Source organism: Mesorhizobium sp. CNPSo 4688, from assembly GCF_057784295.1.
The window spans coordinates 1-53,113 of the sequence record NZ_JBWLUY010000024.1; the positions used below are offsets into that span (position 1 = coordinate 1).

The 53,113-nt window shown below is 60.7% G+C and carries 45 protein-coding genes and 13 pseudogenes; 27 read left to right on the plus strand and 31 right to left on the minus strand.

The genetic code is table 11. The features are described 5' to 3' along the window. Nucleotides 1–166: 166 nt before the first annotated feature. A complete protein-coding gene (locus AC04SH_RS30205) occupies nt 167–331 on the minus strand; it encodes a hypothetical protein (RefSeq protein ID WP_488481828.1) in 165 nt (54 codons plus the stop codon). A 583-nt stretch (nt 332–914) separates the two neighbouring features. Between AC04SH_RS30205 and AC04SH_RS30210 the strand changes: the two genes are divergently transcribed. Further along, nucleotides 915–2,564: an MFS transporter gene (locus tag AC04SH_RS30210; RefSeq protein ID WP_488481829.1), complete on the plus strand. Its 1,650-nt coding sequence runs from the start codon at nt 915–917 to the stop codon at nt 2,562–2,564. Between the two features lie 481 nt (nt 2,565–3,045). Here the strand turns inward: AC04SH_RS30210 and nopM are convergent, their stop codons facing one another. The 3 genes and pseudogenes from nopM to AC04SH_RS30225 form a co-directional block, all read right to left on the minus strand. Further along, on the minus strand, nt 3,046–4,788 hold the full coding sequence (gene nopM / locus AC04SH_RS30215) for a T3SS effector NEL-type E3 ubiquitin ligase NopM (RefSeq protein ID WP_488481830.1): 1,743 nt from the start codon (nt 4,786–4,788) through the stop codon (nt 3,046–3,048). A 342-nt stretch (nt 4,789–5,130) separates the two neighbouring features. Continuing rightward, complete coding sequence (locus tag AC04SH_RS30220; RefSeq protein ID WP_488481831.1) at nt 5,131–5,568, minus strand: VirK family protein; 438 nt, start codon at nt 5,566–5,568, stop codon at nt 5,131–5,133. A gap of 380 nt (nt 5,569–5,948) precedes the next feature. Beyond that, nucleotides 5,949–6,088: pseudogene (locus AC04SH_RS30225) on the minus strand (aldehyde dehydrogenase family protein); the annotation flags it as partial. Between the two features lie 492 nt (nt 6,089–6,580). On the opposite strand from AC04SH_RS30225, the pseudogene AC04SH_RS30230 reads away from it, so the two are divergent. From AC04SH_RS30230 to AC04SH_RS30255, 6 genes and pseudogenes are all read left to right on the plus strand, one after another. Beyond that, a pseudogene (locus AC04SH_RS30230) lies at nt 6,581–6,702 on the plus strand (IS6 family transposase); the annotation flags it as partial. Nucleotides 6,703–7,098: 396 nt separating this feature from the next. Next, nucleotides 7,099–7,272: a hypothetical protein gene (locus AC04SH_RS30235; RefSeq protein WP_488481832.1), complete on the plus strand. Its 174-nt coding sequence runs from the start codon at nt 7,099–7,101 to the stop codon at nt 7,270–7,272. A gap of 628 nt (nt 7,273–7,900) precedes the next feature. Continuing rightward, nucleotides 7,901–8,194, plus strand: a pseudogene (locus AC04SH_RS30240) (IS6 family transposase); the annotation flags it as partial. Between the two features lie 2 nt (nt 8,195–8,196). Continuing rightward, nucleotides 8,197–9,120: an ABC transporter permease subunit gene (locus AC04SH_RS30245; protein ID WP_488500050.1), complete on the plus strand. Its 924-nt coding sequence runs from the start codon at nt 8,197–8,199 to the stop codon at nt 9,118–9,120. Continuing rightward, nucleotides 9,113–10,234, plus strand: a complete 1,122-nt coding sequence (locus AC04SH_RS30250; RefSeq protein WP_488577718.1) for an ABC transporter permease — start codon at nt 9,113–9,115, stop codon at nt 10,232–10,234. Before AC04SH_RS30245 ends, AC04SH_RS30250 begins: the two co-directional genes overlap by 8 nt. Before the next feature lie 16 nt (nt 10,235–10,250). After that, nucleotides 10,251–11,870, plus strand: a complete 1,620-nt coding sequence (locus AC04SH_RS30255) for an ABC transporter ATP-binding protein (protein WP_488481560.1) — start codon at nt 10,251–10,253, stop codon at nt 11,868–11,870. 195 nt (nt 11,871–12,065) lie between these two features. Here AC04SH_RS30255 and AC04SH_RS30260 read toward each other — a convergent pair. Together AC04SH_RS30260 and AC04SH_RS30265 are read right to left on the minus strand one after the other, a co-directional pair. After that, nucleotides 12,066–12,289: pseudogene (locus AC04SH_RS30260) on the minus strand (ISNCY family transposase); the annotation flags it as partial. Nucleotides 12,290–12,496: 207 nt separating this feature from the next. Continuing rightward, a pseudogene (locus AC04SH_RS30265) lies at nt 12,497–12,770 on the minus strand (transposase); the annotation flags it as partial. 16 nt (nt 12,771–12,786) lie between these two features. Here AC04SH_RS30265 and AC04SH_RS30270 point away from each other — a divergent pair. Further along, nucleotides 12,787–13,164 (plus strand): annotated as a pseudogene (locus AC04SH_RS30270) (transposase); the annotation flags it as partial. A gap of 204 nt (nt 13,165–13,368) precedes the next feature. Here the strand turns inward: AC04SH_RS30270 and AC04SH_RS30275 are convergent. Together AC04SH_RS30275 and AC04SH_RS30280 are read right to left on the minus strand one after the other, a co-directional pair. Next, nucleotides 13,369–13,504 (minus strand): annotated as a pseudogene (locus AC04SH_RS30275) (ISNCY family transposase); the annotation flags it as partial. 172 nt (nt 13,505–13,676) lie between these two features. Next, nucleotides 13,677–14,270 (minus strand): hypothetical protein, encoded by a 594-nt coding sequence (locus AC04SH_RS30280; RefSeq protein ID WP_488481527.1) that lies wholly within the window; start codon nt 14,268–14,270, stop codon nt 13,677–13,679. Nucleotides 14,271–14,306: 36 nt separating this feature from the next. Between AC04SH_RS30280 and AC04SH_RS30285 the strand changes: the two genes are divergently transcribed. Then, entirely contained in the window at nt 14,307–14,576 is a 270-nt protein-coding gene (locus AC04SH_RS30285) for a hypothetical protein (protein ID WP_488481528.1), read from the plus strand. Between the two features lie 379 nt (nt 14,577–14,955). Here the strand turns inward: AC04SH_RS30285 and AC04SH_RS30290 are convergent, their stop codons facing one another. Beyond that, complete coding sequence (locus AC04SH_RS30290; RefSeq protein ID WP_488481529.1) at nt 14,956–15,810, minus strand: host specificity protein; 855 nt, start codon at nt 15,808–15,810, stop codon at nt 14,956–14,958. Nucleotides 15,811–15,973: 163 nt separating this feature from the next. On the opposite strand from AC04SH_RS30290, the gene AC04SH_RS30295 reads away from it, so the two are divergent. Next, the gene (locus AC04SH_RS30295; protein ID WP_488481530.1) at nt 15,974–16,372 is read left to right on the plus strand and encodes a ThiF family adenylyltransferase; all 399 of its coding nucleotides are present in this window, start codon (nt 15,974–15,976) and stop codon (nt 16,370–16,372) included. A gap of 235 nt (nt 16,373–16,607) precedes the next feature. Here the strand turns inward: AC04SH_RS30295 and AC04SH_RS30300 are convergent. Both AC04SH_RS30300 and AC04SH_RS30305 read right to left on the minus strand, forming a co-directional pair. Next, nucleotides 16,608–16,781, minus strand: a pseudogene (locus AC04SH_RS30300) (DUF3363 domain-containing protein); the annotation flags it as partial. A gap of 113 nt (nt 16,782–16,894) precedes the next feature. Further along, nucleotides 16,895–17,352 (minus strand): annotated as a pseudogene (locus AC04SH_RS30305) (ArdC-like ssDNA-binding domain-containing protein); the annotation flags it as partial. Nucleotides 17,353–18,005: 653 nt separating this feature from the next. Between AC04SH_RS30305 and AC04SH_RS30310 the strand changes: the two are divergent. Then, entirely contained in the window at nt 18,006–18,308 is a 303-nt protein-coding gene (locus AC04SH_RS30310) for a hypothetical protein (protein ID WP_488577719.1), read from the plus strand. Nucleotides 18,309–18,952: 644 nt separating this feature from the next. Next, a complete protein-coding gene (locus AC04SH_RS30315) occupies nt 18,953–19,957 on the plus strand; it encodes an ATP-grasp domain-containing protein (protein WP_488481532.1) in 1,005 nt (334 codons plus the stop codon). Nucleotides 19,958–20,460: 503 nt separating this feature from the next. Here the strand turns inward: AC04SH_RS30315 and ubiM are convergent. The 9 genes from ubiM to ccoN all read right to left on the minus strand — a co-directional run bounded on the left by ubiM (nt 20,461) and on the right by ccoN (nt 30,149). Further along, nucleotides 20,461–21,642 (minus strand): 5-demethoxyubiquinol-8 5-hydroxylase UbiM, encoded by a 1,182-nt coding sequence (ubiM, locus tag AC04SH_RS30320; RefSeq protein ID WP_488481533.1) that lies wholly within the window; start codon nt 21,640–21,642, stop codon nt 20,461–20,463. Nucleotides 21,643–22,088: 446 nt separating this feature from the next. After that, entirely contained in the window at nt 22,089–22,238 is a 150-nt protein-coding gene (gene ccoS, locus AC04SH_RS30325; protein WP_488481534.1) for a cbb3-type cytochrome oxidase assembly protein CcoS, read from the minus strand. Beyond that, entirely contained in the window at nt 22,235–24,520 is a 2,286-nt protein-coding gene (locus AC04SH_RS30330; protein WP_488481535.1) for a cation-translocating P-type ATPase, read from the minus strand. The genes ccoS and AC04SH_RS30330 overlap by 4 nt, the downstream gene beginning before the upstream one ends. Next, a complete protein-coding gene (locus AC04SH_RS30335; protein WP_488481536.1) occupies nt 24,517–25,032 on the minus strand; it encodes a FixH family protein in 516 nt (171 codons plus the stop codon). The genes AC04SH_RS30330 and AC04SH_RS30335 overlap by 4 nt, the downstream gene beginning before the upstream one ends. Next, nucleotides 25,029–26,588 (minus strand): cytochrome c oxidase accessory protein CcoG, encoded by a 1,560-nt coding sequence (ccoG, locus tag AC04SH_RS30340; protein WP_488481537.1) that lies wholly within the window; start codon nt 26,586–26,588, stop codon nt 25,029–25,031. The genes AC04SH_RS30335 and ccoG overlap by 4 nt, the downstream gene beginning before the upstream one ends. A gap of 178 nt (nt 26,589–26,766) precedes the next feature. Further along, the gene (gene ccoP, locus AC04SH_RS30345) at nt 26,767–27,630 is read right to left on the minus strand and encodes a cytochrome-c oxidase, cbb3-type subunit III (protein ID WP_488481538.1); all 864 of its coding nucleotides are present in this window, start codon (nt 27,628–27,630) and stop codon (nt 26,767–26,769) included. Between the two features lie 2 nt (nt 27,631–27,632). Next, nucleotides 27,633–27,782 carry a cbb3-type cytochrome c oxidase subunit 3 gene (locus AC04SH_RS30350; RefSeq protein ID WP_488481539.1) on the minus strand — a complete coding sequence of 50 codons (150 nt, stop codon included), beginning with the start codon at nt 27,780–27,782 and terminating at the stop codon, nt 27,633–27,635. A gap of 13 nt (nt 27,783–27,795) precedes the next feature. Continuing rightward, entirely contained in the window at nt 27,796–28,527 is a 732-nt protein-coding gene (ccoO, locus tag AC04SH_RS30355; protein WP_488481540.1) for a cytochrome-c oxidase, cbb3-type subunit II, read from the minus strand. Then, nucleotides 28,518–30,149 (minus strand): cytochrome-c oxidase, cbb3-type subunit I, encoded by a 1,632-nt coding sequence (gene ccoN, locus AC04SH_RS30360; RefSeq protein ID WP_488481541.1) that lies wholly within the window; start codon nt 30,147–30,149, stop codon nt 28,518–28,520. Before ccoN ends, ccoO begins: the two co-directional genes overlap by 10 nt. A gap of 975 nt (nt 30,150–31,124) precedes the next feature. Here ccoN and AC04SH_RS30365 point away from each other — a divergent pair. Then, nucleotides 31,125–31,352 carry a hypothetical protein gene (locus tag AC04SH_RS30365; RefSeq protein WP_488481542.1) on the plus strand — a complete coding sequence of 76 codons (228 nt, stop codon included), beginning with the start codon at nt 31,125–31,127 and terminating at the stop codon, nt 31,350–31,352. A 399-nt stretch (nt 31,353–31,751) separates the two neighbouring features. On the opposite strand, the gene AC04SH_RS30370 is transcribed toward AC04SH_RS30365, so the two are convergent. Continuing rightward, nucleotides 31,752–32,108, minus strand: coding sequence for a hypothetical protein (locus AC04SH_RS30370; protein WP_488481543.1), 357 nt, complete (start codon nt 32,106–32,108; stop codon nt 31,752–31,754). A 950-nt stretch (nt 32,109–33,058) separates the two neighbouring features. Here AC04SH_RS30370 and AC04SH_RS30375 point away from each other — a divergent pair. Further along, the gene (locus AC04SH_RS30375; protein ID WP_488481544.1) at nt 33,059–33,349 is read left to right on the plus strand and encodes a hypothetical protein; all 291 of its coding nucleotides are present in this window, start codon (nt 33,059–33,061) and stop codon (nt 33,347–33,349) included. 140 nt (nt 33,350–33,489) lie between these two features. Continuing rightward, complete coding sequence (locus AC04SH_RS30380; protein WP_488481545.1) at nt 33,490–33,693, plus strand: hypothetical protein; 204 nt, start codon at nt 33,490–33,492, stop codon at nt 33,691–33,693. A 64-nt stretch (nt 33,694–33,757) separates the two neighbouring features. On the opposite strand, the gene AC04SH_RS30385 is transcribed toward AC04SH_RS30380, so the two are convergent. Further along, entirely contained in the window at nt 33,758–34,519 is a 762-nt protein-coding gene (locus tag AC04SH_RS30385; protein ID WP_488481546.1) for a Crp/Fnr family transcriptional regulator, read from the minus strand. 171 nt (nt 34,520–34,690) lie between these two features. Between AC04SH_RS30385 and hemN the strand changes: the two genes are divergently transcribed. Beyond that, nucleotides 34,691–36,043, plus strand: coding sequence for an oxygen-independent coproporphyrinogen III oxidase (gene hemN / locus AC04SH_RS30390; RefSeq protein WP_488481561.1), 1,353 nt, complete (start codon nt 34,691–34,693; stop codon nt 36,041–36,043). A 190-nt stretch (nt 36,044–36,233) separates the two neighbouring features. Here the strand turns inward: hemN and AC04SH_RS30395 are convergent. From AC04SH_RS30395 to panB, 8 genes and pseudogenes are all read right to left on the minus strand, one after another. Next, nucleotides 36,234–36,386 (minus strand): annotated as a pseudogene (locus AC04SH_RS30395) (cation:dicarboxylate symporter family transporter); the annotation flags it as partial. Between the two features lie 120 nt (nt 36,387–36,506). Next, nucleotides 36,507–37,481 carry a hypothetical protein gene (locus tag AC04SH_RS30400; RefSeq protein WP_488481562.1) on the minus strand — a complete coding sequence of 325 codons (975 nt, stop codon included), beginning with the start codon at nt 37,479–37,481 and terminating at the stop codon, nt 36,507–36,509. Nucleotides 37,482–37,698: 217 nt separating this feature from the next. After that, a complete protein-coding gene (locus tag AC04SH_RS30405; protein WP_488481547.1) occupies nt 37,699–38,022 on the minus strand; it encodes a DUF2285 domain-containing protein in 324 nt (107 codons plus the stop codon). A 114-nt stretch (nt 38,023–38,136) separates the two neighbouring features. After that, complete coding sequence (locus AC04SH_RS30410) at nt 38,137–38,460, minus strand: transcriptional regulator domain-containing protein (protein ID WP_488481548.1); 324 nt, start codon at nt 38,458–38,460, stop codon at nt 38,137–38,139. A 58-nt stretch (nt 38,461–38,518) separates the two neighbouring features. Next, nucleotides 38,519–39,091, minus strand: a pseudogene (locus tag AC04SH_RS30415) (acyl-homoserine-lactone synthase). A gap of 91 nt (nt 39,092–39,182) precedes the next feature. Then, nucleotides 39,183–39,909: pseudogene (locus tag AC04SH_RS30420) on the minus strand (LuxR family transcriptional regulator). A gap of 145 nt (nt 39,910–40,054) precedes the next feature. Next, nucleotides 40,055–40,147 (minus strand): annotated as a pseudogene (locus tag AC04SH_RS30425) (pantoate--beta-alanine ligase); the annotation flags it as partial. Nucleotides 40,148–40,297: 150 nt separating this feature from the next. Further along, nucleotides 40,298–41,158, minus strand: a complete 861-nt coding sequence (gene panB, locus AC04SH_RS30430) for a 3-methyl-2-oxobutanoate hydroxymethyltransferase (RefSeq protein ID WP_488481549.1) — start codon at nt 41,156–41,158, stop codon at nt 40,298–40,300. 174 nt (nt 41,159–41,332) lie between these two features. Here panB and AC04SH_RS30435 point away from each other — a divergent pair, with 174 nt between their 5' ends. The 11 genes from AC04SH_RS30435 (at nt 41,333) to AC04SH_RS30485 (ending at nt 52,524) form a co-directional block, all read left to right on the plus strand. Further along, nucleotides 41,333–42,301: an NUDIX hydrolase gene (locus AC04SH_RS30435; protein WP_488481550.1), complete on the plus strand. Its 969-nt coding sequence runs from the start codon at nt 41,333–41,335 to the stop codon at nt 42,299–42,301. 67 nt (nt 42,302–42,368) lie between these two features. Next, nucleotides 42,369–43,343 (plus strand): quinolinate synthase NadA, encoded by a 975-nt coding sequence (gene nadA / locus AC04SH_RS30440; protein ID WP_488481563.1) that lies wholly within the window; start codon nt 42,369–42,371, stop codon nt 43,341–43,343. Next, nucleotides 43,340–44,881 carry an L-aspartate oxidase gene (locus AC04SH_RS30445; RefSeq protein WP_488481551.1) on the plus strand — a complete coding sequence of 514 codons (1,542 nt, stop codon included), beginning with the start codon at nt 43,340–43,342 and terminating at the stop codon, nt 44,879–44,881. Before nadA ends, AC04SH_RS30445 begins: the two co-directional genes overlap by 4 nt. Beyond that, the gene (gene nadC / locus AC04SH_RS30450) at nt 44,881–45,735 is read left to right on the plus strand and encodes a carboxylating nicotinate-nucleotide diphosphorylase (protein WP_488481552.1); all 855 of its coding nucleotides are present in this window, start codon (nt 44,881–44,883) and stop codon (nt 45,733–45,735) included. The genes AC04SH_RS30445 and nadC overlap by 1 nt, the downstream gene beginning before the upstream one ends. A gap of 152 nt (nt 45,736–45,887) precedes the next feature. After that, nucleotides 45,888–46,829: a biotin synthase BioB gene (gene bioB, locus AC04SH_RS30455; RefSeq protein WP_488481564.1), complete on the plus strand. Its 942-nt coding sequence runs from the start codon at nt 45,888–45,890 to the stop codon at nt 46,827–46,829. Next, a complete protein-coding gene (locus AC04SH_RS30460) occupies nt 46,826–47,980 on the plus strand; it encodes an 8-amino-7-oxononanoate synthase (RefSeq protein ID WP_488481553.1) in 1,155 nt (384 codons plus the stop codon). The genes bioB and AC04SH_RS30460 overlap by 4 nt, the downstream gene beginning before the upstream one ends. Next, the gene (gene bioD / locus AC04SH_RS30465) at nt 47,977–48,612 is read left to right on the plus strand and encodes a dethiobiotin synthase (protein WP_488481554.1); all 636 of its coding nucleotides are present in this window, start codon (nt 47,977–47,979) and stop codon (nt 48,610–48,612) included. Before AC04SH_RS30460 ends, bioD begins: the two co-directional genes overlap by 4 nt. Further along, a complete protein-coding gene (locus AC04SH_RS30470) occupies nt 48,613–49,878 on the plus strand; it encodes an adenosylmethionine--8-amino-7-oxononanoate transaminase (RefSeq protein WP_488481555.1) in 1,266 nt (421 codons plus the stop codon). Beyond that, the gene (locus AC04SH_RS30475) at nt 49,875–50,858 is read left to right on the plus strand and encodes a beta-ketoacyl-ACP synthase III (protein ID WP_488481556.1); all 984 of its coding nucleotides are present in this window, start codon (nt 49,875–49,877) and stop codon (nt 50,856–50,858) included. Before AC04SH_RS30470 ends, AC04SH_RS30475 begins: the two co-directional genes overlap by 4 nt. Before the next feature lie 51 nt (nt 50,859–50,909). Next, nucleotides 50,910–51,362: an aspartate 1-decarboxylase gene (gene panD / locus AC04SH_RS30480; protein WP_488481557.1), complete on the plus strand. Its 453-nt coding sequence runs from the start codon at nt 50,910–50,912 to the stop codon at nt 51,360–51,362. Nucleotides 51,363–52,365: 1,003 nt separating this feature from the next. Beyond that, a complete protein-coding gene (locus AC04SH_RS30485; RefSeq protein WP_488481558.1) occupies nt 52,366–52,524 on the plus strand; it encodes a hypothetical protein in 159 nt (52 codons plus the stop codon). A 334-nt stretch (nt 52,525–52,858) separates the two neighbouring features. Here AC04SH_RS30485 and AC04SH_RS30490 read toward each other — a convergent pair. Next, nucleotides 52,859–53,113 (minus strand): TCP-1/cpn60 chaperonin family protein (locus AC04SH_RS30490; protein ID WP_488481559.1); only part of this gene is annotated, 255 nt, incomplete at its 5' end.

Below are 53,113 nucleotides of genomic sequence, written 5' to 3' on the forward strand. Positions count from 1 at the left end.
GTCGTGGAAGGAGGACCAGAGCGTTATCGCCTGGCTCGACACCTTGTAATTCCGCAAAATAATGTCGAGGAACGCGTCACCACCGGCCCAGCAAAAACCACGTGTTCGGCGCGTTCCTTCTCATTATGAACTGCTGCTGATTACTGCAGTAATGGCGAGCTCGCCATTACTTAAGACAGGCATCCATCGCGGCCTTGCGTTTCACGGTCTGACGTTGAAGATCACGCAGCAAGATATCGGCCGCGTCATTGACTTCGAACACGATCCGCTCCGAGCCGTGGTGGCCAAGCTGAACAACGACTGGCCTCTCAAATCTGCTCAAGCCGGTCATCTCCGCTCCTGCGGGGCAACAGACCCTTGGTAGCACTCTTTGCCCAACCGAACGGTTCGGCTGGTCGCCGAGACCGGCCGCTCGCGATCGATGTGCGGTTCTGATGGGTGGGAGGACTGCGCCGCCAATGTCGAGACCTGCTTCTGTGTTTGGCTACCGCTGGAATGTCGACACAGTGCCATCCTCAGCGTCCCCCATGCCAGCCACCACTATACCGTGACTTTTCCACTGCCGGGTTGTAGGCAGCCAGTCATTGCGTGGCGGAAATCGCATCTTCCAATATGGCTGCCCGTTTTGCAAAGCCGAAAAAGTCATGGCGCGCCCGACCGCGTTTCAGTAGCACCGGCGGTCAGCATGGCGCGGATTTTCGAGCACCAGGCGACGATGTGACAGGGACCAGGAACCATGAAAGGGCGTTGGTGGCAATTCCAGATGAAGCAATCGCTTGCGCCAGCGTGCCAGCGGCAAAGAAATATCTTGCGCTGCGCCGACAAAATGCGCTCATGGTGCCATCCCTCCATGGGCAATGTGGGCCGGGAGGGCACCTCTAACGCGACCGATAGACCGAGGAAGGCTCGACCCAATGAGCAGGGTGGCGCGTGAAAATGCGAGTCCAGCTTCGTCGGCGACATTTGCGCCGCTCGAAAATGCAACCTTTCGTTCGATCTGGCTTGCCACGCAGGTCGCCAGCCTTGGCTGGCTAGTTCAAACTGTCGCCATCAGTTGGCTGATGGCGACCATCTCGACTTCGGACGTCATGGTCGCCTTGGTTCAGGCTTCGACCACGCTGCCCGTGTTCGTCCTGTCGATTATCGCCGGGGCCCTGGCAGATAATTACAGCCGCCGCAATCTCATGTTCGCCGGCTGGTGCGCTATAGCGTTATCCTCTGCGATGCTGACTGTTCTTGCGGCGCTGGGGATTTTCAGTCCATGGATGGTTCTCGCATTCAGCTGTTTGGCCGGAGCAGGCGCCGCCTTCACCGATCCTGCCTGGCACGCGTCGGTCGGCGATATTTTGCGAAAACGCGAAGTGCCAGCCGCGGTCACGCTCATTTCGGTTGGCTATAACGCCGTTCGAAGCGTTGGCCCGGCGCTAGGTGGCGTAGTCGTCGCCTCCTTTGGACCACTGACAGCTTTCGCTGTGGCGACACTGACCTATGTAGCGCTGCTGTGGACCATAGGGCGCCGCACATGGGGTGTGCGCGCTTCTCCTCTCCCGCGCGAGCCATTGACCACTGCCATCCATGACGGAGCGCGCTTCACGGCCCTGTCTGCGGAGATCATGGCGGCTATCGCGCGAGGAGCGCTTTTTGGCCTGACCAGCATCTCCATACTCGCGCTCCTGCCTCTCGTCGCCAGGGATCAACTAGGGGGAGGACCAATCGTTTATGGTGTCTTGATGGCTGGCTTCGGGACAGGTGCGTTATGCGTCGGCATTTGCAACAATGTCTTGAGGCGGTCTCTGTCCCAGGAGCGCCTAACAACACTGGCATGCATTGCCTGTGCGGCCTGTTGTCTATCCCTTGCTTTCACTTCCTCAGTGGTGGTGGCGGCTATTGCGCTGGCGCTCGGCGGCGCGGGCTGGGTCGTCACTTGGACGGGGCTCGACGTGAGTATCCAATTGTCAAGCCCAAGGTGGGTCGTTGGTCGCACGCTCTCGATCCATTATGCCCTGTCGTCTGGCGGTATCGCGGCCGGCAGTTGGCTGTGGGGCACAGTGGCTGAGAACTATTCGCTCACTTTGGCCCTGGAGGTTTCCGCTGGTGCGCTCGTAATGGTCGCGGCCACCGGTTTCCTCATGCCGATCCGTCAATGGCAAGATTCTGATCAGGATCCTTTTGGCTTCGAAACGCCGCAGCTCGCCCTCGACGTGAAGCCGAGAAGCGGCCCGATCGTCGTCAAGACCGAGTACGCAATACCGGAGGCGAACGTCGAAGCTTTCCTGGACCGGATGCAGGAACGACGGCGAGTGCAAAGCCGCGTCGGTGCTCGGCACTGGAACCTTCAGCGCGATCTTCAGGATCCATCGCTTTGGACAGAAACCTTTCGCACGCCGACCTGGATGGATTATCTGCGCCTGAATCATCGCCTGACGACGGCGGACAAGGTGTTGGATCAACATCTGCTCGAATTGAACATGGGAATTCCGCCCCATACCAAGCTTTCGATCGAACGACCAACAGGGGCAACCCGCAAGCGGGATCAATCGACGCGATTCTTCTTCCGCCTGTGATCGCAGGGTTGGGCTCGTATGCTTGAGGGCCAGGTGACATGACCGTCTCTGGCTAGCCAAATCTAGTTGAAGCCGGCATTCCGCAACCCCTGTGCGGCCGTGGCGCGGGTCCTCCCTGCTATGAGGCGCTCACGCTATGAACTGCAGTTTCAAGCAACGATCGCGGACGTCGATGAAATGGCTCTCTCCAAGTGCTATCAGCGCAGCTGCCGGCTTAGCGAGTGACGCGCCGAGTTTGCGCCCGGCAAGACTCTTCGAAAGTTCATAGCGGTGTTTTCCAGCACGAGGAGAGAAACGTCTGGAACTAAAAGGGCGCCGTTGGTGCGGACCGGCTCGATCGTTCCGGACGATCGTTGAAGTTCGCGCATTTGCGGCGAGATTGAGCGGGATCTCGCATTCGAAATACCGAGGCGGCAGCGTGTGGCAACCGGTCTTCCATGTAGCAAATGGCCTCAATGCTTCCCCGCGGGCTTGGGAACGCTCATCGTTCGAGACCACGGTCTGCGAGCACCCGGTGCATAACCTCGCGTTTGATCTCGCCAGCGATTTCGTTTCGGACTTGGGCTCCGAGCACCCGCTCGGCATCCGGGTCGCCCAACAGACCATGCTCGGCCATTCGCTGATCTAAGCGGCTTTGAAACTCTTCGCCCATGGCTTCGACCAGCCGATCTTGCATGGCTTCATGTTCGTCGGGAGCGATGCGCCTTAGCACCGTCTCCCAAGGTTGCCAGCGGGTTGCCATGTAGTCGGTGAACTGGTTCGCTTCCCTCTCGCGGACCAAGTCCAGCGCCCGCGCCGCATCCTCCTCACTTACGTGAGAGACCGCCAGGAAACGCATGTCAGGGGCGACGTGACTGAGCTCTAGCGGGTCGCGCAGCCGATGTTGATAGGCCAGGTAGATTTCGATGTCGTCCACGTTTGGGTGTTCGCTGAAGAGTACGTTGATCCTGTCGCGCGCGATCTCGTCCAGCGCGTCCAAGCGGAACGCGACACGGCCGAGCTGGATCAGTTCACCAAGCCGATTATCATATACTCCGTCCTCGACGTCAGAATTGAGCCGAGCGGTCTGCATGCCGTTCCAGTGCAAGGTAACACGATCCTCGCAGGTCGCGTTGGCCTCGGAAGCTTGTGCAAAAAACTGCTCACGCAATCTCGGATTGGCCGCCGCCTGCCGCAAATCGTGAGCCACTGCCTGCCGAAATTCGTCACTACCGTAGTTCACAGTGCCTCGTAGCCGATCCAGGAACTGTGCGTAATCCTGGGCGCCTGGCTCATCCGCAAAGTGCTGCCATTCGGCCAGCGCCGACGTGTCCTCCGCGAGCCAGTGCGCGGCAGACTCATATAAGGATTGCTGCGCAGGCTGCGGCGCTTCAGCCGCCACCAGGTGAGCGAGGACGTCGTCCGGCAGCGGGTTATTCGAGATTTCGAGGTTCTCCAAGTTCGGGTAGCTGAGACTGAGATGCGGCACGAGACCCTCAAGAAGATCCTCAGGCAGGCTTGTCAGCCGGTTGCCGCTAAGATTGAGCGACTGGAGCATGCTCGGAAGACGGTCGGGGAGGTTGGCCAACTGATTGCTGCTGACATCGAGTTCAATGAGCCCCGATGGGAGGGACTCGGGAAGGTTGGTCAGCTGATTGCCACTAACCGAGAGCGAGGTGAGCCTGCTGGGGAGAGCGTCTGGCAGACTGCCTAATCTGTTGCCGTTTGCGTTCAGCATCTGGAGCCCAGCTGGAAGGTTGGCCGGCAGACTGGTCAAGCTGTTATCGGCCACCTCGAGCTGAGAGAGAGTCGCGGGAAAAGCGTCCGGCAAACTGGTCAATCGGTTGTGGCTAATGAAAAGACGCTGAAGACCAAGTGGAAGCCCAGTGGGCAGGTTGTTTAGCTCATTGTGACTGGCGCGCAGTTCCAGCAACCTTGGCGGCAGGACGGCGGGCAAAGCTGTCAGGGAGAGGGAGGACAAATCTAGCGAATGCGAGCCCGTATTGTCCGAAACCCTAATTCGTGCGCGCCCCTGTTGCCGATTTTCGGCATCGCCCTGCCCCTCTTCGACAACCCAGTTGTCCAGGATCTGCGCGCGCGCGGAGGTGGGGGTCCGATACCCCGTAAAGAATTCGACCCAATCCGCCACGGCTCGTCTTAAGCCGCCGCTGTAACCTTCCTGCTCGCCGTCTGCAGAAGGCGCCGAGGAAGAGCCTGCGCTCGACTGTGCCTGTCCTGTATTCATCAATACCTTCTCCGTCGTCAGACCAAAGTAGTACGCGCGCCGCTTCACAAGGCCGCGAAGCTGGTAGTTCCGCAGCGCATGACATTCGAGAGCATGTATTCGGCTGCGGCTCCCGACCCCGGATCGAGCCCTACGGTTTGCACGGATCTCGTTGTGGCAAATGGATCGAATGCGAGGTTTCCTGCCATTTCGTTGACCAGATCCGTCCGCAGGACCGTCAACATGGAAGCGCACTGCTTCTAATAGGCCGACCTGTTTCCGGCGAACTATTGCCGCATCAATCCTGATAACTTTACAGTGCCACCGCCGGTCTCAAGGCGCACCCGACATAGCCCCCTGCGATCACTGTGGAGCGAAGAAACTCAACCCGCGACTGATCGCGCACTTGTAGGCCAAGCTTGTACCTTTTCTCTCATAGCTTGGCATGTTGAATACGACCATGGTGAATTCGGCGTGACCGTCCAACCGGATTCGGTAGCGAAGGAATTGAAGAATGGGCTTACCGTCAGGATCGATCGTAAAATGCTGATCCGCAAAAGCAAGGGTCCCGTCAGAAGTGATCCTGTAGGCATCTATGCGAATTCCTCCTCGCGTCTTGGTCGGCGGCGTATCGCCGGTCGCCGGAGTACACAAACTTAGATCGACAACAACATCCACTTGCTTGCCGCTAGTCAGCGCAAGCTCAATCTCGGGAAGGGTCTGTAATATATGACTGCCATTGGCAGCATTGGCAGTTGTAGCCATAATTATCCCGAACAGGGTTGGTAGCATAGATTTCATAGGCGATCCGATTTACAGTGATGTTGAGAACGAGGGCTCGCCGACGCTATTGCCAATGCCGATTTCGGCAGTGACGATAGAAGCGATCTCGAGGCTCATAGATTGAAATTATTTACGACCAGCCATCCTCACGTTGTAGTCACCGAGGCTCATTACTTGGGCAAGCTTTCGAGAAGCTGACGAGCCCCGCCGCGGCGCCCCGCCGTCGCTGCAGATTGCATGCGGTCTCTAACTTGGCCGTCCAACGGCGGAACAATTCATCACCTGCTGGGGGGCCGATCATGGCGCAGGTGCGGCGCATTGCTGCCGTCGCCGCTGGTAGCGGCAGCGCAGTTCTGCAGAAGGGGCGTCGGCTCCCTCAACCTTGTGTTCGGCGTCACATATGGGCCGGCCTGCACATAGAGCCGGTTGGCACAACAAACGCAGGGTTCGACCTGCGTTGCGATCCTTGGACCAGGATCGCAGCCTGGACAGCCGCGTCTATGTCGGCATCGTCGAACACGATGAACGGTGCATTTCCGCAAGTCCCATGCTGAGCTTCAGGGCCCCAGGGGCGCCCGGGCCATGAGCAGCTGTCCTACTTGCGCTGATCAGGTGAATGTAAGCTCGCGTACCTTTGGTTCTTTTGCGCAACCAGACAAACGGCGCAACGGCTGACGCTAGAGCTGGTTAGGAAACGCAAGTTCCTCGACAGCCTCAACGTTCGTCTTGGTGCTCACGACCGAGTTGACCGACCACGGAAAAGGGGAAATAGGCGCCGCTGGCGCGACTGACCGGGAATTGACCAGCCTAAGGGCGATTTGCCCCTGCCCTTCCCACCCGGTGGCGCACGAATTGTGGCTAACTTCGCCCGCAGGAGGTCGACCGCCTTCTCCAGCGCTTCGCCGAACACCCAGCTCTGGACGTCGGCTATGGCGACAAACTCGGCCATGGTTTCAGGCTTGGCCTTCATGTTGAACTGGGGATTGCGGCCGGTGCGGTGCCGCCGCCGTGCCCGTTTCGCCGGAGGCGATCCTGCGACACCACAAATCGCCTGCAGGATCGTTCCGGGCGCGGGCTGAAGCCGATCGGCATGCGCCGGAGCCAGTATTTGAACAATCGGATCGCGAGCAGGAGCATCGGCGCATCAAGCGCTGGCGCTGCCGACGCTGGTTTTAAATCGACACGCCCCCGCGGTCACCCTGTCCGGTATCGAGGGTCCACACGTTGGCCGCGGCGCGTCCATCTCCCGTTCCTTTGGCAGGGGCGACCACACACCCCGCAGCCGCAACAACGAAAGGCACCCTAGGTCCCATCGTTCGAAAAGCCTGCTGCCGGGAGGAGGTGGCAGCGGGCTCGAGATGCAGCGCAAGACACGCCGCATTCCGCGTCGGCACCTCATTTGAGGGGGGTAGATGCCCGACACCAGAATCTTAACGATCAGCGCGCTTATATTGCGATGCACAAATTATATACCGCAATGCGACAACGTTACTCGGGCTCCGTCGGATTTCCTCTACACCGCCTGATGCCGGAGACGCGCATCTGACAATGCCGATCACTTACCGGCGCGCCACCGGGACCACGAATCTTCTGGAACGTCTGTTTGTCGAGGAGCGGCGGATCGGCAGCCGCCGCAAGAAACTCGATGCAAAGAAACGCCCGGAAAGCGCTGAAACGTCTTGTCGGGCGCAATTCCGGCGCCGAGACAGCAAGGCTTTATAATATCAGCAAGCCGACCGTATCACGCATCGCCGCCGCCCCATTGCCAGACCGGGGAGCCATGAAAGCCGGATGTGGACGCCCCTTAGCCAGCAAGAGGTGGATTTGCAGTTTTGAGACGTGGGTCGCGTGCATCCATGTATCCGGCCTCTTGATGTAGCCACAGCTGCTGGCCTTGATCGGCATCCGCGGATCGGTGCCCAATCGATGATACGGGCTCGAAAGGCCCTCCGAGGCAGTCGGGTTTGCCTCGCTCCGAGGTCGATGACCTTTTTCCCATCACTTCAATCTCACACTCACAAGCTATGAACGCTCAAGTTCGGCCCCGGTCAGGCGGTGGTTTGCCGGAGTGTTCGATCGGCGCAGCAAGCGACGCGGTCTGCATACCATTGCTGCGTCGGGCCTATCGCAGCACGGCATGCGTGCCAACGATCAGCAGCAACCCCCAGCGCATCTGTTTGTCTGGGCATATAAGTCAGATTTTTGTCAGGTTCGACGAGTATGTCCGCAACAATAGCGCGACCACTTCCGTACCCGCCCGCTCGCCTGGCAGACACACACAGGAGAAAGACATGCCAAGGCGTTATCAAAGTAACCCACGCAACACCGCGACCATCAGCTACAAGGGCCATCATTCCTGCCGCAGATCATCGCTCATGCAGTCCGGCTCTACAGGGTTCCCTTGAGCCTGCGTTTGCTCGAGGAAATGCTGCCGGGAATGCGGAAGCGTGGTTTGCGGGTTTCGTCTGAGACAAACGCGGGTGGGCATGAAATTCGGTGCGTGTCACGCTCGCCGCTTGCGCCTCCGAAAAGAAGGCTGGACCTGGACGAGGTCGTCATCACCATGGCCGGCAGGAAATACTCGTTGTGGCGCGCTATCGACCAAGATGGCCATAGGTTCGACGAGATGGATCAAACGGGGCGCTGATGCTGCGATATATTCTCCGGCGGCTTTTGACCGCCATACCGACGCTGTTCGTTATCGTGACGATGGCGTTCTTCCTGATGCGCGTCGCGCCAGGCGGGCCATTCAACCAGGAGCGGGGGCTGAGCCCCGAGATCAAGGCCAACCTTGAAGCCCAGTTCGGCCTCAACGATCCGCTCTGGCTGCAATATGTCCACTATCTCGGCAATCTCTTGCGCGGCAATTTCGGCCCGAGCTACAACATGCCGGACTTCACCGTCACCGAACTGTTCGCCAAGGGCCTGCCCATTTCCGTCCAGCTCGGTGCCTCGGCGCTGATCCTGGCGCTGCTGCTTGGCAGCGTGCTCGGCACCATTGCCGCGCTCAACCAGAACAAGCTTGGCGACTATACGGTGATTGCGCTGGCCACCGCCGGCAGCACCATCCCGACCTTCGTCATCGCGCCGGTGATCCAGCTGCTGTTCGGACTGACCTGGAAGCTCCTGCCGATCGGCGGCTGGGGCGACGGCGCCTTCATCAACAAGGTCGGACCGGTGCTCACGCTCGCCCTGCCGCAGATCGCCATCGTCGCCCGTCTGATGCGCGGCTCGATGATCGAATCGCTGCGCTCCCATCACATCCGCACGGCGCGCGCGCTCGGCCTTTCCGACTGGTCGGTGGTGGTCAAGCATGCGCTGCGTGGCGCCATCCTGCCGATCGTCTCGTTCACCGGCCCGGCGGCGGCGGCGCTTTTGACCGGGTCGGTCATCGTCGAGACGATCTTCTCCATTCCCGGCGTCGGCCGCTATTTCGTCGATGCGGCGCTCAACCGCGACTACACGCTGGTGATGGGAACAGTGGTGGTGATCGCCATCTTCACCATCGTCTTCAACCTGATCGTCGACGTCATGTACGCGGTCGTCGACCCGAGGGTGCGCTATGACTGACATCGCAGCCACGGCTCCCGCTATCGTCGGCCGCTCGCTGTGGGGCGATGCCTGGGCGCGCCTCAAGGCCAACCGCGCCGCCATGTTCAGCCTCTACTACCTCGCCTTGATCGGGCTCGTCAGCGTGTTCGGCCCCTGGTTCGTGCCGCACCAGTACACGACCATCTATGCCGACTATGTGCGCATGCCGCCAAGCCTGTCAGCCTATCCCAAGCCCGACATGATCGAAACGGCGCTCACCGAAGCGATCAAGCGCATGCGGGTCGACATCAAGGAGTGGCATCAGGAGGGCAGTCAGGTCTTCGTCACCGTCAAGTCGACCAAGCCGATCGATGACCGCAACATCCGCTACCTCGACCGGTCCGATGCCTTTGACGACACCAAGATCGAGAACAAATCGCCCGACGGTCTCGAAGTGACGATGAGCGCGTCGGTCAAGCAGCAATATTTCCTGTTCGGCACCGACAACACAGGCCGCGATCTGCTCTCGCGCACGCTGATGGCCGGGCGCATCTCGCTGGCCATCGGCCTGCTCGCCGGCGTCGTGGCGGTGGTGATCGGGGTGATCTACGGCGCCGCCGCCGGTTTCTCCGGCGGCAGGATCGACGAGGTGATGATGCGCATCGTCGATGTGCTCTACTCCTTGCCGTTCATCTTCTTCGTCATCATGCTGGTGGTGTTCTTCGGCCGCAACTTCGTGCTGATGTTCCTGGCCGTGGGGGCAGTGCTGTGGCTCGACATGGCGCGCATCGTGCGCGGCCAGGCGCTGTCGATCCGCCGCCAGGAATACGTCCAGGCGGCGGAGGCCATGGGCGTCGGCCAGCGCGGCATCCTGTTGCGCCATGTCATCCCCAATCTGCTCGGCCCGGTGGTGATCTACATGACCTTGCTGGTGCCGCAGGTCATCATCCTGGAGAGTTTCCTGTCGTTCCTCGGTCTTGGCGTGCAGGAGCCGATGACCAGCTGGGGCGTGCTGATTTCGGTCGGCGCCAAGAACATCGGCTACGCCAACTGGCTGCTCCTGTTCCCCGCCTTCTTCCTCGTCTCGACGCTGTTTGCGCTGAATTTCGTCGGCGACGGCCTGCGCGACGCGCTTGACCCAAGGGATCGATAAGATGGGGACCGCTGACATAGCCACTCCCGAAACGATCCTCAGCGTCAAGGACCTGCGCGTCCGCTTCCGCACGCTAGACGGCGCGGTCGAAGCGGTGAAGGGCATCAACATCCACGTCAATGCGGGCGAAACCGTCGCCGTGGTTGGTGAGTCCGGCTCCGGCAAGAGCCAGACCATGATGGCGGCGATGAGCCTGCTCGCCTCGAATGGTGAGGCCACGGGCAGCGTCGACTATCGCGGCCGCAACCTGCTGACGCTGAGCAAATCCGACCTGAACAAGGTGCGCGGCGCCAAGATCAGCATGATCTTCCAGGAGCCGATGACCTCGCTCGATCCGCTCTATTCGATCGGCAATCAGCTGATCGAACCGATCCGCCGGCATCGCGGCCTGAATGCCGCCGAAGCACGCGAAGAGGCGCTCAAGCTCTTGCGGCTGGTGCACATTCCCGATCCGGAGCGGCGGATGAAATCCTACCCGCACGAAATGTCCGGCGGCCAGCGCCAGCGGGTGATGATCGCCATGGCGCTGGCCAACGATCCCGACATCCTGATCGCCGACGAGCCGACCACGGCGCTCGACGTGACCATCCAGGCGCAGATCCTGATGCTGCTCGCCGAACTGCAGCGCAAGCTTGCCATGGCCATCGTCTTCATCACCCACGATCTAGGCATCGTCCGGCGCTTCGCCGACCGGGTCTATGTCATGCGCCAGGGCGAGGTGGTCGAGGAAGGCGAGGCGGGAGCGATCTTCGCCAACCCGCAGCACGGCTATACCAAGATGCTGCTGGCGGCCGAGCCGACAGGCACCAAGGCGCCGCCGCCCGCCAATGCGCCCGTGGTGCTCGAAGGCAGGAATGTCGAAGTCACGTTCAAGATTGGCGGCGGATTTCTGGCCGGCGAGCCGCTGATGCTGCGTGCGGTCGATGACATCTCGATCCGGCTGCAGCGCAACCAGACCATCGGCATTGTCGGCGAATCCGGATCGGGTAAATCGACGCTCGGCCGCGCTCTGCTGCGACTGCTGCCGAGCGACGGCTTGATTCGTTTCGGTGATCGCGACATTTCCACCGCCGACCGTCAGCAGATGCGGCCGCTGCGGCGCCAGATGCAACTCGTCTTCCAGGATCCGTTTGGCTCGCTGTCGCCGCGCATGACCGTCGGTCAGGTCATCACCGAAGGGCTGCTGGTGCATGAGCCCAACCTTTCAGGCAAGCAGCGCGACCAGCGCGCGGTCGAGGCCCTGCGCGAGGTCGGCCTCGACCCCAACGCCCGCAACCGTTACCCGCACGAATTTTCCGGCGGCCAGCGGCAGCGCATCGCCATCGCCCGCGCCATAATCCTGAAGCCTAAAATGGTCGTGCTGGATGAGCCGACCTCGGCGCTCGATCGCTCGGTGCAGAAACAGATCGTCGAACTGCTGCGCAAGCTGCAGGCCGACCACGAACTGTCCTATCTCTTCATCAGCCACGATCTCGCCGTGGTGCGCGCCATGGCCGACTACACCTTCGTCATGAAGCAGGGCAAGATCGTCGAGGAGGGACCGACTGAAGAGATATTCAGCAATCCGCAGGCCGCCTACACGCAGACGCTGATGAACGCGGCGATCGATGTGAGGCGGTTCCGGCTGAGCGTATGACCCCGTCTCGGTTCGGGATGACGCTCATTGCGATGGCGTAGCGCATCGTGCCCTGCGCCACAATTGAACGTAATCTTGGGAGGATGCAGAGGTTCTGTGGCAAACTTCAGCCAGGCGCCATGCTATCGGCCGGTGATAGTTCCCGGCCGCCTTAAAGGCGCAGACCACAGAGCGGCCATATGCCTGCAGCACCTCTATCAGATGGTCGTGCTCAGCGATGATCCGCTCGATCAGCGGCCGGTAATGGCGGACTTGGGCCTGCCACAGTTCAAAGGCCGGGCTCGCCATCAGGTCGATTGCTCAGCCGCCTGCTGGAAATAGCCCACGGTGGTGCGTGTGATCCTGAGCAGCTCGCGGTAGTGCTTCACCCGTCTCGGGGCTCTTGCTTCTCTTCGGGATCGGCGCCTTGGGCCCTCCCAGTATGGGAATCCATAGAACGAGGTGGAACAATCTGTCGCGCGTCCTGATCACGATGATGCGATCGGAACAAGCAGCCTGGCGAACTCACCTCGCCCTCGTCCCGCGAAGGACATCCTTCCACCAGCGAGTGGAACCTTGTTGCCTCCGTGCGAACTAAATGGGGGCCGGTCAGACAGCGACCGGCATGATTTCCTTCCTGGTTCAGCGAACTGCGTGCCATCACTCCAGAGGCGATGTCATGATCACAGCCAGCCGGCGGGCGATAGAGACAATGGCTTTCTGCTGACCGCGTCGCTTGGCGACGTTCATCGCCCAGGCTTCTAGCCATGACCATTTTTTCACGCTGGTCAGCAGGGTCTTCGCGGCTTCATAAAGCAGCGTTCGCATCATCCCATCACCGCACAGCGAGATGCGACCGACACGGCGGCTTTCGCGCGACTCATGGAGCACCGGCGTCAGGCCCAAAATCGGCCCGTTCGCCAAACACAGCGATCCGTGTCGCCGGTTGGTCACCGTGCCCGGCATTGGCGTCTTGAAGGCCGTCAGCTTCATCACGGCGGATCCGGCGCGCTTTGTCCGCTCATCGGGTGTCGGTGTCTACTTCGGCCTGACGCCGAGACGGTATCAATCGGGAGAAGTCGATCGTGACGGGTCGGTCTCAAAATGCGGTGACACGCTCACGCGCACCTATCTCTTCGAGGCCGCGGGCACTCTCCTGGCACGGGTCGCCACATGGTCTGCGTTGAAAGCGTGGGGCGCGCGCCTGGCGCGCCGGATAGGCAGCAAGAAAGCCCGTGTGGCCGTCGCCCGCAAACTGGCAGTGATCATGCATCGGATCTGGGTCGACGGCAGCGAATTCCGCTGGTCGAAGGACGGGGGGCGACCGCGTGATCACCAGCTAAGCCATAGCAACCATCCGCCTTTTTGGCGGTGTTATGTCCCTGCCGGGACGATGGCGTCGGTGACCTCGTAGATGGGGAGGCAGCCCTGATTTAAGGTGCTGCGTCGATTACATTGAGGCACCCACGTCCCGAACGCTGACATGCGGCGATAGCTCAGAGCAGCGCGCAGCGCAGCACAGATTCCGCGTCACCAGGCTCAAAAGCTCACGATGCTCGTCCAGCCATTGCGACATGGCTGTCAATTCACAGCCGATTTCACGTCCGGCGAAAAGAATCAAATACACTGGATTGGACGGTGCGTTCTTGGCGCATTGTCGGCTCCGGCGGTGGCAGAAACGCTTTGGAATCAGTGGCTTGATCTCGAAGTGTATCTGAAACCGCCAGGGCCTTGTCCGCCCACTAGGCGCAGATCTCACGCGGGCCCACGCCAAGCGCAGCGTGTGCCGCAACACGCAGTGCCCATCGAGACGACACGGCGTCGTCGTCAATATTCCGGCGGCACCACCGGCGGACGATCCTGATGGTCTAGGAGCCCAACCTGTTCGAGCACCGAGTGAATAAACTGCGGGGCGCCCGCCTCGTGGGGAGACAGCCCATAGAATTCCTGCGCCGCCATCGAGACCAACTGCTCCTGCTGTTCCTGCGGAATCTGCTCTCGGGCTTCCCGCGCTCTTGTGGCGAACTCGGCCGACACTACCTGGGTTTCCAAAAAGCGATCTTGTTGGGTCGGATTTCGGCGCAACTGCTCCAGCTGCGTTGCTGTGTATTCGTCTTCGTTTGGGTGGACGAGAGGTATCAGCTGTTCGACGCGATCTTTCAACCACAGGGCATCGTCCTTGTCGAGACTCAGCTCCTCTTTCTCCACCTGGACCTTCGCCCACGCGCTGTCTTTCAGCCGCACCGCCGGGCCGTTCGACCAGCCGTCCTGCACGATGGTCGTGTCTCCATCGCGTCCGTTGCCGCGGCGTAGCTCGTTCCATGCGTGTCCAGTTCGCGTGGCCGAGATGGTGTGATCGGCGCTCAATTCCATAATTTCCACCTTGCCGCCTGCATTCACGACCGATTCACCGTCGCGCAAATGCGGCGCGTGCGAGACTGCAGCGAGGCGTGCGAAATGATCGCAAAAGCCTCCGCCCAGCGCGCCCGCCAATGCCATCTGGTTGGCGCGATCGAGGCCGCGGTAGGCCACACCTGCGGCTACGACGTTGTGCCCGTGGGACGGCTCGCCATCCGCATGAACGTTGCCGCGTCCGTGCCTGAGGAGGAGGCGAACGTCGTGCACTGTCTGACCGGCGGCGGTGATCCGAGCGGGGCTTCTGACCGGATCGCCAGTCATCATGGCCGCAACGAGGTAGGCGAGTTGCTGTATCTCATGTCGCTGTAGTGACTCACCGCGTCGTTGTTGCAACGTGTTCGGCGACGTTCCCAGAGCGACTCGGGGAGCCATCGCGGCCGGTCCCGATGCCGTCGAAATTAGCGCGGACCACTCGCGATGGCTGTCGCCGTTGACGCTGTGGGGCGTTGAGTGCGCGGCGCCGTCGGCGCTTGAACTATGATAAGGCGAGCCTCCTACTGAAGGCTTTGAACAACAAATTCCCACAAACGATCTCCTTTATGCTGATGAAATTTCAACTCCCCTACAGAGGAGCCCAGGCGACACCGTGAAGCTAACGAATTGGAGCGGCCGGGGGTACTTTCGCGCCCGGCACGCGGGAGAAGAAACATGATAGCCTTCATGCACATTCCCTTTAGTCCATCGAGACTCAGTCGGCCGGTGGTCCACGGAAATTGAGCGCCCGCTCCAAGAACCAAGAAGGATCATCGCCGGACGAGTCTGTCTCGACATATCCTTCGTCTTCATCGCTACTTCGTTCAACGGGATCCTCGCTCTCGGCTTGAAGATACAGCCTGGGCTTGTCTGCCCGCTGCCATTTACCCTCGTTGTTCATTGTCCACTTATCGGACCGTCTAGGGTCAAGTACGAATTGGTTCTCCCCCACGTCAACAAAGCCCATCTGCTCCAGACGGGGCTTCGCCGCATCGTTAGCAGGACGTGACATGATCAAAGGCTTCTTGCCGTCGAGCCGAAGTTGATGTTCGAGCAGAACATCTCCCGCGTTCTCAACGAGCGGGTGCGAAACTCGAAGAGCCACGACCGATGAAATATTTTTTCGGTCCGGAAAGTATTTCTTCTGCCACTCTTCCCCTTTGATGCGGAATCCTGGGTCCATCCTTAGGAGCCCCACGCTCTTATCGCCCAACTGGTAGCTGAAGTACTTCGAACCGGGCTCGTCATCTATGGTCGCACCGACTCTAGCGACAATTGCGGTGCGCTCCGCTTTTGAGGACACGAAGTCTGAGTACTCTTGAGGATTGTCTGCTATGTGCTTGACATCGACGCCATAGAAGTCCTTCAACTCTTGCCTGAACTCATCACTGTCCATGTCGTAGATAGGAGGTTCGGGGGTGAGGGAATACGGCCGTGTCGCCGAAGACGAACTAGTCCCCGCGTCTGCAAGCGATTCCGCAAATCTTTGATGATCTGCTGCCTGCTCCGACTCGTCGGGATGCCCTGCGCTTGTAGGTTGGCTGGATGAACCAGTGATTCTGCTATACATGCGACTCGCTCTCCTATCGACAGATCAGCACTGTAGTCAATATCGGTCTACTTAAGCTTACTAGCAGGGTAAGCGAGCGATCTGACAACAAGCTGACGTACAGAAGATTGCATGGTCGCCACCCCCTATCTCGATCTTGCCCCGGCTTGCGCCGCGTCTTGGTTTGCTCGCCTATGGAGCTGGCGCCGCAGGCTGCTTTGCCGCCGCCAACGTTTTTCGAACCATCGCCGCCCAGTTGACCGGCGCAGAGTTGGATGAGGACATCGACCTCTCGTTGTACAGCTACAACCAAGCCGGCGATGCCGCCCTGATTGACTTCGCTGTCGATCTTGGCGAAACGCACCTCGTTGGGCTGGGCGCGATAGGCCATGGCTCGCTTTGGGCCTTAGCGAGGCTATCCGGTCTCTTGGGTCGCCCGCATGTAATCGATCACGAACCGATCGAACTCTCAAATCTGCAGCGCTGTGTCTTGGCCGGTCGGGCCGAGGTCGGCACGTCCAAGGCGGTGCTCGCAACCACGCACTCCGATCGACCGCTCTCGAGGTCGAGGCGCATCAGATAAAGTGGGCAGAATATGTTGAGCGCCGGGGCGACTGGGTCTTCGACCGAGTGGGTGTGGCGCTTGGCACCGCCGCCGACCGACTCGCTGTCCAATTCGCTCTGCCCCGATGGATCGAAAATGGCTGGACGCAGAAGCACGACCTCGGCATCTCGCTGCACGGTTTCGACGACGACAATGCTGGGCGCTTCTATGACACGCTTGGTCCGCTCCTTTGCCGTCCGATCGTCCATTAAACTCACTCGCTGCGCACGACACCGGTGACGTCCTTGCCCATGTGCCGCTCAAGCACTGGTCGCCATGACACCAGTGTGAATTCTCGCGACTTCTCGATGACAGCGTACTTGCCGCTGGCGAGCTCGACGGATCGGCGCAGCGTGCCTTGTATTTGATCTCCAGACCGCGCTTCGGAATACGGGAGACCGAGCTAATCCGACAGCCGGCCGGCGACACGGTTCAGCTCGCGCTGGCGCAGGATCGAAATCATGTTGGCGCGATAGACGATCCCGTCCTGCTTTTCATGCGCAGGGCCTCGCATTGCGCGACATTGAAGACGGTGAAGCGTTTGAGGAAGGGCACCGCCTGCGGTTCGGTGTCTTCTTCCCTCGCGCGCTCCTTCTCGGTCTTCGGGATGAAGCGATCGGCGTGAACGATGGTGGTGCCGTGTTCGCCCTTGCGAACATTGCCGCCAAGCGAAAGCGCCTGCCGGAAGGTGAGCAGTTCTGGCCGGGATAGCCGCGCTCGATCACCGCGCCCCACAGGATCGGGATGTTGATGCCGGAATAGGTCCGCCCTGTGGCGGCATTCTTCGGCAATCCAAGGAAGGCTTTCACCTTGTCCCAAGGCTTCACCCAAGGCACCGAACCGCGCTCCAGATCGGCGATGATGCGGTCAGTGATTTCCGAGTAGAGGCTGGCCCTCGGGGCCTCGCCCTTCCTGGCCAGCACTTCTCCGCTAGCGCTGCGTTTGCCGTCTCTGCGCATGACTTTTCTCCGCTCGCCAATCTCGCTGCGCCCTTCCCCGGAAAGCGGGGTGAGCGGCGAAAAACGACCGGAAAGGTTGCGGGCCGCCGCGGCGGGCCTAGAAGGGAGAGCCGCCCATACCGCGCCCTCGGGAAGGCCAACCCAAAAGACAGCGCCGCCCAAAGGGCGGCGACCGTCACAGCCCGCAAGGGCTGTCCGCGCCAGGGGGCGAAGCCTTAATGGCCGAGACCGCCTGAGGTACCCGAAGAAAAGTGGGGCTCGGTTTACGAGCACCCGGTGCGCGCCTTCAGGCGCGCGGGCGCCCACCCGCCCATCTCTTGCAAGCAATGCATGCCGAGCTTCATCGAGCGGGAGGCCCGCGCCCTTTGCGGCAGTTGTTTGCCGATCTGAGGGCGGCAAGTGCCCACCGTACAAACGTCATCAGCAATTCGGATTGCAAAATCTACGACACAGAGGAAATGCCGAACCTCAAATGCTTCGACGACTTGTGCGGCTACAGGAGCCGCGCCATAGTGGGGCGTTAGACTAGGGGGGGGATGGCGCCAGCCGAGCGTATCCACAAAATCTTCACGTCGTGCAGGTACGGCCCGGGAGCCTGTAAACATGCGGGAGGCAGGCTGGCATTACTGATGTTTGATACGAGAGGAAGACACGTGCTGAGAATGACACGCGCCGAGCTTCATGAACTGGTCTGGTCGAAGCCGATGACCGAGATTGCAAGGCTGTATGGCGTCAGGGACCAGCATGTAGCGCGGGCCTGCGATGCGTTTGAGATCGCCCGGCCGCGCGCCGGCCATTGGCAAAGGGTAGAGCACGGCAAGTCTGTGGAGACCGCCGCGCTCGACAACGAGAACTATTCTCCGGAGGCGATCATCGTTATCGACCCGTCGGTCGGGAAGTCAGGCCGGCTTCTACGGGGCGACCACGATGACGCAGCTACGAGATGTGCAGCATGATTCATTGAAGGATTGCCGCACCAAAATGGCCTCTTTTTAGAAGATCGGGTTAGAAGATCGGGTCTGCCGAGAGATGCGGCGCGGACGCTATCCGCCGCGGATTTCATCGGTGGCGCCCCAAGCTCGATCCAATGAGCATGCTCGGCCACGAATATCGCCGAGGGTAGTCGAACGGGCTGAAGATGTCGGCCGCTGCTCAAAGGCGGGCAAAGTTGGAACACCGTAGTCTGTGCCACAGGGTGTTCCCGTTCAACGCTGGCGAGGCTTGCCAAGCGAGCGCCGGCATAGACGTCGCGAGGAGCCGCCTTGTTCGTCTTTTTAAGTCATGGGTCGATTGACAAACTTGGCGGCGACGATATTGCTATGTTCGTGGGAGGGGGAAGTCATGTCACAATTGAATGCTCACGAAAAACGTCCATTGGTTACCTTTTTCTTGTCAGCGTACCCAGATAATCTCTATCCGGAAATGGACCTTCCACACTCGCAGAACGATGGCGCAGAGTCCGATCCTCGCACGCTATTCGCGGCTCTGTCCAGAACTCCCCCGACTTCGACGATGACGCCAGGTAAAACGCGTCCGGGCGGGTACAACAGTAATGGCAAATATCTGCCATCCAAGTACATCCCTGCTAAGATGGACAAGCGTGCTGGGAAGTGATCTCGATACGGTTCTCCTCATTGGTTTGACGGAAGACGCGCATGTCACAGCGGTGTGCACGAGGTTGGGCGAACTAGGTGTTCCGACCTTCTTCTTCGATCCAAGTGAAGACGATGGCGTGCCTACACTCAGGTGGCTAAGTCCGGAACGTGCTGTTTTGGAATGGCCCGATGGTCGGGTACTTTCCACACATCAGGTGCGATCAGTTTTTTGTCGCTATGCGTTGGACAGGCTGACTGTTAGTAGGGAACTACCGGACATTGAGCGATTTGCACTGACCGAACGTCTTCAAGCGGCACTTTCGGCCTTCCGATGTTTAGACAGTCGGATTTGGATAAACGATCCGTGGCATGAAGCCCGAGCCGATTGCAAGCTTTACCAAACGCACATTGCCGCACGGCTTGGATTGCAAACGCCGGAGCAGATAGTTTCGGGATCAGTGCAGGATATAATTGAGTTTGCTAAACGCCATCCGTCATTGGTGATCAAGTCAATTTCGGATGCTAGTCTCGCGTTGATAGGGAATGAGTTTTACTTTGAACGTCCAATCCCCTCATCCAATTTTTTGGCACCATATACCCAGGAGCTACGACTCGAAACGTTGCCTACGCTCAAGTTGGACGACACTCCGAGCCTTATTCAGGCTAAAGTTGAAAAGGTTTTCGATGTCCGTGCCATTGTTGTGGACACGAACGTTCTCGCCTACGCGCTTCTTCAAGGCGACGCTGTGAATGTGGACTTTCGGTTAAATGAGATTTCTCGGGTCCAGCCCATAGAGCTTCCGAACGATGTGACTCAAGGCTTGGTCAAGCTCGTGTCGGCAATGCAGCTTCGCTTCGCCGCGTGCGACCTTATCCTTAGTGCCGATGGGGTCTTCACTTTTTTAGAGGCTAACGTCTCAGGGAATTGGTTATTCTGTGAACAAGATGGTGATCTCCGAACAACGAATACCATCGCAAAAGCGCTCCGGTCGGGTGCCTCTAACATTTAGGCGATGTAAATCCTTCCTGCTGCTCGCGCTGAGCCCGTTCAAGGCCGCCCTTGAAACGGTGGCGAAGGTTCTGGTGGGAGACGCTATCTACGCGCCGATCTTCGCTACGCTAGAAGCCGAGATTGCGATGAAGAGGCGAGGCAGATCCAGCTGCCGTACTCACGCTCGCGCATCTGAGGCAGATAAGTTGCTTGGAGGTGCAGCACGTTGCAAAGATTGTTCCGACGGTTCCAACATCGGGTCTACAAAATAGATTAAGGTATTGATTTAGTTAGGGTAGTTTTGATGAACGGGGTTCAACGGGCCCACCAGACCCTCGAGACAGACTGCGGCCGCGTCGAACTGCACGCGAGATCGCGCCACGGGCATGACGCGGACGTACATGCCATTCACGGTCAGCAGCCTTGTAGATTTTTGCTTTAGGTTTCAGCCCTTCAAGGGCGGCGCAGATGGCGTATTTTCGGCAGCGTTTGGAGAGGCCTTACCATTCCCACGCCTCTGTTTCACCGCCTCAGCATGGCCGAAATGCCGTTGCGCACAAAGGGAAAATACTGGGCAAGGCGAAGGGCGGCATGTCTTGCAAGCCGTGCTGCCGCGTGCTCGCCCGAGTACAGTCCGACGAGAAGATTGGTAGCATGATAGAGCGGTGTAGCCGAGAGGCGTAGGCAGCTTTCATACCTGTGGAGCATGCCGGGATCCCCAATGTCACGTCGGTCGTGACGGGCTGCCAGGATTCTACGGGCGAGTTGCTTTTGGCCGCCGAGGCCAATGTTGAAGCCATGCGCAGTCACCGGGTGCATGCCAATGGCAGCGTCGCCGATGAGTGCAGCGCTGTGAGCCCAAAACCTGTGCGCCCACGTCGTGACCAGCGGATAGCAATGGCGTGTGCTGGCCAGGGTCATTTTTCCGAGGCGCCCTCGACAGCGGTCCGTCAATTCCGTCACGAACCGATCGTCGTCGAAAGCAACAAGTCTATCGGCCTCTTTTGAGGGCAATGTGAGAAGCAGCGAGGACAAGCCTTTCATCAGCGGCAACATCGCTATCGTCTGATGGTGATCGAACCATTCGATTGCGACCTGGTTATGGGCACGCTCGTGCCTCACCCGGCAAATCAGCATCGAGCTGCCTAGCCGATTGATATCGGCGGCGATGCCGAGCAGGTCGCGCGTGCGCGACAGACGCGAATCCGCCGCAACCAGAAGCCGAGCCGTCAACCGCCTCCCGTCAGAAAGCTGTACGACCGCTCCTTTGTGGCTGTTTGTTACACCGACGACCGAGTGGCCGCATAGCAGCTGGGCATGATCGTGCAGGCGGATGATCTTGAACAGGGCATCGCGGATCCGACAATTCGGGACGAGAAATCCGAGTGGTTCTGCAGACCCTCTTGGAGGATTGAAACACAGAGCGAAAGGGCTCGATCCGTTGAGCACGCGGGCGCCTTGCACGGGGGATTTGTGCGAAGCGGAGATCGCATCCCAGGCGCCGAGCTCTTGAAGGATCCTGATCGAGGCGTAGGTCAGCGCGATCTCGCGACCATCGAAAGGCGGATTCGCCAGCCTTTCCAGGGCCTGCTGTTCGACGACTGCCACTTTGAGATCGCTCTTTGCCAACGATGCGGCGAAGGAAAGTCCGATCGGCCCGGCTCCGGCCACAATGATGTCGAAACTGTCGACGCAGCCGGCCATCAGCGCGCCGCCATCGCGTCAGCCATCTGCTTTGGATACTGGGGACCGATTACGCCGGGCAGCCGGGAACATGGCTGATAGAACCGGCCCTTGGATACGTCCAGCCAGGGAGATCGGCAGCCAACAAGTGACATTCGCAAGTCGACGGTTCGCTGATGCTGACGACCAAACAGTCTGTTAGACATGGCGTTCTCCCTTGAAAGGTCGGCGACCAAACCACGCCAGTGAGAAGATAGCCTTGATCTGGATCAGCCAGACATGACAAAGCCGGCAACGGCGGGTTTACGGTCGGCTGGTCGCTCGCCAGAGATCTTGCGTCGGTCCGGTCAAGTTATTTTGCGGTAGCTCGTTACCTTTCGGTGCGGCCAGCCTCAGCAGGTTGTTCCACACCGTGCCGGCTCGGCTGACCACCGGCACAATCGTTGGCACAGTGATCTGGGTCAGGATTAGGGCTTGTCGTCCCGGTCGAGAAGGATGCGCACAGCGGCCCCCTGAAGATCCTCGTATTGACCACTCCTCCATGCCCATAGGAAGCCCGACAAACCGAGCGCCCCCAGGAACAGCGCTACCGGAATAAGATAGACGAGCGTGGTCATGGATGGGCCGCTTCGATGACGTCGGCGCGGCCCCTGGCAGGTCCCGTCGCAGGGACCGCCTTCGCAGTCGCCTGAAGCCGCAACGTATTTGCGATCACAATCAGCGAGGAAGCGCTCATTGCGATCGCCGCGATGAGCGGCGTCACATGACCCAGGATGGCGATGGGAACGGCGAATGCGTTGTAGATGATCGCGATCGTGATGTTCTGTCGGATGAGCCGGCCGGCCTTGCGCGATACATCCAGGGCGAGCGGCACTGCCAGCAGGCTTTCGCGCAGGAAGACAAAATCCGCGGCCTGGCGGCCAATGTCGGCCGCGGTCGCCGGAGCCATCGAGACGTGCGCGGCGCCCAGCGCCGGCGTGTCGTTGAGGCCATCGCCCACCATCAGCACCTTGCGGCCGGCGCGGGCCAACGCCTCAATCCTCTCGACCTTTCCTGAGGGCAACAGGGCCGGCACAAAGCTGTCGATGCCGAGGATCCCCGCCGCCTCGGCGCAGGCCCTCGCAGTGTCGCCCGAGAGCATCTCCACCGGGATGCCGGCGCTCTTCAAGCTTTCCACCGCCGCCTTAGCATCGGCTCGAATGGCGTCCTCGAAGGCGAAGCAAGCGACGATCCTGCCATTCCTGGCAAGGACCGTGCCGCCAAGGCCGCCATATTTTCCTTCGCCGCCCGTACGGGCTTTCCAACCTGCCCAGCCGCGCCGGCCGAGGCGCCAGATGTCGCCGTCAGCGAACGCTTCGATGCCCAAGCCCGGCTCTTCCTGCACGCGGTCGAATCCGGCTCGGCTACGAGCGCTTCCGTATGCCGCCAGCGCCTTTGAAAATGGGTGCCGGGAATGAGGAGCCATGTCGGCCGCGATCGCCAGCATAGCCGGATCGATGGATGCAGCGTTGACGAGTCTGGGCAGCCCCAGCGTCAGTGTCCCGGTCTTGTCGAACACCGCCGCGTCGATCGCCGCCAGACGCTCCGTGGCCGAACCGTCCTTGACCATGATGCCGTTCTCGAACAGGCGCCGCGCGGCGACCACCTGAACGATCGGCACGGCGAGGCCGAGCGCGCACGGGCATGTGATGATGAGAACAGCAATGGCGATGGTGATCGCCCTATGCCAGTCGCCGGTTGCCGCCATCCAGCCAAGGAACGTCACGAAGGCGGTCAGGTGAACCACAGGAGCATAGAGCGCCGAAACGCGGTCGGCGATCCGGCGATAATGCGCCCGGCCGCCCTCGGCGGCCTCCATCAGGCGAACCATTTCCGCCAGGAACGAATCCTTTGCGGCGGCCGTCGCCTCGATCGTCAGCGGGCCGGTAAGGTTGAGCACGCCAGCCTGCACGGCTTCGCCTGACGCCACGTTTTTCGGCGTGCTCTCGCCGGAAACCAGCGAGCAGTCAAGATCCGACGCCCCCTGAACGATCTTGCCGTCGACGGGTATCCTTTCGCCGGCTGCGATCAGCAGCAGCATGCCTGGTTCGATCTCGCCAACCGGCAGGTAATCGCGTGCACCATCGCTGCGCAGGACCATGGCGCCACGCGCCGCCAGCTGCGACAGGCCTTTCACGGCGGTCCGGGCACGTTCCCGCATGACATGATCCAGCGTGCGGCCGATCAACAGGAAGAACAGCAGCGACACCGCCGCATCGAAATAGGCGTGATCGCCATGGTTGATCGTCTCATAGAGGCTCATGGCGTAGGCCAGCGACACCCCGACCGCGATAGGCACGTCCATGTTCATGCGGCCGTGGCGCAGCGCGTTCGCCGCGGAGCGAAAGTAGAGACCGCCGGCAAAGGCGAGGGCCGGAATGGCGATTAGCGCCGACAGCCAATGAAACAAATCCCGCGTCGGACCCTCCGCACCGGACCACACCGACACCGACAGCAGCATAATGTTGCCGGCCGCGAAGCCTGCCACCGCGACGGCGCGGATCAACTCCGAAAGCGTTTTGTCCTTCTCGTGAATTTCCGGGTCGAATAGGTGCGCCTGATAGCCGAGCCGACCGAGCACGGCAAAGAATGGCGGGACGCTGTCTCCGTGCCAGCGAATCGACACGCGCTTCGTCGACAGGTTGACGCGAGCGGACTCAACGTTCTCGACCCTGCCGAGCGCAGCCTCGATCGCTTGGATGCAAGCGCCGCAATGGACCGTCGGCACCGACAGCTCGGTCTGGTGAATGTCGCTGCCCAGGGAGCGGCTGGCCAGCTTGATCTCGTCGCTCGACGGCGATGAGGACGCCGGGGCGCCGACCTCCAACGCCATTCCGCCGCCCGGCGCGCAGCAGCTCATTGCAGGCCTCCTTTCGAAACCATGACGCGGCGAACGTCACGAAACGGCGACGTCAGTCCGGCGTCGGCATCGATCTCGAGGATCCAGACGCCATCCTTCGGCGTGTGCCGGGCGGCAAACTCCTGCGTGTTCCCAGGCGCACCGCCGGCCGATGCGACAAGTGTCACGGCTTCGTCCTCGGCTTCGTAAGCCGGGTGGCGGAACAGCATCCTGACGCCATGCAACGGCACCGGTTTGCCCCGGCTGTCGACAAGCCGGTAGCGTATCTCGCCCGAGGCGATGCTTAGCTTGCCTGTCCAGCCTAGTGCGGCTTGTGCCCTTCCCTTCCTCGCTTCCTCGTTTAAATGCTGGCTGGCGACATAGGTGTTCTCAACGACCAACCCGGTCCAACTCTTCCGGGCGAGCGTGGCCAACATAACGTTGACCCCGATCACGACGGTGAAGAAGACAAGAATGGAGATCAGCATATGCCGTCCCGTGAACTCGCGCGGCTTTCGCATTTCGGCGCTCATCTGCTGTTCTCCGGCGCGTTGAAACTGGCGGTGTATTCGGCGGATTCGGAACTCGCCTTATCGACGATCCGAAATTGGAAACTCTGCACCGGCTCCTTGATGCGGTCCGCGGGTTGCCTGACGAAGATCTTGAGCATCTTCAGCCGGTCGGGTTCGACAGCGATCGAGAACGAGCGACTTGGGCGCTGGTCGAGGCCGACGATGCTCATCTCAGCGCCCTCTAGACCTTGTAGCGCGACCTCGATCGTTCTCGGCTGGGCTATCATGTTGAGCAGCTTGACCGTGTAGCCGTTGCGGATCGAGCCGTCCGAGAGTGTCACGAACTGCGGGTTGCGATCATGCAGCACATTCAGCTCAAGCCGCTCGCGCGTCAGCAGAAAATAGGCGAGCACCAGGCCGATGGCCGACAATGCACCGAGATAGACATAGGTGCGCAAACGAAAGATCTTGCCCAGATGAAAATGCGCCAGGCCGTCGACGAAAGCGCCACTCGTTGTTCTTACCAGCGATGGATTGACTGAACTTGTCCCACCCGCGGTCGCCACCGCCATGTTGGCGTTGTAGTCGGCCAGCGTTGCATACGAGATCAGCCCGCGTTCCCGGCCGAGCTTGTCCATGACGCTGTCACAGGCGTCGATGCACATCGCGCAGGTGATGCATTCCAGCTGCTGGCCGTCACGGATGTCGATGCCCATTGGGCAGACGGCGACGCAGGCATTGCAATCGACGCAGTCGCCGACCGATTGCCCGATGGTCGAGGCCTTTTTGGCATGTCTTGAACGCGGCTCGCCGCGCCAGTCATTATACGTCACCGTCAGCGAATTCTCGTCGAGCATGGCGGCCTGGATGCGCGGCCACGGGCACATGTAGGTGCAGACCTGTTCCCGCATCAGCCCGCCGAACGTGTAGGTGGTCGCCGTCAGCACGGCGATGGTCACATAAGCCACCGGTGCCGCGCTGCCATCGAAGACGTTGCCGATCAGCGTCGGCGCATCGGCAAAATAAAAGATCCAGGCGCCGCCGGTGGCTGCCGCTATGACCAGCCAGATGGCATGTTTGGATACACGCAGCACCAGCTTGCGTGCCGTCCATGGCCCGGCGTCGAGCTTGATGCGGGCGTTGCGATCGCCTTCGATCGCGCGCTCTACCACCAGGAACAAGTCGACCCATACGGTCTGCGGACAGGTGTAGCCGCACCAGGCCCGGCCAACCGTGGACGTGATCAGGAACAGGCCGATGCCGGCCATCATCAGGAGGCCGGCGACGTAGTAGAACTCCTGTGGCCAGATTTCGATGAAGAAGAAATAGAAGCGACGGTTGGCAAGATCGAGCAGCACCGCCTGGTCGGGCGCGAACGCGCCGCGATCCCACCGCAGCCACGGCGTCAGGTAATAGATACCGAGCGTGATCGCCATCACCAGCCATTTGAACTGGCGGAAACGGCCAGAGGCGCGTTTCGGAAAGATCTTCTTGCGCGCGGCGTAAAGCGGCTGTCGTGTCTTTGCGGAATTGACCGCTTCGGCTTTCAGCCGTCCTATCTGCTTGTTGTCAAGCACGAGAAGCTCCAGTCACAAGCGACGATTTTGCAGCCGACGCCCACCATGGTTGTGGCCGCCGTGGGGCAAGGTTTGCCGCCATTGCACACAGCATCCCGCCGGTTATCGCAATGGTCGAGGCCCGGCGTGAGCCGGGCCTCGTCGCTTGGCGCGGGGAGGGTCGAGAATAGGCCGCCGCCTATTCTCCGCCGCCAAGCGAATGGACATAGACAGCCAATTCCTTGACCTTGATCTCGCCGAGACGCTCGATCCAGGCCGGCATTACGCCTTGTTTCGGAGTGCGGACCTGGGCGGCGATGGCCGTCTCGCCCGGTCCGTAGAGCCAGATTGCATCGGTCAAATCGGGTGCGCCTAACTCCTTGTCACCCTTTGCATTCTCACCATGACAAGCGGTGCAGTTGTCCGCGAAGACCTTGGCGCCAAGCTCGACCATGCTGGCGTCTTTGACCGGTCCCGACAAGCTCGCCACATAGGCGCTGACTTGAGTGATCTGCTCAGCCGTAATGATGTCGCCAAAAGCGGGCATTTCCGACACGCGCGTATCCGGGTCTGTCGTGAAGCGCACGCCGTGTGAAATCGTCTGCTGGATTTGCTCGACCTTGCCGCCCCACAGCCAATCGTCGTCATTGAGATTGGGAAAACCCTTCGACCCTTGCGCGCCGGAGCCGTGGCACTGCACGCAATTGACCCGGAACGCCGCAAAGCCGGCAGCGACGGCGAATTCGCGCAATGTGTCGTCGGCCGCAATTTCCGAAGCGGTTTTGGACTGTATCGTCGCGATATATTCGGCCTGGGCGGACTCTGCCGCCGCCAGCTCGTTCTTGACCGCGTTGCGGCTGGAAAAGCCCAGAGCGCCCTTGGTGGCGGAGCTCAGCATCGGCCAGGCGGGATACGCGATGGTGTAGCCGATCGCCCATGCGATGGTGACGTAGAAGGTGAACACCCACCAGCGCGGAAGGGGGTTGTTGAGCTCCCTGATGCCGTCCCATTCATGACCGGTGGTCGAGATGCCCGACATATCATCGATATACTGTGTGCTCATGATCAGTCGTCTTTGAAGGGGATGCGCGCGACTTCGTCAGCCTGGCTGAAACCGCCCGGTCGGAGCGCGAAGGCGACGCATCCGGCAAAGAAGAGCACCATGGCGAGCAGGCCCCAGCTGTCGGCGAATTCGCGCGTCAAATTGTAATCCATCGGTTGTTTCTCCTCAGCGGTAGCCAGCGGCCTCGTCGTAGTTCTTGAAATCGACGAGCGTGCCGAGCATCTGCAGATAGGCGACGAGGGCGTCCATCTCGGTCACCTGCTGCAGATTGCCGTCAAAGTCGCCGATCCTGGCTTTCGGGTAGCGGGCCTCAAGGCCCGATGTGTCGGCATTGGGATCAGCCTGTGCCATCAGATCGGCGTTGGCGTGCGAGATCATGTCATCGGTGTATGGGACGCCAACGCGTTTGCTGGCGACGAGCTGCGTAGAAAAGTCCTTCACCTCGATCAGCGTGTCAGCCAGGAAGCCGTAGCGCGGCATGATTGATTCCGGCACGACGGAACGCGGGTCAGTAAGGTGCTGGACGTGCCACGCGTTGGAGTAACGTTCGCCGACACGCGCGAGATCCGGTCCGGTGCGTTTGGACCCCCACTGGAACGGGTGGTCGTACATCGACTCCGCCGCCAGGCTGTAATGGCCGTAGCGCTCCACCTCGTCGCGGAACGGCCTGATCATCTGGCTGTGGCAGAGGTAGCATCCCTCGCGCACGTAGATGTTGCGTCCTGCAAGTTCGAGCGGCGAGTAAGGCCTCATGCCCTCCACCTTCTCGATCGTGTTGTCGAGATAGAAGAGCGGCGCGATCTCGACGATGCCGCCGACGGTCACGACCAGCAGGGATCCGACAAGAAGCAGCGTGGCGTTCTTCTCGATGGTCGCGTGCCTGTCCATCAAGCCCATTTTCTGGCTCCTGATTGCGCAGGCTCGAGGGCGGGCGCGGAGCCCGGCATCGGATCCTCCTCGCGTTGGTAGCCGCGGATGGTCATGCCGATGTTCCAGGCCATGATCAGGGCGCCGGAGAGGTACATGACCCCGCCGATGGCGCGCATGACATAGTAGGGGTGCATGGCGGCCACGGTTTCGGCGAAGGAGTAGACCAGGAAGCCCTGCTCGTCGTATTCGCGCCACATCAAGCCCTGCATGATGCCGGACACCCACATGACAGCGGCGTAGACAACGATGCCAAGCGTCGCCAGCCAGAAGTGCCATGTGACAAGCCGCAGCGAATAGAGCCGCTCGCGGTTCCAGAGCTTGGGCACCATGTAGTAGATCGCGCCGAACGAGATCATGCCGACCCAGCCGAGGGCGCCCGAGTGTACGTGGCCGATGGTCCAGTCGGTGTAATGACTCAGCGAGTTGACCGTCTTGATCGACATGATCGGACCCTCGAAGGTCGACATGCCGTAGAAGGCGACTGCCGCAACCATCATGCGGATGATAGGATCGGTGCGGATCTTGTCCCAGGCGCCCGACAGCGTCATGAGGCCGTTGATCATGCCGCCCCAGGAGGGCATCCATAGCATGATCGAGAACACCATCCCCAGCGTCTGCGCCCAATCGGGCAAGGCGGTGTAGTGAAGATGATGGGGGCCAGCCCAGATGTAGAGGAAGATAAGCGCCCAGAAGTGGATGATCGAAAGGCGGTAGGAATAGACCGGCCGATTCGCCTGCTTGGGTACAAAGTAATACATCATGCCGAGGAAACCGGCGGTCAGGAAGAAGCCGACGGCGTTGTGGCCGTACCACCACTGCGTCAGCGCATCCTGAACGCCGGAAAAGGCCGAGTAGCTCTTCGATCCGAGGAATGACGCCGGCATCGACAGATTGTTGACGACATGCAGCATCGCGATGGTGACGATGAAGGAGAGATAGAACCAGTTGGCGACGTAGATGTGAGGTTCCTTGCGCTTCAAAATGGTGCCAAGGAACAGGATGAGATAGGCGACCCAGACGATAGTCAGCCAGATGTCGACATACCATTCCGGCTCGGCATACTCGCGGCCTTCGGTAATGCCGAGCAGATAGCCGGTCGCGGCCATGACGATGAAGAGCTGATAGCCCCAGAACACGAACCAGGCGAGATTGCCGCCGAAGAGGCGCGCGCGCGAGGTGCGCTGGACCACGTACATGGACGTGCAGAGCAGCGCGTTGCCGCCGAAAGCGAAGATGACGCCGGACGTGTGCAGCGGCCGCAGGCGGCCGAAATTGAACCAGGGCTGGATGTTGAGATCGGGATAAGCAAGCTGCAGCGCGATGATCACGCCGACCAGCATGCCAACGACGCCCCAGAATACCGTCGCGATGGCGCCATAGCGGATCGGACCATCCATATAGGCTGACGGATCGACCGGAACGGCCGGCTCGAAATCCGTGTTGCGTAACAGGATTGCGGTGAAGCCCGTGGCGGCGAAGAACAAAACCCACATGTGCTGGCGAAAAGGTCCGTCCACGCCAAAGCCGGCGGCCACAAGGGCACAAAAGGCAAACAGGCTTAGGAGGACGATCTCTGTGCCGAATTTCATCGCAAGTCCCGATCTGAAAATTTCGGCGGACGCCAAATCCGCAACGCATTGATTGCGCAGTCCCGGCCTGTTTGCCCTGATCCAGATCAGAGCCTCAGGATTTTTGCCTCTAGCAGCTGGCGCTACACTCAAAGTTGGGTATCCGGCTCGGGCAACTCTCTGGCTGCCCTTCCCGGACAATGCGAGTCGAGCCGCCCCTGCAGCGGAAGGGCTCGTTCGCGCCGAGCAAGTCGGCCGACGCGTGATGCTAACTCCCGACCGCCCAGTATGCCGCCGACCGGCCTGCTGTCCCGCTCACCGACGCCGCAAGTATCGAAGTATGGCTTGATGCCCTTCACGCAGGGCTCGGGCCAAACGGAGCCCAACTTGCGTTCGCCGATGAGCAGGTCCTTGTCACTTGGAGCTGCGATTGGGGGCGATGGTTATCTGTGACACCGGAGTTCGGCGAGCTGGCCTGGTCCAACTCTTGCGAGGATCCGTGGGCCTTTCGAACCTTCGATTTTATAACCTCCTCGACGGTGTTATCGAAACAACGGTCGATCCGACCAGAGCTACCATCAGAGCTCGCCCCGCCGGCTGCGATGCTCCGACGCGTCCGCCTTGCCTGTCGGTGATCTCGCGGGATTGGAAGGTTGGGAAGATCGGCTGGTCGGATGTTGACCAAGGCGTCATGCATCCCTAGCACGGGAAAGACAATTCTTGCGCCGGATATACGCCTGTGGTGGGTGGCTCCAGACTGACGAAGCGCCACAATGACCAGGCTCGTGGCCTTCGATCCTGTTTTGCTGAAGACTGCCAGGCCAAAACGCTGCGCAGGCATCCGTGAAACATCGGGATGTCAAAAATTCTCCAAGCCGTCACCCGACAACTTTTTTTAATGACAACCCCTTTCGGCGGGCTCATTTTCGCGTGTCGGCGGGTTTCCTCGTCTCCGCCCTCTGTTTCGTTCAGTATCGCAGCCCTAGGAAGGCCCAGATGATCGATCGTCTCAACCTTAACCCAGCCCTCTATCCTAGTGATTTGGAAAGCCTCAAGTCGGTTTTCGACCAGGTTTGCCAGGAGTGCCAGATCCAGCCAGGGTCACCAGAAGCCGAGAACCTTGCCTCTGATCTCGTTCGACTTTTCCAAGACGGAGTTAGCGACGAGACCTGCCTGCTCAGCGTAGCTCGGATGCGGCATCAGAATTTGCGGCGGGCAGGCTGAGCTACCCCATGTATCGCGCTCGATGAAAGGTCCAAAACGGCTCGTCGCGCGACGGCATACGGTGATCTCCGCGACCTCAGGCGCCGGGAAGAGCGCGACAATCGACCCCGCCTACGATGTGGTCGCGCGGCGACGAGTTAGCCGAGCAGTCGACATCTGTTCGCCGCCGGCCAGCCGACTCCGCGCTACAGGGATTGAAAGCGGTGACGCTACCGTTAGCGCCTACACTTTTCGGGTATTTCGGCGATGCATTCCTCAAGACGCTTCAGGGGCCTTCGCATTGCGAAGTTCATGTCCGGCTTCGAAACGTCGATGGCACCCATAGGTGTGGTCACCATGAGGTCGAGCTCCAGTTCGGCAGTGCACGCAGCGCCTCGGGCCCTAGTACTGGCAGGGCCGTCAAGCGCCGGGCAGCGAACCCTTCGCCGACATCTCGAAAACATCTAGCAGGATCGCCAGCCCCACGCCGCATGCGGTCAGGATGAGCCCCGCCATAAAGATGCGGTTAGCGCGCTCGTAAATGGGTCGGCGCAGCGAACTCATGTCGAGCAGCATGGACAGCGCCCGCATCTGCAACGCGATGCCGACCAGTATCGGCAGAACGGCAACCAGGTCGTAAAATCCCCACGGCATGGGATTGGCAGCCCAATGCGTGACGAAGCCGAGCGAGAAGGCAAGCAAGATCCCTACGACGGTGATGGTACCGTTGCGAAAAATCGTCTCGATCTGCTCTTTCTCCGGATCGTTCTCGTCCAACGGCTTCCCTCCATCAGCCGCAGCAGGTGTATGCGCGGTTATGATTCAGCTCTCGCCAGTCCCTGTAAATCGCCGCCGATTAAGTCAAGACCGAGGACCCAGCGCCTGGCGTCGCTGCCGTCGCTCTCCTCGCCGGCGTCGTCACCCTCTTCGTCCATACCTCTAGCTGGTAGCGCAGTAGGTGCTTGATCGAGAAGCGGTCTTTATGTCCTAGACGAGCGCATTTTTATCAACCGACTTTACGTCGAGCGGGCTAAAAGTCTGCGCCGCCGCCGCGATCTGGAGGTCCACGCTTCTCGGGTGGACCTTTTACGAGACGCTTGGTGCATCGTGCAAATGCTATTTCGCCAGTGCGGCTGCCCGGCCCTTTATCAAGTTGGCATTCGATGCTCGTTCGGTCGTCTTCCCAGGCAAGCGGACGTCCCGGATGTTGACCCAGGGAATCCTATCTCCGCGAGATGGGTGTGAATGTTGGGTAGTCAGAAGCAGATAGATCCTTGCGAGGGGTCGTCGCGCCCGAGGTAGCGCGCAGAAATTTTCGCTATCCACTCCAAGTTTGTGTCCGGGACCAGCGTGGGAGGCTGCTGGTATTGGTCCAGGCGCAGCGGTGCTCATTACAGAGACGCTCCGGCTGCAATGCTCGATATGAAGCGATGAATCCTTGACTGCCGACTTCGGCCGGAGCGGATAAGGCACGAAGCGTGTGGTGGTCAGTAGGCGGTGGGATACACTGGTACCTCTCGACTCTTGACCGGCTAGATGGCGGCAGAGATGGATGGCTTGTGTCGGCGAAATGACCAAAAAGCATTTCTTCGCCGCGTGGGGATGAACACCCGGCGCCCTTCGCTCGACGTCGGCAATGGCCAACACCGCCGCCGACTTTGGCTGCGTCGTGAGCCATCGGCCTTTGGGCCGTCCGAATAAAATGGCCACCGATCACAGGTGAAATAATGACACGCATATCCATCGCCGAAGAACTTGAAAGCGCCGCCAACGGCATCGCCGACATGTCGCGGGCGGATCTGCAGATTACCCTTCGGCGCGCGGCGCTGATGCTCCGGAACGTCGCCGGCGTGCCTCTTGAGCCAGCGACAGACGATGCGTTGAACTCGATTGCCGCCGAAATGAAAGTTACCCGCTCGGATCTCATTGGCATCATCGTTCGCGAGTGGCTGGAAACGAACGCATATCTGCCCGTTCGGATGGTCGATGAGGAAAGCGAAACGGACGGCAGCGCCTAGCCTGTAAATCCTTCTTGCCGGCGTGATCTTGGCTCCCCCAACGGGATGATGCTGGCCTTGCTTTTACCACCCGCCCGAAGTTGTTAGGGTCCGCTCGATTCGGGCGTCAACAGCCCGGATGGCAGAAGAAGGAAATCTCCATGACTTCGAGCGTAGCATTGGTCTGGTATCTGGTAATCGCCGGACCAGGGGGAGGAATGACCGTTCTTCCCAGCACCTTCGACAAGCGCGAACAGTGCACGGCAGCCCTTACCGAATATCAGAAGCAACCAACTCCGGCGGGCTGGTTACTGCAATGCGTGCCGAGCGCCTCGCCTTTCACCGATAGTGGCTCGGCCGATTAGCCATCGCTTAACCCCGTGAGCTTTGGGCAGGTCTCTTGGGGTGCGCGTTGGCTGGCCTCGCCGCTCAAGTCTCGTTCTTCGGGCGGTGGCGCCTCGGCCGCCGCCCGCCGTGGCGCTGTTCCAGGCGGTTCAGGCTGTCTACAATGACACGACGGTTGTTCTCGATCCGGATCACGCCGTCCATTCTCAGTCTGGTCAGCTCACGGCTCACCGTCTCGTCTCTAATTCCAAGGAAATCAGAGATCTCGGCACGCGTCAGCGGCAGATCGAAGCACGCCGACCCGGCCCGGCCCCCACGGGAATCGATATTGCGGGCGATCAAGAGAAGAAAGCTCGCCACCTTCTCGGGTGCCGTCTTGCATCCCAGGGTCACCATCCATTCGCGAGCCTCGTCGAGCTCGTTTAGCGTCTGCTTGAACAGGCGATGCTGGAGCTCGGGTGATTGCTTCATCATTTGTTCGACGGCCGCTCTCGGAAAGGAGCACAGAGAGACAGCTGTTGCCGCTTCCGCATTGATCGCACTTTTCACCTTGAACGGCTGTCCCAGAAAATCCGGCGCGAACTGAAGACCGACTATCTGCTGGCGGCCGTCTGAAAGGATCTTCGTCAGCTTCACAACGCCCGAAAGCAGGTTTGAATAGCTGTCGACGGCCTCGGCGTCACCCATCAGCTCGACCCCAGCTTCGATCCTGTGCCGCGACGACGTCTTGGCGAGCCGAGCCAAGTGATCTGGATGCAGCGCGCCGCAGACGCCGCGGTGCCGTGCCTGGCAAGACAGGCAATAAAAGGGAATGTCGGAACTGCGGATGTCCTGCTGTCCTGTCATTTGATCGCTCTCCCGATCTGATCGCCCTCCCGGTCCCAAGCGCCGGCAGGATAACAATCCACGGTAGAAAAATCGTTGCGGCAGTTTGTCGTTCCGCAGCCTGATCGAAATCAGGGCTTTGGCTCATATTAGCGTCCAGAGTCCCGGCGACGCAAAAAAATGGACCACGACATGCGCCCCGAGCTAGCTCACAAACTTGGCGAGAACGTCCCGCGCTATACCAGTTACCCGAGCGCGCCGCATTTCCATCCGGGCATCGATGCGGTCGTTTACCGCGGCTGGCTGGAGGCGCTAGAAGGCGGTGGCAAGATATCGCTTTACCTGCATATCCCTTATTGCGACAGGCTCTGCTGGTTCTGCGCGTGCCATACCAAACAGACGCGCAACTACGAGCCGGTGGCCGCTTATCTGCGCTCGCTGCATGCGGAGATCGCGACGGTTGGCGGCCTTGTCAGCGGCAAGGGTTGTCGAGTTCGCGCGGTTCATCTGGGCGGCGGTTCGCCGACGATGCTGAAGCCGCAGGATATGGTGACCTTGGGAGCGGTGCTGCGGGACAATTTCGACTTTTTCAACGATGTAAAGATCAGCGTCGAGATCGATCCGAACGATATGGACGAAGGCCGCCTCGACGCGCTTGCCAAAATAGGCATGACGCGGGCGAGCCTCGGCGTGCAGGATTTCGATCCGAGAGTGCAAAAGGCGATCAACCGTGAGCAGAGCTTTTTGCAGACCAAGGCAGTTGTCGATGGCGTTCGCTCCCGCGGAGTGGATTCCGTGAACCTTGATCTGCTCTATGGCCTGCCGCATCAAACCAGGCAGAGCCTGTGTTCCACCGTGGCGCGGGCGCTCACGCTGGAACCGGACAGGATGGCGCTGTTCGGCTACGCTCACGTGCCTTGGTTTAAGAAACATCAGACGATGATCGACGAGGCATGGCTTCCCGGACCGATGGAGCGACTCGCTCAATCGCAACTAGCCGCGCGAGCGATTGTGGACAAGGGGTACGAATCAATTGGGCTCGACCATTTCGCGAGGCCCGGCGATTCGCTGGCTGTAGCGGCACACGCGGGGACTTTGCATCGCAATTTTCAGGGCTATACGGAGGATCGTTGCGAGATCTTAATCGGACTTGGCCCTTCGTCGATCAGCCGGTTTCGCCAAGGCTACGTGCAGAACACGACTTCGACCGGCGAGTACGGCCGCATGATTGGAGACGGCGGGTTGACGGCTGTGCGCGGCATCGTGCTCTCGGACGACGATAGAGTCCGGGGCTGGATAATCGAGCGGCTGATGTGCGATTTCGCCTTTTCAGCGATAGACCTGGTGGAGAGCTTCGGGAAAGCCGGCCAAAAGCTCCTTCTTCAGTCAAGCTCCATTGCCCTTAACGATCCTGCTGGACTGCTTGAGCTGCGAGGCGACAAGTTCGTCGTGCCGGAGGAAAATCGTCCCTTCGTGAGGAGCATTGCGGTGAAGTTTGACAAATATTTCGAAGGCAAAGCCGCCAGGCACTCAGCGGCGGTCTGATTATTTCAGCGCAAGACTGAGCCATCGCGTGTGATGAATTGCCAGGTTGCGGTGGCTCATGGTTATTTTGGTGCAGATACCCAGCTGACTATGTGACGGCTTAGCGCCCTGCCCGAACGGCCTCACGCGAGCTCCGCGAAGGCGCGCCGCCGTGGCCGAGATGATGGTATCCACGGCCTCGACGTCGAGCGAGGCTGAGGCCGGCACCGGGTTGAACGACATTGGACACGACGAGGCCGACCATAAGGGCGAGCGTCCAGCAGGCGAGTAAATAGATCATCGCCTTGCCGGCAACCCGGCCTCCGTTCTGGAGATCGTTACCGGCGATCCCCGTCGCAACGGTTGGAGCGAGGTGGTTCCGACCTTCGCTGGCTTCCATCGCGGCGCTTCGGTCGAGTGGCGCTCGAAACCTACGAGGCACTGGTTTCGGCCTGGGAAAAGCTGTTCCGGGAATCCTTCGAGCTCAGCGAATAACCGGCTCGCCGTGGAAGCGTCGGCGCGAGGGCGGTGAAACGCCGAAGCCGACTTCCATCATCAGCCGCGGCGTGTGTGTCGGCACGGTACCCATGTGGAAGCCGAATGGATCCTCGACGAAGCCAAGCCCCGCCTCTCCAGTAAGCGTCACGGGGCTTTGCTCGCCATAGACGTCCAAAATCTCTTTCGCGGGGTGACCGACGAGAAGCGTCAGCTGGTGCTTGAGCGCGCGCCGCCTGTGGCTGCCGCGGACATAGACATGCGGACCGGTACCTTTGTCGACCGGCAGTAGATAGAAGAAGAACTTCAACATGCGCCAGTCATCGAGGTCGAAGTGATATTTGTTGAGCGATGCCAGGTTTTTGTCGGCGTCGGAGGCCTGGCCGGTGGGGAAGCTCCACCAGACGCGCGTGGTAATCAGTTTTGCCTGGCCGCCGAGATAGTGCGCAGCGATATCCATCAGCAGCGGATCGTTTTGGACGGCGAGTGCCGCCTTGCAGTCGAGGATGCGCTCGAAATAATGGCCGCTCAGCAGGGGACGGCCGAACCGAGCCTCAGCCTCCGCATGCTCCGTCGGTAGGAATTCGAGACGCCGATCGAAATTGCCAAAGCAAGGTGTGCACCGCACGAAAGCTGCGATCGACTCATGGATAGATTTCGGCAAAACGAGTCCGGAAAAAAATCCGTCGGACTGCAGCGCATCGACAACGTCCTGGCGATCGACGTGGATGAACATCGTATCCTGTGCCTTCTGCGACGATCGAACAGGCTTTGCACCACGCCAGTGCATTCGCCGTGCCGGCATGGTGCGGGCGAGCACGAACATGGGCAACCACGCTGGATTTTCGCGAAGATCCGACAGGTAGGTCGGAATGCGTACAGCTATTCGGCGTAGCACGCTGCCGTTTCGCGCGATCGATTCGAGGCTTGCAGCGCCGGCTTTGTGGGTACTCGTAACGGTCATTAGGATCCTCAGGTATGAATGCACTATCAACGAAGCATTGGTCTCGTTGCTTCGTTCCGTATTACCCAAACCCGATTCCCGCAGCGGAAGAACTAACCGCGCTTCAAAGCTTGTGCAACGCACAATTACCTCGCTGGCAAATGCGGACGGGTCCCTGCGCCAGTCGAAATAAGGTTGCGAAGCTGTCGTCATAATTAAATTAGGAACTGCTTAATAACTACATCAGGAACTGCTTATAGCCGCCGCCCATCAGGTGGCGACCACGTTGGATGGCACGACGAACCCGGTCGCGAAGATGACCGCCCGGATGAGCCCAATCTTGTTCGACACGCGCTGACCCGAACAGGGCAATTGCGATCTCCTGATGGGAGGCTCCCGCGAGCGAGCCATCTAACGCCTGCAGCACGACACTCAAACGCCTTCCGCGGGGTTCCGGCGGAAAGTAAGCGGCTGCCAGGCGGCCGCTTGCATCGATATCATTAAGGAACTGAAGGGCGGCGACATGGAACTTCAAGTGGCGCGGCGAAACGATTGCATCCAACGGGTGCGTCTGCAGAGCCCGGCAGTCCTGCCTCAGCAATACTGCTGCACACCGGCTGGGGTCAGCAGGATGTCCTTGCGGCATGACAGCGAAGCAAGATCAAGCGGTTGAAAATCATGGTTGAGCCCAGCCGTCTCCGCCCTGGCGCGCAGGATGCGGGCGCAGTCGCGCGAGTCCCAAAAGACCCTTGCCGAGGCGGCGTCCAATTGTGGGTCGTCCGCGAAAAAGGAGGCTCCAATGGCTGAGGAAAGATGATCCACTCGTCAACTCGACTATCCTGGTATCGGCGGGGGTTCCCTCAATCGTGCCCGGCGGTGCGATTTGGGCGTGCTCGCGCTGGAATAGCGGATTGCGCCGAAGAAATTCCAAGGCCCAGGCAGCCCGGGGCAGTCGACTGGCATAGTGATAGCTTGGTGGCGACGCCAGTCCGGCCAGCATGCACGACCGACCGTCGCTTCCCCGAGCAGACGAGCATTGTTCACGGCCCAGATGGTCGCTATGCCGACTGGCCTAAGACCGGTTGCCACAGGACCGGCCCGCTCAGACGTCCCCTGAGGCGACGGGCTTCGGTTGTGCGATGCGCGACAATGGCCACGTCGCGCGGCGCAGGATCCGCTCCATGCGCGTGTCGGTCACCGTTACTATCTGGGCGAGATGCTTGGCCAAGCCGAACTCGAGCATGCCGGCAAAGAGCTCGTAGGTTGCTTGGGCCAGCCCGCCGGCCGAGTTGGGCGCTGACGCGGGAAGATCGAGCGCAAAACGACTGCTTTCCCATATGTCGGGCGTCGAGGGCACGGCGTCAGCACCCAGCAGCGCTGGGAACGTATCGCGCAACATTGTGGGTCCTGTGCTGGGCAAAAAGACGCACGCAACCGCGAATTCGCCAATCGGATCCCTTGAGAAGCAGATAGACAGGCCTGTAGGCATCAAACGCGTCGATTTCCATTTGGTCTTTGGTCTCAACGTCCCAATCGAGCCTTTCCTTGAACACCCGATACCTCAGTCCGTGCATCTCGTTGAGCTCGCTGGCGAACTCGCCGTAAAGTTCTGGCGTTATCAGCTGCATCATGGTCGCGTCCGTGCGGGATGTACCGCGTCATCGAAGGCAAAGCTGACCGCGAAGCAGCGTGTAGACGTTTACAGCTATCGTGGCCGAGGAATTAGAATCTCGCCTGGCCGGAGGCGGCCAGCCGTACAACGGCCTGGTTGGTCGTTCGAACGCCAAGCTTTGCTTTGGCGTTTTCGAGATGGAAGGTCGCGGTGCGCCTTGAAACGCCGAGGAGCTGGCTGATATCCCAAGCCGACTTGCCGCGCGCCGCCCATTTCCGGCACTCGAACTCCCGTGGGGTGAGCGTCACACCATCCACCACGCGATCGTCGGCGAGCCTAGCTCGGGCATGGATGTGAAAGTTGATGGCCATCAGCTGCAAGGCTTTTTCGTAGCGTGCCAGAGACCGCAAAAGAGTCGGACAAGACTCGTCCGAAGCAAGGGTCAGGGCAGCAAACCGGCCGCGATGATCATGCATGGATATCGTCAGCCCGCCGCGAATGCCAATCTCAGCCGCACTTTCCAGAATTCTTTGCTGCGAAATCGGCAAACACTGCCGACCCCGCTCCACACCCCAATGAAAGGTATCCCAGCCCTGCAGCCCACGCAGGATGACCGGATCAAGGCGGTCATATCGCTGTTGCAGATAATGTGATGCCCAGGAGGACGGATAATTCGAGATCAGTCGAGGGGCCCCCCCCGGACATCGTCGGGTAACTGAAGTAGGCGAAGAGCGGAAAATCGAAGCCCGCAGCAGCGGCCACCATCGCCTCACGGAGATCGACAGCATCAACACTTGCTGACAGTTGCTCGACAAAGTTTTCGAATAGGCGATGCATTGCGCTTTGCATGACCTCCGTATGAATGGTGCCTAATGCCGGACAGAGGCTTGAATTACTCGATCCCGAACCGATTCAGCGCGCGCGATCTTTTCACCATCATCACTGTGATTGCGTCTTGCTTCTGAGCGAAGAAATGGTTTGCGGCGCGACAGCGCTCGGCTGGTGAGAGCAGGACATTGCGCGATGACAGTGCAAGACCGTCGGCTTCGCGGACTCTCGGACAGGCAAGGATGGTAATTGGAAATTCAGATCCCGGGCCATACCAGCGCCTATCTGCAGGAAAGAGCTAGGCGAGAACTGTCGCCATGTCATCAAGGCGCCGCACAGCCCTCTCTGACCTGGGCCCCCGCGGTGAAGCCTGGCACGGTCCTGACAATCGGCAGGCTCATGGCGCTTCTCCGCTTCTTGTGACGCCGGCTTCGGCGCCCGTGGGCGCATCGATAAAGACGTGCTCGGCAGCGGGGAAGTGCCGCTTGCGCACCTCGTCCGCGTAGGCCGCGATCGCGGCGCCGGCCTGATCGCCGATTTCTGCGTAGCGCTTGACGAATTTCGGCCTGAACGAGGAGAACAGGCCGAGCATGTCGTCACTGACCAGGATCTGGCCATCGCAGGCCGGTGAGGCTCCGATGCCGATAGTGGGGATTTCAATCTCGCCGGTGATCAGCCGCGCGAGCTGCTCTGGTATCTTTTCAAGCACAACGCAGAAAGCGCCCGCTTGCGCGACCGATATCGCGTCGCGCCTGATCCGCTCGGCGTCCTCTCCCCTGCCCTGCACGCGGTAGCCGCCGATAGCGTTGACTGCCTGCGGCGTCAGGCTGATATGGGCCATGACAGGAATGCCACGAGCCGTGAGGAAGCGAATAGTAGCAGCCATCGCCTCGCCCCCCTCCAGCTTGATAGCCGCGCAGGCGGTCTCAGCCATCAGGCGAGCCGCGTTGCGGAACGCCTGCTCGGGACTCTCCTCGTAGGAACCGAACGGCAGATCAACGACCATCAGCGCCCGCTTGAGGCCACGGCGCACTGCCTTGGCGTGCATGATCATCATGTCGAGCGTGACGCCGAGTGTGGAAGGCAGGCCGTGCAGGACCATGCCGACGCTGTCGCCGACGAGAACGATGTCGCAATGTCGATCGACCAGCTTCGCAATCGGCGTCGTATAGGCGGTGAGGCAAACGAGCGGGACACCACCCTTACGCGCCCGAATATCGGGCGGTGTAATCGCTTTTGAAATACCAGCTGTGCTCAACGCATGCCTCCTTCCCTAACGTGACCCACCTCAGGTGTCGCGTTTGGAACGTTTTTGTGCAAGTGCGCAGAGCTAAAAACTGACCGTGCAGCTGCGCGGTGTTGACGTGCAGACACGCGCGCTTAAGTTAAATCGATTCAGGCGCTCCGAGCCTGACCAACCACTTTCGCGAACATGGACGATCAGGCAAAAGGAACCACGAAAGACCGAACCACCGTCGAGGCCGACGAAGCCAAAGTGGATCTGATCGCCTTTGTTGTCGCCGTAAGCGACAATGAACCCTGTGTCCTCACCATCGGGCAGGCGAACACACTCCCTTCCGGACCATTTGCGCTTGAGCACCGATCGCTGCAAGCGGGTTTGAGGGGCTGGGTCGAGCAGCAGACCGGTCATCCGCTGGGCTATATTGAGCAGCTCTACACCTTCGCCGATCGGGACCGCGCCGGCGCCGAGCGCCGGCAGCGCGCCATCTCCATCAGCTATCTCGCACTGACCCGCAAGGAACAGGCAGCGGGTTCGGCCAAGTGCGGATGGCGAAGCTGGTATGAATATTTTCCATGGGAAGACCATCGCTACGGCACCCCGCCTGTGGTGCTGGACGTGCTGAGACCGCGCCTGATTGAATGGGCAGACAGCATCGGCGACGCAGCCGTAAGACGTGAACGACGGCGGCGGGTAGCGATTGCCTTCGGGTTAGACGGGCGGCATTGGAACGAGGAACTCACGCTTCAACGCTATGAGTTGGTTTACGAAGCAGGCCTGGTCCAAGAGGCTGGAAGCGGACCCGACGCGACGCTGCCTTCGCTTGTGCCCAGCAAGTCCATGGTGGCCGATCATCGCCGCATCGTGGCGACGGGTATTGCGCGACTACGCTCAAAGATCAAATACCGGCCGGTCGTCTTTGAGCTGATGCCGCAGTATTTCACTCTGCTGCAGCTGCAACGAACCGTCGAAGCGCTCGTCGGCAGGCTGATCAACAAGCCGAACTTTCGTCGCCTGATAGAGCAGCAGGAACTGGTCGAGGAGACCGGCGAGACTTCGGTCGACACGGGCGGGCGCCCGGCAAGACTCTATCGCTTCCGCCACGCGGTCCTCGACGAAACGGCGATGGTCGGCACAAAATTGCCGGTCGCCAAGGGTTGACACGCTTATAGTCAACGTGGATATATACCACTTATAGTCAAATAGATTATAATTGGGAGCGCCGATGATGAGCGGGGCGTTATCTTCGGCGGCGTCTCTGTATCGGCGCGTCTGGCGCGTCATCCCGCCCGGGGAATGGGCGGTTTTCAGCCCGGACATCGAGGCTATTCTGGCGCTGAAACGCGAGCGCAACGCGATCATCCTGGCGCACAATTATCAGACGCCTGAGATCTTCCATTGCGTGGCCGATATCGTCGGCGACAGCTTGGCACTGGCTCGCAAGGCTGTGACGGTCGAGGCGCAAGTCATCGTGCTGGCCGGCGTGCATTTCATGGCCGAAACGGCCAAGCTGCTTAATCCGGACAAGACGGTGCTCATCCCAGATCTAGACGCCGGCTGCTCGCTGGCTGATTCAATCACGGCACAAGACGTACGCTTGATGCGCCAGCGTTATCCCGGCGTGCCGATCGTCACCTATGTCAACACGTCGGCTCAAGTGAAAGCCGAGTCGGATATCTGCTGCACCTCGGGCAACGCCAAGGCGGTCGTCGAATCCCTTGGCGTTGACCGGGTGATTATGTTGCCAGACGAATATCTGGCCCACAATATCGCCGCCCAAACCGACGTTGAGATCATCGCCTGGAAAGGCCATTGCGAAGTGCATGAGCGCTTCACACCGGCCGATATCCGCGAGTTGCGCGAAAACCATCCCGGCGTGACGGTGCTAGCCCATCCTGAATGTCCGCCCGACGTTGTGGCTGAAGCCGATTTTTCGGGCTCGACCGCAGCCATGTCCGACTATGTCGAACGGCAAAAGCCGTCGCGCGTCGTGCTGATGACAGAGTGCTCAATGAGCGACAACGTCGCGGTAGCGCATCCAGAAGTCGACTTCATCCGGCCCTGCAATTTGTGCCCGCACATGAAGCGGATCACGCTCGCCAACATCCGCATGGCGCTTGAGCAGAACCGCCATGTCGTCACGATCGAGCCCAGCATCGCTGGGCGCGCGCGGCTCGCGGTCGAACGGATGCTGGCAATTTGAGCGCCTGTGTCCGCAGCTTCTTTGGGCGACCCATCATCATCGGCGGCGGCATCGCCGGACTGATGACCGCGCTTCAACTAGCGCCGGAGCCGGTGCTTCTTCTGTCCAGGACGCTCCTGGGAGCTGACTCGTCGAGCACCTCGGCTCAGGGGGGACTGGCTGCAAGTTTGGGCCAAGACGACGATCCGGAGCTGCACTTGGCCGATACGCTTGCCGCCGGGGGTGGTCTGTGCGCCCCAGATATGGCGAGCCGCATCCTCCAAGCCGCGCCCAGCGCAATCGAGGGGCTTGCGGGCTTGGGGGTTCCGTTCGACCGTACGCCAAAGGGATCATTGTGTCTCGGCTTGGAGGCCGCTCACAGCCGGCGTCGCATCGTTCATGCGCATGGCGACGGCAGCGGGCGTGAGATCATGCGTGCGCTGATCGCGGCCGTGCGCTCAACTCCCTCGATTGTCGTAGTTGAGGGCGTGGAAGCGCGTCGTCTGGCTGTCAGGGACAATGAGATCCAAGGCGTCTGGGCGAGCTGTTCGTTAGGACCTGTCTTCTTCGGCTCACGCCGGGTCGTGGTTGCCACCGGTGGGATCGGCGGGCTGTTTTTCGATACCACCAATCCTTCGGGAAGTTGCGGACAGGGCTTGGCGCTTGCGGCCCGCGCGGGAGCGGTCCTTGCCGACCTCGAGTTCATCCAGTTCCACCCGACCGCGCTTGATGGCCCCGAACGCCCTATGGCGCTGGTCAGCGAGGCCGTCCGCGGCGAAGGTGCTACCCTGATCGATGAGACAGGTCGACGCTTCCTCGATGGCGTGCCGGGCGCCGAACTCGCGCCACGGGATATCGTTGCACGCGCGGTCTGGAGTCATTTGGCAGATGGTCATCAGGTCTTCCTCGACGCGCGGCAACGGCCTGGGGCGAAATTTGTCCGACACTTCCCCACAATCGCATCTGCCTGTCGTGGATACGGCATCAATCCCGCGCGCGATCTCATTCCTATTCGCCCTGCCCAGCACTATCACATGGGTGGTATCGCCGTGGACGGCTCGGGTAAGACGTCGGTCAAGGGGTTGTGGGCCTGTGGCGAAGCTGCCTCGACCGGACTGCATGGCGCCAACAGGCTGGCCAGCAATTCCTTGACGGAGGCCGTTGTGTGTGCGCGCTGGGTCGCTGAAAGCGTGGCCGGAACGCCTGCTCGCAGAACAAGGCCACTGTTTGCGGGCAGTTACCCGTCACCCGATCCGGCACCCGCGCGTCCTTTCGTGTCGCGCGCACTCGGCATCGTGCGCAACGGCGAAGCCTTGGAGGCGGCCGCACGGGCGCTGTTGCCGCTCGCCGAAAACCAGGACGCGGCATCGGATTCGGCTGCTGTGGGTCTGATGATTGCTATTTCCGCCTTGCGGCGCCGAGAGAGCCGCGGCGCTCATTACCGCGAGGATTTCCCCCATCCTGCGGCTGTTGCACGACGCTCCGAGATCACCCTCGAGGCCGCCTTGGCCGCAGCGCGGGAACTTACACCCTCGCCAACGCTGGAAAGTGCCACCTGATGAGCCTGTCACCACTTCCCGCGATGATGCTCGAGCCGCTGGTACGCTCAGCCCTCCTCGAAGACCTTGGCAGAGGCGGTGACGTGACGACAGACGCGACCGTAGCGGAATATCACCACGCCACAACCGTGCTGGCTGCACGCGAGCACGGTGTTGTCGCCGGGCTCGATCTGGTGAGCCTCGCCTTCAAGTTGATCGACCAAAATATCAAGCTCGATGTGAACCGAGCCGACGGCAGCAGAGTTGCTCAAGGGGAGATAATTGCATCGGTGAGTGGTCCGACCCGGGCCATTCTTACCGCTGAACGCACGGCGCTGAATTTCTTATGCCATTTGAGCGGCATTGCCACGGCAACCGCTTCGATTGTCGCAGCGGTTCGCGAGCACCGCGCCAAGATTACCTGCACCCGCAAGACGACGCCCGGGTTGCGGATGGTCGAAAAATACGCCGTGCGTGCTGGCGGCGGTGCCAATCACCGCTTCGGCCTCGACGACGCCGTCCTGATCAAGGACAACCACATCGCGGTTGCCGGCGGCATCCGCCGCGCCATCAAGTGCGCGAGAAAGAGCATAGGCCATCTCGTCAAGATCGAAGTCGAGGTCGACACGCTGGCCCAGTTGGAAGAAGCCCTCTCGCTCGCCCCAGACGCCGTCCTGCTCGACAACATGCCGATCGATGAGCTTCGCCAGGCTGTGACCATGGTTGCCGGCCGGGCGATCACGGAGGCGTCGGGCCGGATCACCGCTTCGACCGCGCCCGTCATCGCGGCCACTGGCGTCGACCTGATGTCCATCGGTTGGCTGACCCATAGCGCGCCGATTCTCGACATCGGACTGGACTATTACTCGCCGTGATCGCCACCAACCGGTCGGGCATCGATAGTAAATCGAAGCGGTATCAATCGGACGAAGAAGCTTCGGCAAGTGAAGAGCCAGGAAACAGGACGGATATGCACGACACTAATCCGACTTACACGACGCCGCGGACGCAATGCGCTGATGGCGGGATGTGGACCCTGGAGAAGGCTCGGGGACTTCACGACGCACCTTTCAACAATCTGCTCTTCCTCGCGCAGACCGTTCACCGCCAGAATTTCGATCCGAACAAAGTTCAGCTCAGCCGGCTTCTTAGCATCAAGACAGGCGGTTGCCCGGAAGATTGCGGCTATTGCAGCCAATCGGCGCATCACGAAACCGGCCTGAAAGCCTCGAAGCTGATGGAACTGGAGCGCGTCATCGCAGAGGCGACCAAGGCGCTTGACGCCGGCGCCACCCGCTATTGCATGGGTGCGGCCTGGCGCAATCCGAAGCCGCGCGACATGGATGCGGTGGTGGCCATGGTCGAAGGCGTCAAGGCGCTCGGCATGGAAACGTGCATGACGCTTGGCATGCTCGATCGTGAGCAGGCCATTAGACTGAAGCAGGCAGGGCTGGACTACTATAACCACAACATAGATACCTCGGAACGCTACTACGGCGAGGTGATCAGCACACGAAGCTTTGCCGATCGGCTTGAGACACTTGAGAACGTGCGCCAATCCGGCATCAAGGTCTGCTGTGGCGGCATCGTCGGCATGGGTGAGGAGCCGATGGACCGCATCGACATGCTCGTCACTCTTGCCAACCTGCCGGAGCATCCCGAAAGCGTTCCGATCAACATGCTTATCCCGATCGACGGCACCCCGCTTGCCCACGCCAGGCCGATCGAACCTATCGAATTCGTGCGCGTCATCGCGCTGGCCCGCATCATGATGCCGAAATCGCATGTCCGCCTTTCCGCCGGCCGCACTGCCATGACTGACGAGATGCAGGCGCTGTGCTTTTTTGCCGGTGCCAACTCGATCTTCGTCGGCGACACGCTGCTCACCGCCGACAATCCAGGCGAGGACAAAGATACGCTGCTGTTGCGGCGTCTCGGCATCGAGCCGATGGAATTTGAGGCGCAATGAACGGGGCACCGCTGGCCCGCTACGAGGCAACCCTGCAGGGGCTGGCGCGCAGGGGCCGGCTGCGGCAGCTTGCGCCGCGCGCCGGTCTCGACTTCTCGTCGAACGACTATCTGGGGCTTGCGGGCAGCAAGAGGCTCGGCGACGCGGTCGCGGCCGCCATTGCCCGCGGCACACCGGTGGGCGCCACAGGATCGCGGCTGCTGCGCGGCAACGCGCCCGAGCATGAGGAACTAGAGGCAGAGGCGGCAACGTTCTTCGGGGCCGAACGCGCGCTGTTCTTCGGCGGTGGCTACATCGCCAACTTTGCACTGCTAACCGCGCTGCCGCAGAAGGGCGACCTTTTGGTCCTCGATGAGCTTGCCCATGCCAGCATGCATGAGGGGGCGCAGGCCGGACGCGCCGAGTTCCAGCTGGCAGCGCATAACGATGTCGATGCCTTCGATGCTGCTATCACCCGCTGGCGCGCAGACGGCGGCGTCGGGCGCGCCTGGATCGCGGTCGAGAGCCTCTACAGCATGGATGGCGACTATGCGCCCCTAGAAAGTCTGGTCGCGCTGGCAGATCGGCGCGAGGCTTTCATCCTCGTCGACGAAGCCCATGCCACCGGCGTCTGGGGACCGGACGGTCGGGGGCTGGCCGCGGCATTCGAGGGCCGTGACAACATCGTCGCGCTCCACACATGCGGCAAGGCCCTCGGCGCGTCCGGTGCGCTGGTCACAGCGCCGCGAACGCTGTGCGACTACATCATCAATCGGTGCCGGCCATTCATCTACGCCACCGCGCCATCGCCGCTGATGGCAGTCGCGGTCCGCGAAGCGCTCGCCATGCTGTCGGACGAGCCTGTGCGCCGTATTCAGTTGCAGGAACGCGTTGCCTTCGCGGGCCGCCAACTGGCCGACCGCTGCGGCGTGAAGCCCAGCGGGTCGCAGATCCAGCCCTTTGTCATTGGGGATAACAGGCGCACCATGGCGGTGGCGGCGGCACTGCAGGCGCGCGGCTTCGACATACGCGGCATTCGTCCGCCGACTGTGGCAGAGGGCACATCGCGGCTGCGCATTTCGCTGACGCTCAACGTCAATAAGCCGGACATTTGCGCCATGGTCGAGGCGCTCGCCGAGGTGTTGGCCCAAACACGGCCGGGGGCGATATGACCCAACGCATCGTCATCGCCGGAACGGACACCGGAATTGGCAAGACCGTGTTTGCGGCCGGGCTCGCCGGCCAGCTCGACGGCTTCTATTGGAAACCGGTGCAATCGGGGCTCGACGACGAGACTGACAGTGAGGTCGTTGTACGGCTTGCCGGCCTGCCGTCGGAGCGCGTGCTGCCGGAAGCCTACAGGTTACGAAGCCCGCTGTCGCCGCATCGTTCGGCCGAGATCGACGGTGTCGCGATCAAGGCTGCCGATCTTACCTTTCCGGTCCTGCCGACGCCGCTGGTTATCGAGGGCGCGGGTGGGCTTATGGTGCCACTCAACCGGCGCACAAGCTTCATTGACATCTTCGCTGAGTGGAAGCTGCCGGTCATTTTGTGTGCCCGCACCACACTCGGCACGATCAATCACACCCTGCTGTCGATCGAGGCGCTGCGGGTCCGCTCAATCCCGCTCCTCGGCGTCGCCTTCATCGGCGATGAAATGGCCGATACGCAAAGAACAATCGTGGAGCTGGGCGGCGTGCGGCAGCTTGGCAGGCTGCCACACCTTGATCCCCTGACGAGTGAGACGCTGAGGGATGCGATGGTTGCCGGCTTCGACCTTGCCTCGATGACCGGAGGCGAATGAATGTCGCAGTCCCGTGTGTGGCATCCTTTCACCCAGCATGCGCTCGAGCCGGCGATCCCTGAAATCGTCTTGACCGAAGGCGCCTACCTCCACAAGGCCGACGGCACGCGCATCCTGGATGCCATTTCCTCTTGGTGGGTCGTCACGCATGGCCACCGCCATCCCCGCATCATGAAGGCGATCGAGACGACTGCGGCGAGCCTCGACCAGATCATCTTCGCCGGCTTCACCCACGAGCCGGCGGAGCGCCTGGCCAAGGCCCTTGTCGGCCTCGCTCCCTCCGGTCTCGACTGGGTGTTCTATTCCGACAGCGGCTCGACCTCAGTCGAAGTCGCACTGAAGATGGCGCTTGGCTATTTCGGCAACATCGGGGCACCGCGCTCGCGCATCGTCGTCATGGAACACAGCTATCATGGCGACACCATCGGCACGATGAGCGTTGGCGCCCGCGGCGTGTTCAACGCCGCCTACGAGCCTTTGCTGTTCGAGGTTGACACCATTCCCTTCCCGGCCGCGGGACGCGAACAAGAGACGCTGGATCGGTTCGAGGCCGTTGCCCGCGACCGGCGGGCCGCCGCGCTGATCGTCGAGCCGCTGGTGCTTGGCGCCGGCGGTATGCTGATGTATCCCGCCTGGGTTCTGACCGAACTGAAGAAGATTGCCGAAGCCTCCGGCACGCTGTTGATCGCCGACGAAGTGATGACCGGCTGGGGTCGCACCGGAACCATGTTCGCCTGCGAGCAGGCCGCGATCTCTCCGGATATCCTGTGCACCTCGAAGGGCTTGACCGGCGGTGCCATCCCGCTAGCCGCCACGCTCGCCACCGATGCCATCTTCCAGGCCCATTATTCCGAAGACCGTAAGAAAACCTTCTTTCATTCGAGCTCCTACACCGCCAATCCGATTGCCTGCGCGGCCGCACTCGCCAATGTCGAGATCTGGCGCGACGAGCCGGTAGCCGAGCGGGTCGCGGCCCTGAGTGCAAAGCAGGCCGCCGGGCTTCAACGCTTTCGCGACAATGCCAACTTCACCGACAGCCGGGCGACCGGGACGATCACGGCTCTCGATCTGCGCACCGACTCCGCCGGCTATCTGGCCGAGATCGGGCCAAAACTGCGCGCTTTTTTCCTCGATCGCGGCCTGCTCGTGCGTCCGCTTGGCAATGTCCTCTATCTTCTGCCGCCCTATTGCATCACCAGCGAGGAACTGGACGGTCTCTATGACGCCATCGAGGAGGCCAGCGAACGCTTCGGTTCGGGGCCATGAGCCGATCGTCGCGCATTCTCGGGTTCGGCCATCATGCGCCGGCGCGCAAGGTCGAGAATCAGGAGATCGAAGATCGTCTCGGGCTCGAGCCAGGCTGGATCGAGCGGCGCACCGGAATTCGTTCGCGCTTCTGGGCGACAGATGAAGACACGCTGTCCGGCCTTGCCACGCAGGCTGGCGAGATGGCGCTGGCGAACGCCGGGATCGACCGTAGCGACATTGGTCTGCTGTTGCTCGCCACTTCGACGCCCGACCATCTCCTGCCGCCAAGCGCGCCCCTGGTCGCGCACAAGCTCGGCCTTGGCCGCGCAGGCGCGGTCGATCTGACCGGCGCCTGCGCCGGCTTCATCTATGCGCTGATGTTCGCGGACGGCTTCACCCGCCTACACGGCAAGGCGAGCCTTGTCATTGCCGCCAACATCCTCAGCCGTCGCATCAATCCGGCCGAGCGCGCAAGCTCGGTTCTTTTCGCCGATGCCGCCGGCGCCGTGGTGATTGGTCCGTGCGGGGATGCCGATCGGGGGATTCTCGGCGCTTCCGTGGATTCGGATGGCTCGCGCTACGGGCTGATCCAGATCCCGGCGGGTGGAAGCAATATCCCGTTCCGTGGCGGCCTGGATCTCGGGCAAACCCTCATGACGATGACCGACGGCCGCGAAGTGTTCGCTAAGGCGGTCGAGATGATGACTGATTGCTCGATCAGCGCGCTTGCCGCTGCCGGAGCCCAACCAGAAGATGTCGGCAGGTTCGTGCCACATCAGGCCAATGTTCGTATTTTCGATGCGGTCGGGCGAAACCTTGGCATTGCTGATCATGCGACGGTCAAGACGATCGCCGAGTACGGCAACTCTTCCGCCGCGACGATTCCCCTTTCTCTGTCGCTCGCCCATCAAACGGAGCCGTTTCGGCCGGGCGAGAAAATCCTGCTGGCGGCAGCGGGTGCGGGTCTCAGCGGCGGCGCACTCGTCGTTGGAATTTAGCCAGGCACGAGTTGCTGACGGGTCATTCACGATGGATAGGACAACGGATCAATGCGAAAACTAGTCGCCGGCAAGCTACACGGCATCCACGTCACCGAAGCAAACCTCAACTACCACGGTTCGATAACGCTCGACCCTGACCACTGCGAAGAAGCCGGGATCCTGCCCATGGAATTCGTGGAGATATGGAACAAGAATTCCGGCGCGCGGATCTCGACCTATGTCATTCTGGGCGAGCGCGGCTCACGTTGCTGTATCCTCAACGGTGCGGCTGCCCGCACCTGCCAGCCGGACGACCAGATCATTGTCTGCAACTCCATCTACCTGGACGAAGCGCACATTACGTCGCTGAAGCCGCGGATCGTTACGTTCGACCAGGACAACAACATACTCGACCGCCTAAGCTACTCCGTCGATCTCGATGCCGATGGCCGTTACAGTTTCTCGATCCTTGACGAGGCGGGTGAGGCTTTGGCCATCCCTGCCCTGGTCTCTGGAGAGTGACTTGGCCTCCACATGTGTGCAGGCCTCTCCCCCGTTGCAACTTACTCGGCGCTAACGAGAGTATCTAAACCTGCCCGAGCCGCTGACCCTCCGGTTTCGAAAGAACGAGTCCGGTGGCCTTTCGATACGGCGGGCTTTCGCGAGATCGCAAATATGGGCAGCCGAAAGGCCGCAAGCAGCATTGAAATGGCCCTTCGCGCCGGGGCCAGCGATTCACCAGCTATCCGACGTCTCCCCAAATTCGGCGAAGATATCAGATTTCGTCAATCGGTGGCTTGCTGGGAAGGCCGAGCCTGGCTCGTTGGCCATCGGCGAAATTCTCAGCGGGACACTGTGTGCTGAACCGATGAACCGTCAGTTCTCCGCCCTCAACAATATGAACGGCCCATCCCCCACTGCAGCGTTTGACGCGCACGTCGTTAGGTTCGCCAGCCACCATCGCTGCCCTCATTTTCGTCGCCCTGGACCAAGACTGGAAATCGTCCCCAGCACCTTGAAAAACATGGGACCTTACGTAACGTCAAGCGCGGATTTTCTGACAGCTCGCGCGATATGGATTCGTCGGCGACACGTGCTCAGGGCCGGACCCTCCGAGCCCGCCGCACCTTACATTCGGATCGATTTAGATGGCCCGATTTTGCGCGTTAATGCTGCCTTAATTATCCACAGCTAATGTCAGCGGGAACGCGTATTCAGTTCGAGTACCACTGCAAAAAGCCCGCCACTCTCCCGTCTAGAGTGGCGGGCTTTTTCCGCTGAGAGACGCTGGCGCTGTCGGTGCGGATGCTGCCCCAGCACGATCGCGGTTTACAGGATCCATAAGTCGTCAAGCCGCGCGGCCCGTCACGACAGCCCTTTTGCTGCCGCGGATCAGCCTGTTCTGTTTTCAAGGGGCGACGCGCAGAGTAAGCCAAAACAGCGATGTCATACGCCCTTCGAGAGAGCCCTTTTGCGAACAGTACCGCATGACAACCTGATCCGGGAAAGACGCCGCGACGCTCTGATGGTGGAAATTCTGGCGAAGCCCAAGGTCCTATTTGCAAAGCACACGGTGTTGCTTGCCGGGCTGGCTGACATTCTTGCAGACCAGCGGCTTATGCGGCTCAGAAGAAGAGGGCGTAACACTGGCAACCGTGATGCGCGCCTGTTTGATGTCTTGTGACCTGCTGCACGGCGCAGTTCGAGCCTTTCTGGCTCCTATGGCACAACCGGAAACACGCTGGTTTCGATCGGTTGCTGCTGCAGACGTGGGGGGCTTTGTCAAAGAGTAGTTGGCATCAAGTGGTCCCGGAATAATCACCGTGCGGTCATCGCTGCGCGCGCAGCCACTGCGCAACGGCAAAGCCAGCCCAGCAAAAAAGGGCGGTGTCCGTTTAAACATAGTACAACCCTTGGCGGGCATACCCCGGCTTGAAAGCCGCCGAAACCGGCGCAATGGGCGCGAAGAAAGGGCGGCATTTTTGCCGCCCCTCCGTGATCGTCGAGTTGCGTGGACCTTAGAAGTCCATGCCGCCCATGCCGCCCATGCCACCGCCGCCCATGCCACCGCCGCCCATGCCGCCAGGCATGCCGCCGCCAGCCGACTCCTTCTTCGGAGCCTCCGCGATCATGGCTTCGGTGGTGACGAGCAGGCCGGCGACCGAGGCCGCGTCCTGGAGAGCGGTGCGCACGACCTTGACCGGGTCGACGATGCCCATGGCGATCATGTCGCCATACTCGCCGGTCTGGGCGTTGTAACCGAAGGTCGCGCC

What these genes read in the sequence shown, in the direction of transcription:
- AC04SH_RS30385 (WP_488481546.1), bottom strand. Translation starts at nt 34,519, where the DNA reads ATGACAGGACAGCAGGACATCCGCAGTTCCGACATTCCCTTTTATTGC.
- AC04SH_RS30210 (WP_488481829.1), top strand. Translation starts at nt 915, where the DNA reads ATGAGCAGGGTGGCGCGTGAAAATGCGAGTCCAGCTTCGTCGGCGACA.
- AC04SH_RS30220 (WP_488481831.1), bottom strand. Translation starts at nt 5,568, where the DNA reads ATGAAATCTATGCTACCAACCCTGTTCGGGATAATTATGGCTACAACT.
- AC04SH_RS30235 (WP_488481832.1), top strand. Translation starts at nt 7,099, where the DNA reads ATGCCGATCACTTACCGGCGCGCCACCGGGACCACGAATCTTCTGGAA.
- AC04SH_RS30365 (WP_488481542.1), top strand. Translation starts at nt 31,125, where the DNA reads ATGATCGATCGTCTCAACCTTAACCCAGCCCTCTATCCTAGTGATTTG.
- hemN (WP_488481561.1), top strand. Translation starts at nt 34,691, where the DNA reads ATGCGCCCCGAGCTAGCTCACAAACTTGGCGAGAACGTCCCGCGCTAT.
- AC04SH_RS30380 (WP_488481545.1), top strand. Translation starts at nt 33,490, where the DNA reads ATGACTTCGAGCGTAGCATTGGTCTGGTATCTGGTAATCGCCGGACCA.
- AC04SH_RS30400 (WP_488481562.1), bottom strand. Translation starts at nt 37,481, where the DNA reads ATGACCGTTACGAGTACCCACAAAGCCGGCGCTGCAAGCCTCGAATCG.
- ccoP (WP_488481538.1), bottom strand. Translation starts at nt 27,630, where the DNA reads ATGAGCACACAGTATATCGATGATATGTCGGGCATCTCGACCACCGGT.
- AC04SH_RS30375 (WP_488481544.1), top strand. Translation starts at nt 33,059, where the DNA reads ATGACACGCATATCCATCGCCGAAGAACTTGAAAGCGCCGCCAACGGC.
- ccoS (WP_488481534.1), bottom strand. Translation starts at nt 22,238, where the DNA reads ATGACCACGCTCGTCTATCTTATTCCGGTAGCGCTGTTCCTGGGGGCG.
- ccoN (WP_488481541.1), bottom strand. Translation starts at nt 30,149, where the DNA reads ATGAAATTCGGCACAGAGATCGTCCTCCTAAGCCTGTTTGCCTTTTGT.
- AC04SH_RS30290 (WP_488481529.1), bottom strand. Translation starts at nt 15,810, where the DNA reads ATGTATAGCAGAATCACTGGTTCATCCAGCCAACCTACAAGCGCAGGG.
- AC04SH_RS30435 (WP_488481550.1), top strand. Translation starts at nt 41,333, where the DNA reads ATGGACGATCAGGCAAAAGGAACCACGAAAGACCGAACCACCGTCGAG.
- bioB (WP_488481564.1), top strand. Translation starts at nt 45,888, where the DNA reads ATGTGGACCCTGGAGAAGGCTCGGGGACTTCACGACGCACCTTTCAAC.
- AC04SH_RS30470 (WP_488481555.1), top strand. Translation starts at nt 48,613, where the DNA reads ATGTCGCAGTCCCGTGTGTGGCATCCTTTCACCCAGCATGCGCTCGAG.
- panD (WP_488481557.1), top strand. Translation starts at nt 50,910, where the DNA reads ATGCGAAAACTAGTCGCCGGCAAGCTACACGGCATCCACGTCACCGAA.
- AC04SH_RS30250 (WP_488577718.1), top strand. Translation starts at nt 9,113, where the DNA reads ATGACTGACATCGCAGCCACGGCTCCCGCTATCGTCGGCCGCTCGCTG.
- AC04SH_RS30245 (WP_488500050.1), top strand. Translation starts at nt 8,197, where the DNA reads ATGCTGCGATATATTCTCCGGCGGCTTTTGACCGCCATACCGACGCTG.
- nadA (WP_488481563.1), top strand. Translation starts at nt 42,369, where the DNA reads ATGAGCGGGGCGTTATCTTCGGCGGCGTCTCTGTATCGGCGCGTCTGG.
- AC04SH_RS30285 (WP_488481528.1), top strand. Translation starts at nt 14,307, where the DNA reads ATGATCGCAAAAGCCTCCGCCCAGCGCGCCCGCCAATGCCATCTGGTT.
- bioD (WP_488481554.1), top strand. Translation starts at nt 47,977, where the DNA reads ATGACCCAACGCATCGTCATCGCCGGAACGGACACCGGAATTGGCAAG.
- AC04SH_RS30475 (WP_488481556.1), top strand. Translation starts at nt 49,875, where the DNA reads ATGAGCCGATCGTCGCGCATTCTCGGGTTCGGCCATCATGCGCCGGCG.
- nopM (WP_488481830.1), bottom strand. Translation starts at nt 4,788, where the DNA reads ATGAATACAGGACAGGCACAGTCGAGCGCAGGCTCTTCCTCGGCGCCT.
- ccoO (WP_488481540.1), bottom strand. Translation starts at nt 28,527, where the DNA reads ATGGGCTTGATGGACAGGCACGCGACCATCGAGAAGAACGCCACGCTG.
- nadC (WP_488481552.1), top strand. Translation starts at nt 44,881, where the DNA reads ATGAGCCTGTCACCACTTCCCGCGATGATGCTCGAGCCGCTGGTACGC.
- AC04SH_RS30460 (WP_488481553.1), top strand. Translation starts at nt 46,826, where the DNA reads ATGAACGGGGCACCGCTGGCCCGCTACGAGGCAACCCTGCAGGGGCTG.
- AC04SH_RS30330 (WP_488481535.1), bottom strand. Translation starts at nt 24,520, where the DNA reads ATGAGCTGCTGCGCGCCGGGCGGCGGAATGGCGTTGGAGGTCGGCGCC.
- AC04SH_RS30485 (WP_488481558.1), top strand. Translation starts at nt 52,366, where the DNA reads ATGGTGGAAATTCTGGCGAAGCCCAAGGTCCTATTTGCAAAGCACACG.
- AC04SH_RS30335 (WP_488481536.1), bottom strand. Translation starts at nt 25,032, where the DNA reads ATGAGCGCCGAAATGCGAAAGCCGCGCGAGTTCACGGGACGGCATATG.
- ubiM (WP_488481533.1), bottom strand. Translation starts at nt 21,642, where the DNA reads ATGGCCGGCTGCGTCGACAGTTTCGACATCATTGTGGCCGGAGCCGGG.
- AC04SH_RS30410 (WP_488481548.1), bottom strand. Translation starts at nt 38,460, where the DNA reads ATGCTGGCCGGACTGGCGTCGCCACCAAGCTATCACTATGCCAGTCGA.
- AC04SH_RS30205 (WP_488481828.1), bottom strand. Translation starts at nt 331, where the DNA reads ATGACCGGCTTGAGCAGATTTGAGAGGCCAGTCGTTGTTCAGCTTGGC.
- AC04SH_RS30350 (WP_488481539.1), bottom strand. Translation starts at nt 27,782, where the DNA reads ATGGATTACAATTTGACGCGCGAATTCGCCGACAGCTGGGGCCTGCTC.